The following is a 55,376-nucleotide window of genomic DNA, read 5'->3' as shown; positions in this document are numbered from 1 at the left end:
GAAGAAGCAGGACTGACACCCGTACGGCATACGTGAAGGGCCCGCACCGGCGGTCGGTGCGGGCCCTTCACGTACGGCTCCGCACCGGCCGTTGGTGCGGGCCCTTCACGTACAAGCCCGCACCCGGCGTCGGTGCGGGCCGCTCGCATGCGCGGGACTACTGCGGGTCCGGGCCCTTGGCCACGGGCCGGGTGGGGTCGTTGGACCACTCCGACCAGGAGCCCGCGTACAGGGCGGACGGGATGCCCGCGATCGCCAGGGCGAGGACCTGGTGTGCGCCCGAGACGCCCGAGCCGCAGTAGACGCCGACCGCGCCCTCCTCCTGGGCGCCGAGACCGGCGAAGCGGGACGCCAGGGCGGGCGCCGGGAGGAAGCGGCCGTGCTCGTCCACGTTCTCCGTCGTCGGGGCGGAGACCGCGCCCGGGATGTGGCCGCCGACCGGGTCGATCGGCTCCACGTCGCCCCGGTAGCGCTCAGCCGCCCGCGCGTCGAGCAGCAGGCCCGAACGGGCCAGTGCCGCGGCCCCGTCGGCGTCGAGGAGCCCGACGTCGCTCGGGTGCGGCGCGAAGTCGCCCGGCTCGGGGCTCGGGGTCTCCTTCGACAGCTCGTACCCCTCCGCCGTCCACGCCGCGAGGCCGCCGTCCAGGACCCGTACGTCGGTGTGGCCGGTCCAGCGCAGCAGCCACCAGGCCCGGGCGGCGCCCCAGCCGAGGCCGCCGTCGTAGACGACGACCGGAGTGTCCGCGGAGACTCCCGCCCGGCGCATCGCCGCGCCGAAGACCTCCAGGTCCGGCAGCGGGTGCCGGCCGCCACGGCCGGGTGGAGCGGCCAGTTCCGTGTCCAGGTCGACGTAGACGGCGCCGGGCACGTGTCCGGCGTCGTAATCGGGCCGTCCAGGCGGGCCGCCGAGCTGCCAACGGACGTCCAGCAGGACCGGGCGGCGCGCCCCGGCCAGGTCGCTCGCGAGATCGCCTGCGGTGATGATGGGCTTCATGCGTGCCATCCTCGCGCAGCGCGCGCCGGAGCGGACCACGCCCTGGTGACGGAATGTCGGCGCGGCCGCGGGGCGTACGGCGCCCGTTGGTGCGAGCATCGTGCACAGGCGCGCCCCCAGTCGCGTGTACGGCACGTGGAGGGCGGGCAGTAACCCGCTGCGGAAGCCGAGGGCCCCGCTCCCACCCGCCCGTACGAGTCCGTGCGCCCGGGTCCCCCCGCACGGCCACGACGATGGTCCGAGGAGAGAGTGACGATGACCGAGGCGACTCGGCGCACACCCGGTACACCCTCTTGGGTGAGCTTGATGGTGCATGGGCTTGACGCGACGCAGGAGTTCTACGGCGCGCTCTTCGGCTGGGAGTTCGTCCCCGGTCCGCAGCAGCTCGGTCCGTACGTCCGCGCCCTGCTCGACGGCAAGGAAGTGGCGGGCATCGGCCAGTTGCCGCCCGACCGGCACCTGCCGGTCGCGTGGACCACCTACTTGGCCGCCGACGACGCCGACGAGGTCGCGGAGACCATCCGCTGCTGCGGCGGCACGGTCGCCGTCGGCCCGCTCGACGCGGGCGAGGCCGGCCGGCTGGTGATCTGCTCGGACCCGGTCGGCGCCGTCTTCGGAGTCTGGCAGGCCGGTCTCCACCTCGGCACGGCGACCGCGGGTTCGCCCGGGACGCCGGTCTGGAACGAGCTCCTGACGTACGAGACGTCGGCGGTCGCGAAGTTCTACCAGACGGTCTTCCGCTACGAGGCCGAGCCGGTCGTCTCCGCCGACTTCGACTATCTGACCCTTCTCCTGGAGGGGCGCCCGGTGGCGGCCCTGCACGGCCTCGGCACCGCGCTCCCCCGTGACCGGGGACCGCACTGGATGACGTACTTCGAGGTCGCCGACACCGACGCGGCCGCCCGGCTGGTCACCGAGCTGGGCGGCCATGTCCTGCGGCCGCCCAGGGAGGGTGCGCAGGGCCGGGTCGCGCTGGTGGCGGACACGGAGGGGGCGGTCTTCACGATCGTCCACTCGGCGCCGGACGCCTGAGGCGGCCGCCCGGACGGCCCCGCAGCTCGACCCCGCTCCCAGCACGGCCCCGCAGCTCACCCCCCGCCCGGAACGGCCCCGGCAGCTCAACCGCCGGGCAGGGCGGCCGCGCAGCTCGCCCCCGCCCCGGGCGGCCCGCGCCGCTCAGCCCCTGCCGCTCCGGATCAGGCTTCGGCGGAGTCGTGCGGCGCCGGAGCGGGGGGCCGGGTCGCCGCCGGGCAGGGCGAGCTTCGTCAGGCGCTCGCCGTCGAAGTAGCGCGTCATGTCCGCGTCGCCCGCGTGGGCTTCGAGGAACCGGACGGTCTCGTCCCGCAGCAGCGGGTAGAGCTTGGGCTGCATGCAGAAGCCCACGGCGCGCACCAGCGGGGTGAGCGTCTCCGGGCCCGCGCCCGGGACGGCCGGGCCGGAGCCGGTCTCCAGGTCGGGCACGATGTGGTCCACGACCGTCAGCGGCACCCGGTTGCTGTTCTCGACCGGCTTGAGCCGCTCGAGGACCGTGTCGGTGCCCACGCGGGCGATCGGCACGCCGTAGTAGACGGACGCGGTGACCATGGCGGTCGAGAAGCAGCCGACGACCAGCCGCGGCCGGCACCGCTCGTAGAAGGTCTCGGCGAGCAGCGGGCCGTCCAGGACCGTCAGCCGTACGCCGACCTCCTCGGCCGCCTCGTTCAGCGCCGTCGAGTAGCGGGCGGGCGCGGTCGGGTGCGGCTTGAAGATCACCGATGTGTGTCCGGCCGTGGCGGCTCCGCGCATCATCCGGATGTGCAGCTCCTCCTCCTCGTCGGCGGTGAGGATGTCGAGCGCCGCGAGGTACTGGCCGAGGAGGAGGGCGGTGGGCTCGGCCTCGACCGCCTCGGTCACCGTCCGGTCGCCCTCGGCCGCCTCGGCGATCTCCGCGAGGACCGCGCGGAAGGCCTCGTCGGGGACGAGTTCGGGCTGGACGCCGTACTCGGAGAGCAGCAGGGGGCGCAGGCCGGGCACCAGGTCGAGGTGGAGCAGCCGCCCGATCCGGCAGGCGATCGACTGCGGCAGCTCCTCGCGGGTGGGGCCGTAGCTCATCAGGCCGTCGGCGTAGACCTGGACGGTGCTCTCGGCGAAGACGAAGGCGAGCGCCTTGGCGGGGTTGACCTGGATGGACTCGACGATCAGCTCGACCGGGGCGCTGCCCAGGTCCCACGCCGTGCGGAACACGCGCTGCCAGAGCGGGGCTTCCTCGGTGCGCGGCGACCAGGTGGCGGGGTGGTGCGGCTGGATCGCCTCGTTCCAGTCGATCACCTCGTCGAAGCGGGTGGCGATCCGGTCGTAACCGGTCATCGTCTCCAGGCGTAGCGCGGTCTCCGGGATCGCTGCGTTGTTCGAGATCAGCAGGATCCGCCGGGCGTCGTCGGGGGCGCCGAACCGGCCGGCGTCGATCGCCGCGGCGAGCGTGGCGGCGCCGTAGAGCGTGGAGACCTCGAAGATCTGGATGCGCGGCTTCGCCGTCGTCGTACGCGGGTTGGCGGGCGTCGCGGTCATGATCAGGCGGTCCTTCCGGTGGCGCGCAGGCCGCGGAGCAGGGTGCTGCGCGCGGTGTCCATCGTCGCGAGGGTCTCGTCGAGCACCTGCTGCGGCATCCGGCGCAGGGCGTCGGTCACGTTCTGCTTGAGCCGCTTGGTCACGGCCGGTTCGTACTGGTCGGCCTTGCCCATGTGGAAGGCGATCATGGCGCAGTAGGTGCGCACCGCCTTCGGCAGGAAGCGGTCGGCGTCGCGGTCGGCGGAGACCTCCTCCAGGAGGAGGTCGTACGAGGGGATGAAGTCGAGCTGGCGGTTGTCGGTGATCTGGGTGAGCGAGGTGGTGACGCCGCGCCGGTAGAAGACGCCGTGGAGGCTGAGGGAGGCGTAGGTGGTGGCGTTCAGGTGGAGACGCCAGATCCAGAGCCGGTCCTCGGCGGTGCGCAGCTTCGTCTCGAAGCGCGAGGCGCCGTTCTCGAAGAGTCGGCCGCTGTAGATGCCGAAGGGGACGAAGGGGTAGTCGACCATCGTGATCATGCTGGCGGGCGCGATGCCGTCGCGCGGGTCCATCACGGTCTCGCGCACCTTGGCGGGGGCGTAGCGGATGGCGCGCTTCGGGCCGGTCGACAGGACGTGGTCGGTGCGGGCGAAGTCGCAGCCGAGGGCGTCGATGCCGTCGACCATGGCGCGCAGGTGGCCGGGGGCGTACCAGTCGTCGCCGTCGAGGAAGGTGACGTAGTCGCCGGTGGCCGCGTCGAGGCCGGTGTTGCGCGCCTGGGCCACGCCGAGGTTCGTCTCGTGGCGGATCACGGTGGCGTTCGGGACACGGCTCTGCCAGCGGTCCAGGATGTGGGGTGTCTCGTCCGTCGAGCAGTCGTCGATCAGCAGGAACTCGAAATCCGGGTCCGCGTTGCTCGCGAGGCTGCGCATGGTGTCGGAGGCATAGAGCCCGACGTTGTGGAACGGCACGATGACGGACAACTTGGGCACTCGGACATCCCCACACTCAAGCCAGACGAACAGAAGAGCAGACGAACGGATCGGCGGACGAGCGATCGGTCGCTCGGCGCGCGAGCGGACTCGCGGCGGCGTTCACCTGGGCGAACGCCGGTCGGACGGGCAGCGTAACCACCGTCATCTCCCGCCGGACGAGGCCGGCGCGGACTCCAGGTGAACTCTTGTCGCCCTCCGGGCGAACCTCGCCCGGAATCCGAGCGCAAGGAGGGTGAGCAGTGCCAGGGCGCCGATCGCACCGCCGATGCGCAGCCCCGGCGGCCGGAAGGTGCAACTGACCGACGTCGTCGTGGAGTCGAGCGGGACGGCGAGGAGGCCGAGGTGGCGCTGGGCGGGCGCCGGCGCGGCGTCCCCGGCGGCGCAGCTCCAGCCGGAGATGCGCGGTACGGCGATGACGGCGGTTCCCGTGCTGCCGGCCGGGAGTTCGGCGGTCAGCGTGTGGCCGGAGACGCGCACGTCGGTGGCGCCGGTCGCCGTCAACTTCCCTACAGCGGCGTCGAGTCGCTTCTTCTCCAGGCAGCCGACGGGCTGCTGGGGCAGGGACGGCCGCTCGGGGCCACGCAGTTCGACCTGTACGGCGCCGGAGGCCGGGACGGTGCCGAGGGTCCGCATCGGGCCCTGCACGGACGGGAGTCCGCCGAAGAAGGAGACGGGCCGGCCGCCGTCCAGGGCCGCGGTGCCCTTGAGTTCGGGCGCCCAGAGCCACAGGCCGGAGCCCGCCGGGCAGGAGGCCGTCAGGGTGGTGACACCGCCGGGTCGGTCCGTGCGCCGGACCTGCTCCGGCACGGTGTACACCGCCGATCCGAGCAGCAACTCCTGGTTGGCGAAGGGGGAATCGCCGAAGGCGGTCTCGCGCGCGGCCGGCCGGACGTCCGGGCGGACCGTGACGAGCGGCGGCACGGGGGTGTCGGTGACGGTGATGTCCGCCTCGGGAAGGGTGTCGGGCCTCAGGGGTGCCGAGGGCGTGGACCGCATCCGGGTGCCGATGGAGAAGATCGCGTCGGTGACGGGGTTGTCGAGCGTGACCGGGTGGCGGCCCTTGGCCCAGAAGCCGAAGCCGAGGGCGGAGAGGGTACGGGTGTACGTCCGCGACGTGAGGCTTGAGTAGTACTCGGCGCCCTGGCCGCCGACCAGCAGGACGTCGTTGCCGCCCGGCATTTCGCCGGGGTCCGTACGGCGGCGTGGCCAGGCGTCCTTCTCGGCGACGGCGCGCCCCATGTCTTCCTGCCAGGGTCCGACGCGCGGGGACCAGTGGACCTGGGTCAGCTCCTTCTCGGTGATCCTGCCGCCGGTGACGGCGGCCTCGCCGGCCTGCGCGAGGGCGAGGAGGACGACGGCGAGGGCGGGCAGGACCTTGACGCCGACCGCGTACCGCCGGGCGAGCAGCACGGCCACGGCGGCGAGCGTCGCGAGGACCAGCGCGGCGGCGAAGGCAGGGTAGGTCCAGCGGTCGACGAGGAGGCTGCCCCGGGCACCGAAGGCGAGGGCGGCGAGGACGCTCGCCCCGCCGAGGAGGGCGGGCAGCGGGGGAAGTCCACGGGCCGTGGAGAGCCAGGCCGCGATCAGCAGCAGTCCGCAGAGCACGAAGGTCTGCCGGTACGGGATGCCGTTCGGCGAGGCGCCCGCGTGCCACAGGAGGTGGGTGGGGCCCCACTGGAGGGAGAGGGCGACCAGGACGATCGCGGCCGTCCAGGCGACGCGCGTCCGGGCCGCCACCGTGCTGTTGAACGGCATGGTGAGCGCGAGCGCGAGCGCCGGGGTGCCGATGAAGAGGGCAGGGCTGGCGACACTGGCCGTGGCGGGGAGCAGCCGGGCGAACACCTCGGTCCAGGCGACGGCGGTGAACGACACCTCGGGGGTGGGGTCGGCGACCTTGGTGGCGAGGTAGACGACCAGGACGAGCGGGGTCGCGAGGCCGATGCCGAGGAGCACGGACCGGGCGGCGCGCAGCAGCCCGGACAGGCGCCTGCGGGCCGAGGCGTCGGCGGTGAGCAGCCGGACCGCCAGGACGACGGCCGCGCCGAGCGTCGCCATGTACGCGGTGTAGAAGTTGGCGTACCAGGCCAGGGCGACGACGAGCGGTCCGAGGACCGGTCGGCGGCCTGCACGGGCCCACTCCCCCACGAGGCACAGGAGAGGGAAGGCGAGCAGTCCGTCGAGCCACATCGGCACGGTGGCGCCGTAGTTGAGGGTCCAGCCGCACAGCGCGTACGCCGCGCCCAGGACGGCGGCGACCTGCCAGGGGCCCCTGCGCAGCCGGAGGAGCAGGACCGCCATGGCCGCGCCGGCGGCGGTGATCTTGGCTGCCGTGATGACGTAGAGGGCGAGTTCCATCCGGTCGGCCGGGAAGAGCACGACCAGCAGGTCGAAGGGGCTGCTGAGGTACGTGCCGTAGTCGCCGAGGAAGTTCGTCCCGAAGCCCGCGTTCCAGTTGAGGAACATGTCGCCGTCGGCCTGGCCGAGGAGGACCCTGCGCCAGTGGGCGTGGAAGGGCAGGTACTGCTGGCCGAGGTCGACGGTGTTGCGGGTCGTGGGCCCGAACGGGTGGACGCCGGCGACGAGACCGCCGAGACAGAAGACGAGGCAGGTCAGCAGGGCGGCCGCGGCGGCGGCCCTGACCCGGATGCTGCGCCGGGCCCGTGCGAGGAACCGCTGCTCGCGGGGGCGGCCCCCCGCGCCGTCCGGGGCGACCGGCCGCCCGCCCTCGGTGCGCACGCCTTCGCCCTGATCGGGCACGGTCTCGGCAGCAGGGGGCACACGTCCTCCGGGGTGTCTCGCGCGGTGCGCGGTTGCGCGTAGGCCCGGTGTTCACGTCCACGTCATGGGCCGACTGCCATTACCTCCGAGTCGGGCGACTCGTATCCGATCAGCAGGCGGGCTTCCGGCACACCGGAGGTGAACACGAGGTGTTACGCCTGGGCCGCCCTGATCTCCCCCTTCCCCGGACGCACAGAAGCCCGCGCACGGCGGTAGCCGTCCTGCGCAATACCCACCGCTTGCCATTAGCCAGCGTCTGCAATTATTGTCGAAGCACGCAAACCCCCTCTGCAAACATTCTGAAAGGTGCTTCGCCATGCCTCTCGCGCTCCTGGCCCTCGCCATCGGGGCCTTCGGGATCGGCACCACCGAGTTCGTGATCATGGGTGTGCTGCCCCAGGTCGCCGGCGACTTCGGTGTCTCCATCCCCACGGCCGGCTGGCTGGTGACCGGTTACGCCCTCGGTGTCGTGTTCGGGGCCCCGCTCCTGACGGTGCTCGGCACCAAGGTCTCCCGGAAGAAGATGCTCCTCTTCCTGATGGGCCTCTTCATCGTCGGGAACCTGCTCTCCGCCGTCGCCCCGTCCTTCGGCATGATGCTGGTGGGCCGGATCGTGGCCTCCCTCGCCCACGGCGCGTTCTTCGGCATCGGCTCGGTCGTCGCCGCGGACCTGGTGGCCCCGGAGAAGAAGGCGTCCGCGATCTCCCTGATGTTCATGGGCCTGACCGTCGCCAACATCGTCGGCGTCCCGCTCGGCACCTACATCGGCCAGGCCGCCGGCTGGCGCGTCACCTTCGCCATCGTCGCCGCGCTCGGCGTCGTCGGCTTCCTCGGCGTGGCCAGGCTGATCCCCGAGACGGGCCGGGCCCGGACGGAGAACGTCCGCACCGAGTTCGCCGCCTTCAGGAACGTGCAGGTCTGGCTGGCCATGGCGATGACCGTCCTCGGGTACGGCGGTGTCTTCGCGGCCATCACCTACATCACGCCGATGATGACCGAGGTCGCCGGCTACACCGAAGGCGCCGTGACCTGGCTGCTCGTCCTCTTCGGCATCGGCATGTTCCTCGGCAACCTGCTCGGCGGGAAGTTCGCCGACCGCGCCCTGATGCCCATGCTGTTCGTGTCGCTCGGCGCGCTGTCCCTGGCCCTGCTGCTCTTCACGGCCACCGCCCACCACCAGGTCCTCGCCGCGATCACCCTCACCCTGATCGGCGCGCTCGGCTTCGCGACCGTACCGCCGCTGCAGAAGTGGGTCCTGGACCAGGCCAAGCAGGCCCCGACCCTCGCCTCCGCCGCCAACATCGGCGCCTTCAACCTGGGCAACGCCCTGGCCGCCTGGCTCGGCGGTGTCGTCATCGCCGCGGGCCTCGGCTTCACCGCCCCGAACTGGGTCGGCGCGCTGCTCTCCGGCACGGCCCTGCTCCTGGCCTTCCTGGCCGCCTTCCTGGACAGGCGGACCCGGGCCGCCACTGGCGCGGCCTCTGTGCCTGCCTCCGCCTCCGAGCCGGGCCAGGCCGCCGCGCCGGTACCGGCCGGGCTGCGGTGACCCTCGGTCGGTACCGGCCGAGGGCCAGGCCCCCGTTCGGTACCGGCCGGGCCACACCGACCCCCTGACACCATCCCCCCAACCCCGAAGGACGACAGCACCATGAGCACCACGACCTCCGCCCCGGCCACCCTCACCCCGCTGAGCACTCAGGACGCCGAGATCCTGCTCTCCGCCGCGCGCCGCGCCGCAGAGGACGCCGGAGTCACCGTCAGCGTCACCGTCCTGGACGCGGGCGGCCACCTGCTGGCCTTCCGCCGCGACGACCGCGCCGTGCTGATCTCCGGCGAGACCAGCACCCGCAAGGCGTACACGGCCCTCCAGCTGAACGCCCCCACCGCCGACCTGGTCGACCTGGTGAAGCCGGACGGCCCGTTCCACAGCCTCACGACGGCCCTCGACCGCCCGCTGCTCTTCATCGCCGGCGGCCTGCCGGTCCACCGGGACGGCCACCTCGTCGGAGCCATCGGGGTCGGCGGAGGCGCCCCCGACCAGGACCACGGCTTCGCCACCACGGCCGTCGAGGCGCTCGCCGCCGGTCGGCCGGTCAGGCTGAGCTGACCGGCAGCACGTCCGGGGAAAGGGCCGCCGCCCGAGCCGTCGCCGCCGTCATCCGACGGCGGTGGTGGCGTCGGCACAGCACCTCGTAGCCGATCTCGTCCCCCGCGTTCACATCGCCCACCACGACCTGCGCACCCTCGACGACCATCGCGCCGCCGACGGTGCGCGCGTTGTGTGTCGCCCGGGCCCCGCACCAGCAGAGCGCCTCGACCTGGAGCACCTCGACCCGGTCGGCGAGCTCCACGAGCCGCTGGGAGCCGGGGAACAGCTTCGAGCGGAAGTCGGTGGTGATGCCGAAGGCGAAGACGTCCAGTTCCAGGTCGTCCACGACCCGGGCGAGCTGGTCGATCTGATCGGGCGACAGGAACTGCGCCTCGTCCGCGATGACGTAGTCGCAGCGGCCGCCCTTGGAGAGGTGCGCGACGAGGTACGCGTAGAAGTCGAAGCCCTCCGCCGCCTCCACGGCGTCCGTGACCAGGCCGAGGCGCGAGGAGAGCTTGCCCTCGCCCGCCCGGTCGTCCCGCGTGAAGATCATGCCCTGCAACCCGCGCGTGGACCGGTTGTGCTCGATCTGAAGAGCGAGGGTGCTCTTTCCGCAGTCCATCGTTCCGGAGAAGAACACCAGCTCGGGCATGGGAGGTCGGGGACCTTTCAGGTCGGGGTGGGTGAAGGGAGGACGGGCGTACGGGTACGGGGTCAGGAGCGGACTTCGAGGAGCGGCACCAGCTGCTCCGCGGGCGTCATCGACCCGTGCACACCGACCATCGCCGACTCGTGGGGCTCGTTGACGGAGGCGATGATGAGGACGTCGTCGTGGGCCGCGGCGACGACGTCGCCGATCCGCCCGTGGACCCGCTCGTCGACCTCGTCGCCGAACCAGCCGAGCGCGATGGCCTCGTCGCGGCTCGCCACCCAGAACTGCTCGCCGAGCACCTCCCGCCAGCACGTGAGCACATCGGCCCCGGCCCCCGGCACCGCGTAGACGTGCCGGGCACGGCCCTCGCCCCCGAGAAGGGCGACACCGGCGCGCAGCTCCCAGTCCTCGTCGAAGTCGATCCGGTGCTGGTCGTCGAAGGGGATGTCGACCATGCCGTGGTCCGCCGTGACGTACAGGGCCGAGCGGGGCGGCAGTTGCTCCGCGAGGCGCTGCACGAGCCGGTCGACGAACATCAGCTGGCCGCGCCAGGCGTCGGAGTCGAGGCCGAAGCGGTGTCCGGCCCCGTCGAGTTCGCTGTAGTACGTGTACACCAGCGAGCGGTCGCCGCCGGCGAGCTGCTCGGCGGCGAAGTCCATCCGCTCCTCGCCGGAGAGCCGGCCGTGAAACGTTCCGCCACTCAGCGCGATCTTGGTGAGCGGGGTGTCCTGGAAGATCGGCGACGAGACCTGGGCCGTGTGGATGCCGGCCTCGTGCGCGAGCTGGAAGACCGTGGGGTACGGCTGCCAGACGCGGGGCGAGGTCCACGGCTTCCAGCGGAGCTGGTTCATCAGCTCGCCGGTCTCGGGGTTGCGGACGGTGTACCCGGGCAGCCCGTGCGTGCCGGGGAAGCGTCCCGTACCGACCGAGGCGAGCGAGGTCGCGGTGGTGGCGGGGAAGCCGGCGGTGATCGGGCGTCCCGTGCCGCCGCGCGAGGAGCCGAGGAGGGAGGTGAGGTACGGGGCCTCGTCCGGATGGCTCCTGATCTGCTCCCAGCCGAGCCCGTCGATCAGGAAGACGCAGTTCCGGTCGGCGGGGGTGAGCTCGGCGATCCGGGCGTCGAACCCCGGTGCGCCCTGACCGGCGACGAGCGTCGGAAGGACGTCGGCCAGCGAGCCGGTGCCGTACTCGGGGACGGGCGCGGTGGCGAGATCGAGCGGGACGGGGTCGTCCGGCCAGCCGGAAGCGACGGCGGTGGGCTGGACCATCAGCGGGTCGCCGCGGTGGCTTCGGAGAGCGACTGGGCGAAGGCCAGCGTCTGGCGCACGGTGTCCGGCCCGTCGCCGGCGTCGCTGACGCGCAGGCTGAGGTCGTCGGCGGTGGCGTTGCCGGTGTAGCCGTGGTCGGCGTCGCAGTTGGGGTCGCCGCAGGCGGCGGGCTCCAGGTCGATCCGCGAGACGGCGCCCCAGCCGATGGTCAGGACGACCTCACGGGGCAGGGTGCCCGGGGTGTACGACTCCGGGTTGGCGACGACCCGGCTGACGACGACGGAGGAGATCCGGTCGAGCTTGACCGACTCGGTGGAGGTCGTGGCGTACGGGGTCGGGGAGCTGCTGTCGGCGGCCTGCTCGTCGGTGTGGCTGACGATGAAACGGTTGGCCGTCAGGACGAGGACCGTGACATGGCGACGGACCTCGTTGGAGTCGAAGGTGGTCTCCTGGTGCACCAGGTACGACGCGATCGGCTCGCCACCGACGGCGGCCTCCACCGCCTCGGCCACGAGGGCCGGGTAGTAGCCGCTGCGCTCGATCGCCGCGCGCAGCCCCTGGGTCGTCGTACCGGTCTTCGCCATGGACTCCATCCTAATCCGTCGGAAGGGGCACTCCGGGACGGTCCGGCCGTCTCGTCCAGGGGGTGTCCGGCCCTGATCCGCGAGGCACCCCCTAGTAGCTCGGAAGGCTGCGCGGGCCGAGGTCCGTGCGGGGCGGTGGCGGGGCGAGCCGGACCGTCGCGCCGAGCACGGAGAGGCCGTGCGGGGCGACGACGACGGGCTCCAGGGCGATCGCGACGACCTCGGGATGGTCGTCGACGAGCCGGGAGACGCGCAGCAGCAGGTCCTCCAGGGCCGGGGTGTCGACCGGGGCGGAGCCGCGCCAGCCGAAGAGCAGCGGGGCGGTGCGGATGGAGCGGACGAGTTCGGCGGCGTCCCGGGCGGTGGCCGGGACGAGGCGGTGGGACATGTCGCCGAGCAGCTCGGAGGCGGCGCCGGCGAGGCCGAAGGAGAGCACGGCGCCGACGGCCGGGTCGATGGCCGAGCGCACGACGGTGTCGACGCCGCGCGGCACCATGGCCTGGACGACCGGCTGAAGCTCGACGGGCTTGCCGAGGGTGTCGGTCAACTCGGCGTAGGCGGTACGGAGTTGTTCCTCGCCGGCGAGGTCGAGGCGCACGCCTCCGAGGTCGGGGCGGTGGCGCAGGTGGGGGGCCGTCGTCTTGAGGGCGACCGGGTAGCCGAGCCGGGCGGCGGCCTGGACGGCGGCGTCGGGGGTGGGCGCGGGCAGGGTGGGCAGCACGTCGATGCCGTACCGGCCGAGCAGCTCGCGGGCCGCGTCGGCGTCGAGGGTCACGCCTCGGGCGGCCGCTTCCGCGTCCACGGTCGCACCGAGCACGCGCTCGATCTGGGCGGCGGCCCCACCCTCGTCGATCTCCTCGAACTCGGGCACACGCCCGGGGTCGGTTGCCTGCCGCCGCCACTGCGCGTACCGCACGGCCTCGGCCAAGGCCCGCACGGCCCGCTCGGCAGCGGGGTAGGCAGGGATCGCGCCGGGACGCGGGGCGGTGGGGGCGGGGGCCGCTCCGGAGGCGGGGGCGGAGGTGGACGTGGGGGCTGGGACGGAGGCGGGGGCGGGGGCCGTGGCGGAAGCAGGGGCCGTTCCGGCGGCGGGCGTGGCGCCCGGGGCCGCCGGGCGCGGCGGTGCCTCGTCCGTCGGGGCGGCGGGGGGCGTGGCCGACTTCGGGGCCGGGGCGGGCGAGCTGTCCCGGGGCGTGCGACGTGCGGGCGGTCGGGTGCTGGTGGCCGCCGAGAGGGCCTCCGCCAGGCCGCCCATCTCGACGTGGACGACGACCACCGGCTTCGCCGGGGGCGGGGCGGAGGCGACCGCCTCGCGGAGCTGGGCGGCGAGGACCTCGCCGTCGCCGGACTCCACCGCGCCGTTCTCGCCGACCCAGGGGATCGCGGTCACGACGACCGCGTCGCAGGCGTCGTCCGCGAGGGCCGCCGCCAGCGCGGCGCGGAAGTCCGCGGGGCTCGCGCCGGTCGTCAGGTCCAGCGGGCGCAGCGGACGGAGGCCCTCGGTCAGGCAGGCGTCGTACGTGAGCAGCCCGAGCGACTCGGAGTTGCCGAGGATCGCGACGCGGGGCCCGGTCGGCAGCGGCTGGCCCGCGAGGAGCAGCCCGGCGTCGACGAGCTCGGTGACCGTGTCGACGCGGATGACTCCGGCCTGCCGGAGCAGCGCGGAGACCGTGGCGTGCGGGATCCGGGTGACCGGCACCCGGTGTCCGGGCGGCGCGCTCCCGCTGTGCCGTGCGCCCTTGACCACGACGACCGGCTTGACCGCGGCCGTGCGCCGGGCAAGGCGGGTGAACTTCCGCGGGTTTCCGATGGACTCCAGGTACAGCAGGACGACGTCCGTCTCCGGGTCGTCGTACCAGTGCTGGAGGAAGTCGTTGCCCGAGACGTCCGCCCGGTTGCCCGCAGAGATGAAGGAGGAGATGCCGGCGCCGTGCCGGTGGAGCCCGGCGAGGAGCGCGATCCCGATCGCGCCGGACTGGGTGAAGAGCCCGATCCGCCCGGCGGCCGGCAACTGCGGCGCGAGCGAGGCGTTCAGCCGGGCGCCGGCGGAGGTGTTGATGATCCCGAACGCGTTGGGCCCGATGATCCGCATCCCGTACGACCGGGCCTGCCGCACCAGTTCCCGCTGCCGTTCCCGCCCCTCCCCGGAGCCGGTCTCCGCGTACCCCGCGGAGAGCACGACGAGGCCGCGCACCCCGTGCTCCCCGCAGTCCGCGACCGCCTCCGGCACACGCTCGGCGGGGACGGCCACGATCGCGAGGTCCACCGGTTCGCCGATGTCCCCCACGGAGCGGAAGGCCGGCACCCCGTCGAGCGTGTCGGTTCCCTCGGGGAGCGCGCGGTTCACCGCGTACGTCCGTCCGGTGAACCCGCCCTCCAGGAGGTTGCGCAGGACCGTCCGGCCGACCCCGCCGGGGGTGCGGCCGGCTCCGACGACGGCGACCGAGCCGGGGGTGAGGAGCCGCTGCACGGAGCGGGCCTCGGCCCGCTGTTCCCGGGCGCGCTGCACGGCGAGGGAGCGGTCGGTGGGCTCCAGGTCGAGGTGGAGCCGTACGGAGCCGTCCTCGAAGCTCCGCTTCTGGGTGTACCCGGCATCCGTGAAGACCTTGATCATCTTGGTGTTCGCGGGCAGCACCTCCGCCGCGAACCGCCGGATGTCCCGCTCGCGCGCCACCGCCGCGATGTGTTCGAGCAGCGCGGAGGCCACGCCGCGTCCTTGGTGGGCGTCCTGGACGAGGAAGGCGACCTCGGCCTCGTCGGCGGGCGCGGGGGCGGGCCTCCCCCGGTCGTCGATGCGGTCGTACCGGACGGTGGCGATGAACTCGTCGCCGATCGTGGCCGCGAGGCCCACCCGGTCCACGAAGTCGTGATGGGTGAAGCGGTGCACGTCCTTGGCGGAGAGCCGGGGGTACGGTGCGAAGAAGCGGTAGTACTTGGACTCGTCCGAGACCTGCTCGTAGAAGCTGACCAGCCGGTCGGCGTCGTCGGCGGTGATGGGCCGGATGCGCGCGGTGCCGCCGTCGCGGAGGACCACATCCGCTTCCCAGTGGTCGGGGTAGTCGTGTTCCGGTTGCTCAGGCCGTTCCGACGCGCTCTGCATGGGGCAAGCGTACGACTGGGGTCCGACACGGGCACCGGTCGCGCGGTGCGTACGCGCCGTGCAAGGTAGGGAGGACCGATCGGCCCTGCAGCGGGGGCCGATGGTCGGCGACGAGCACACCGCCACCCATGAGAGACTGGTCTAGACAACCCGCTTGAGACTTGAAGGGCAACACCATGGCTGAGCGCCGCGTCAACGTCGGTTGGGCCGAGGGCCTGCACGCCCGCCCCGCCTCCATCTTCGTCCGTGCCGCCACGGCCTCCGGCGTCCCCGTGACGATCGCCAAGGCCGATGGCAACCCGGTGAACGCCGCGTCGATGCTCGCGGTGCTCGGTCTGGGCGCGCAGGGCGGCGAGGAGATCGTGCTCGCTTCGGACGCCGAGGGCGCCGAGGTCGCGCTCGACCGTCTGGCGAAGCTGGTTGCCGAGGGGCTCGAGGAGCTCCCCGAGACCGTCTGACGGATTTCCGACCGGATTTCCTCCGGCTCGATATTCCGAGGAAGCCGCACACGCCGAAATGCCGGCGGGTGCGGCTTCTTCGTTCCCGCCAACCGATTTCGAACCGTTTCCGGGCAGCACGAAGAAAGCGCCTGAATTCAACGCTCTTTGTATACGGCCCGCTCGTTAATTCCGGCCGCTCGCGATGTTGACGACGTGTTGCGAAGTCCTCACACGCCCGCTTCCCGGCCGGCCGGCCCGCTCGGGGAGCTTCAGCCGGTGCAGCAGCAGGGAGCGTTCGGCGTGCAGCGCGGTCAGGGAACGGGCCCGTTCGGCGTCGCCGCGCGCCACCGCGTCCACGATCGCCCCGTGCTCCGCCCAGGCCTCCACGGGCTGGGCGGGGACCTCGACCGCGTACATCCAGGCGATCTTGTGCCGCAGTTGGGTGAGCAGGGCGGTGAGCGCCGGGCTGCCCGAGGCCTGCGCCAGGGTCTCGTGGAACCAGCCGCCGAGCGAGCGCAGGTCGTCCCCCTGGCCGCGCCTGGCGCGCTCCTGCCCCAGCCTGACCAGGCCGCGCAGCACCTTGAGGTGCGCCTCGGTACGACGGTGGGCGGCGCGGGCCGCGCCGAGCGGTTCGAGCAGCGACCGCATGTCCAGGAGGTCCGCCGCCTCCTGCTCGGTGGGCTCGGCCACCTGGGCGCCCGCGTGGCGGCGGGTGATCACGAAGCCCTCGGACTCCAGGGTGCGCAGCGCCTCGCGGACCGGGACGCGGGAGACTCCGTACCGACGGGCCAGCTGCTCCTCGGTCAGCCGGCTGCCGCGCTCGAAGACGCCGGTGACGATGTCGTCCCGGATCGCCGTGCACACCGAGTGCGCGGGAATGCGCATGATCGACCTCCGCCTTAATACGCGCGAAACCGGTTGTCCGGCGACTCTATTGCAGCGGAGGGGTATTTCCGACGGCTCCTCAGAAATCATGGATATCTTTTGGCCAACGGGGCAGCGAAAAGCCCCGGCTCAGTACGAGCCGGGGCTTTTCGACGTGCGCTGGGGCCTCGCCGGTCGGACGGGTCAGACGTTCACGCCACGGGCGCGCAGGTACGCGACCGGGTTGATGTCGGAGCCGTACTCGGCGGTGGTGCGGGCCTCGAAGTGGAGGTGCGGGCCGGTCGAGTTGCCGGTGGAGCCGGAGATGCCTATCTGCTGGCCCGGGGTGACGGACTGGCCGACGGAGACACTGATGGCCGAGAGGTGACCGTACTGGGTGTACGTGCCGTCGTTCATCCGGATGACGATGTTGTTGCCGTACGCGCCGCCCCAGCCGGCCTCGACGACGGTGCCGGAGCCGACGGAGACGACCTTGGTGCCGTAGGCGGCGTGGAAGTCGACGCCGGAGTGGCTGCCGGAGGACCACAGCGAGCCGCCGGTCTGGTAGCCGGTGGAGACGTACGAGCCGGCCACGGGGAGCTGGAAGGAGTTCAGGCGCTTGCGCTCGGCCTCACGGGCGGCGCGCTCCTTGGCCTCGCGGATCTCCTTGGCGCGGGCCTCCGCCTTGCGCTTGGCCTCCGCCTTGGCGCGGGCCTCGGCGACGCGCTTCGCCTCCGCCTCGGCGGCCTCGCGCTCCTGGGCGGCGGCCTGGGCGTCGAGGGTGTCGGCGAGAGCCTCGTCGGCGGCGACGACCTGGGTCAGGCCGGTGTCCTCCGGGGAGGGGGCCTCCGTGTCGGCGAGCGCCGGGGAAGCCAGGGTGCCGATGACGCCGGTGGTGGCGAGGGTCGCGATGCCGGCGATGCCTGCGCCGCGGCGCGCCAGACGGCTCGGACCACGATGCTTCCCGGTGGCACGGGTGAACGCCATGTAGAGGCTGATCCTTTCCTTCCTTCTCGCCTACCGGGTTAGCTGACGGGTTCGGAGCAGGAAGGTCTCCTACGGGCCCCTCCGCACGGGTGCGAAGGCGTCCGATTCACCCCAGGGACTACGTATGGGTCCCCGGCTCCCCAGGCTCGCGCCTGACGGGGACTCGGCGATGACTGTCCGATGCCGCGGGTGCGGCGGGTGCAACTGGCGAACAGCCGGACCGACGCTATGCGGACCATCTTTCAATCACCAAACAGACACGCCAGTTTGTAAGACATGCCACAGGGCAAACGATCACCCTCTCCAGCAATACGGACAAAGAGGAGGACCCCGACGTACCGTGACGTCGGGGTCCTCACCTGCCTCCGGAGCGCGGCTCCGGTCGGCTCAATCAGCCGGTGACGACGGTCACTTCACCGATACCGAGGGCGCGCACCGGCTCCGCGATCTGCGCCGCGTCACCCACGAGCACGGTGACGAGCCGGTCCACCGGGAAGGCGTTGACGACGGCCGCGGTCGCCTCGACCGTGCCGGTCTCGGCGAGGCGCGCGTACAACTGCGCCTGGTAGTCGTCCGGGAGGTGCTGCTCGACCTGGTCGGCGAGCGTCCCCGCGACGGACGCGGCGGTCTCGTACTTGAGCGGCGCCACACCCACCAGGTTCTGCACGGCCACGTCGCGCTCGGCGTCCGTGAGGCCTTCGGCGGCGAGGGTGCGCAGCACCTTCCACAGGTCGTCAAGTGCCGGGCCCGTGTTGGGGGTGTCCACGGAACCGCTGATGGCGAGCATCGCGGCGCCGTTGCCCTCGGCGTCGGAGCGCAGGACCTGGCCGAAGGCCCGCACGCCGTAGGTGTAGCCCTTCTCCTCGCGCAGGACGCGGTCCAGGCGGGAGGTGAGCGTGCCGCCGAGGCAGTACGTGCCGAGGACCTGGGCGGGCCAGACGCGGTCGTGCCGGTCGGCGCCCACGCGGCCGATCAGCAGCTGGGTCTGGACGGCGCCCGGCCGGTCGACGATGACCACACGGCCGGTGTCGTCGGCCGTGATCGGCGGGACGGGCCGCGGCTCCGCACTGTCTCCCGTCCAGGCGCCCAGAGACTCGGCGAGGACCTTGTCCAGGTCCACGTCGGTCAGGTCACCGACGACCACGGCGGTCGCCGTGGACGGACGGATGTGTGCCTGGAAGAAGGCGCGGACGGCGGCGGCGTCGATCGCCTTCACCGTCTCCTCGGTGCCCTGGCGCGGCCGGGACATGCGGGACTCGGCCGGGAAGAGCTCCTTGGAGAGCTGCTTTGCCGCCCGGCGGGCCGGGTTGGCCGTCTCGTGCGGGATCTCGTCGAGCCGGTTGCGCACCAGGCGCTCGACCTCGGTGTCGAGGAACGCCGGCGCGATGAGGGCCTCGGAGAGCAGCCCGAGCGCCTTGGGCAGCCGGGAGACGGGAACCTCCAGGGAGACCCGTACGCCCGGGTGGTCGGCGTGCGCGTCGAGCGTGGCGCCGCAGCGCTCCAGCTCGGCGGCGAACTCCTCGGCGGTGTGCTGGTCGGTGCCCTCGGAGAGGGCGCGGGCCATGATCGTGGCGACACCGTCGAGACCGGCGGGCTCGGCCTCCAGGGGAGCGTCGAGGAAGATCTCGACGGCCACGACCTGCTGGCCGGGGCGGTGGCAGCGCAGCACCGTCAGGCCGTTGTCCAGGGATCCGCGCTCCGGGGCGGGGAAGGCCCAGGGCTTGGCCGTGCCCGGCTCCGGCTGCGGGTGGAACGTCATGCTCGTCAAAGACGCGGCAGCGTCGGTCACTGGTCCGCTCCCTCTTCCTCGTCGCTGTCGCTCTGTTCGGTACCGATGGGCTCGTAGACCAGCACCGCGCGGTTGTCCGGGCGCAGCTGGGCCTCGGCGACCGCCCGCACCTCCTCGGCGGTGACGTCCAGGACCCGGTTGACGGCGGTCAGGGCGAGCTGCGGGTCGCCGAACAGGACCGCGTAGCGGCACAGTTCGTCGGCGCGGCCCGCGACCGTGCCGAGCCGGTCCAGCCACTCGCGCTCCAACTGGGCCTGGGCGCGCTCCATCTCCTCGGGCGTCGGGCCCTCGGCGGCGAACCGGGCCAGCTCCTCGTCGACGGCCGCCTCGATCTCGGGGACCTCGACACCGCCGGAGGTCTTGACGTCGAGCCAGCCCAGCGAGGGCGCGCCGGCCAGCCGCAGCAGGCCGAAGCCGGCGGCCACGGCCGTGCGGTCGCGGCGCACCAGGCGGTTGTGGAGCCGGGAGGACTCGCCGCCACCGAGGACGGTCAGGGCGAGGTCGGCGGCGTCGCACGCGCGCGTGCCGTCGTGCGGGAGCCGGTAGGCCGCCATCAGCGCGCGGGCCGGCACCTCCTCCTCGACGACCTCGCGCAGCTGCTCCCCGATCGTGTCGGGCAGCGTGCCGTCGCGCGGCGGCAGCTTGCCGTCGTGGGACGGGATGGAGCCGAAGTACTTCTCGATCCAGGCCAGCGTCCGCGCCGGGTCGATGTCGCCGACGACCGAGAGGACCGCGTTGTTCGGCGCGTAGTACGTACGGAAGAAGGCCCGCGCGTCCTCCAGCGTCGCCGCGTCCAGGTCGGCCATGGAGCCGATCGGCGTGTGGTGGTAGGGGTGGCCCTCGGGGTAGGCGAGGGCGGTCAGCTTCTCGAAGGCCGTGCCGTAGGGCACGTTGTCGTACCGCTGGCGGCGCTCGTTCTTGACGACGTCCCGCTGGTTCTCCATCGACTCGTCGTCCAGGGCGGCCAGCAGGGAGCCCATGCGGTCCGCCTCCAGCCAGAGCGCGAGCTCCAGCTGGTGGGCGGGCATGGTCTCGAAGTAGTTCGTGCGCTCGAAGCTCGTCGTGCCGTTGAGCGAGCCGCCCGCGCCCTGCACCAGCTCGAAGTGGCCGTTGCCGTGGACCTGCTTCGAGCCCTGGAACATCAGGTGCTCGAAGAGGTGGGCGAGGCCCGTGCGGCCGGCGACCTCGTGGCGGGAGCCGACGTCGTACCAGAGGCACACCGCGGCGACCGGGGTCAGGTGGTCCTCGGAGAGCACCACGCGCAGGCCGTTGGCCAGCCGGTGCTCGGTCGCTGTCAGGCCGCCGGAGCCGGCCTCTGCCGTGGCCGTGTGACCCATGGGCATGTACGTCCCTTCGATCGCGATATGGAAAAGTCCTGCCACCCTATGCAAGCGCACCGACACCTCGCGAAGTTCCCACAGGTTCACGGCGTCCCTCTTCCGGGTCGCGCGGGTGTCGCGTACGGGTCACGGGCCGCTCGGGACGGGCCATGCCCGGGTCGCGGTCGGCGTTGTCGGTGGGACGGTCCACAATGGTCCGCGTCAGATCAACCTTGTTGGTGAAGGAGCCGCAGCCGCGATGGCCCGCCGCAGCACGAAGACACCGCCGCCGGACGACGCGTTCGAGGAGCGAATCCTCGACATCGACGTCGTCGACGAGATGCAGGGCTCCTTCCTCGAGTACGCGTACTCGGTGATCTACTCCCGCGCGCTGCCGGACGCCCGCGACGGCATGAAGCCGGTGCAGCGCCGCATCGTGTACCAGATGAACGAGATGGGGCTCCGCCCCGACCGCGGCTATGTGAAGTGCGCCCGTGTCGTCGGCGAGGTCATGGGCAAGCTGCACCCGCACGGCGACGCGTCGATCTACGACGCGATGGTGCGCATGGCCCAGCCCTTCTCCATGCGCCTCCCGCTGGTCGACGGCCACGGCAACTTCGGCTCGCTGGGCAACGACGACCCGCCGGCCGCCATGCGGTACACCGAGTCGAAGATGGCCGCCGCGGCGCTGATGATGACGGAGTCGATCGACGAGGACACCGTCGACTTCACGCCGAACTACGACGGCCAGGAGCAGGAGCCGGTCGCGCTGCCCGCCGCGTACCCGAACCTGCTGGTCAACGGCGCCTCCGGGATCGCGGTCGGCATGGCGACGAACATGCCCCCGCACAACCTGGGCGAGGTCATCGCGGCCGCCCGGCACCTGATCCGCCACCCGAACGCGGACCTTGAGGCGCTCATGCGCTTCGTGCCCGGCCCCGACCTGCCCACCGGCGGCCGGATCGTCGGCCTCTCCGGAATCAAGGACGCGTACGAGAACGGCCGCGGCACGTTCAAGATCCGCGCCACGGCGACGATCGAGACCGTGACCGCCCGCCGCAAGGGCATCGTCGTCACCGAGCTGCCGTTCACGGTCGGCCCGGAGAAGGTCATCTCCAAGATCAAGGACCTGGTCGGCTCCAAGAAGCTCCAGGGCATCGCGGACGTCAAGGACCTCACCGACCGCAACCACGGTCTGCGCCTGGTCATCGAGGTCAAGAACGGCTTCGTGCCGGAGGCCGTCCTGGAGCAGCTCTACAAGCTGACGCCGATGGAGGAGTCCTTCGGCATCAACAACGTGGCGCTGGTCGACGGCCAGCCGCTCACACTGGGCCTCAAGGAGCTCCTGGAGGTCTATCTCGACCACCGCTTCGACGTGGTGCGCCGCCGCTCCGAGTTCCGCCGGGGCAAGAAGCGCGACCGGCTGCACCTGGTCGAGGGCCTGCTCGTCGCACTGCTCGACATCGACGAGGTCATCCGCCTCATCCGCTCCAGCGACAACTCGGCGCAGGCGAAGGAGCGGCTGATCGAGCGCTTCTCGCTGAGCGAGATCCAGACGCAGTACATCCTGGACACCCCCCTGCGCCGGCTCACCAAGTTCGACCGGATCGAGCTGGAGACCGAGCGCGACCGGCTCAACGGCGAGATCGACGAGCTGACCGGGATCCTGGAGTCCGACAACGAGCTGCGCAAGCTGGTCTCGTCGGAACTGGCGGCGGTGGCGAAGAAGTTCGGCACCGACCGGCGGACGGTCCTGCTGGAGTCGGCGGGTGCGCCAGTCGCGGCCACGTCCCTGGAGGTCGCGGACGACCCGTGCCGGGTCCTGCTGTCCTCGACGGGCCTGCTGGCCCGGACGGTGACGGAGGCGCTCCCGGCCGCGCAGGAGGGCAAGCGGGCCAAGCACGACGCGATCGTGTCGGCGGTCCCGGCGACGCAGCGTGGTGACGTCGGTGCGGTGACGTCGGCGGGACGGCTGCTGCGCATCGCGGTCATCGACCTGCCCCAGCTGCCGGACACGGCCGCCGCGCCGAACCTGGCGGGCGGGGCGCCGTTGACGGAGTTCCTGACCCTGGAGGAGGACGAGACGGTGGTCTGCCTGACCACGCTCGACGAGTCCTCGCCGGGTCTGGCGCTCGGCACGCTGCAGGGCGTGGTGAAGCGGGTGGTCCCGGACTACCCGGCGAACAAGGAGGAGCTGGAGGTCATCACCCTCAAGGAGGGTGACCGGATCGTCGGTGCGACCGAGCTGCGGACGGGCGAGGAGGACCTGGTCTTCATCACCTCCGACGCCCAACTGCTGCGCTACCAGGCCGCGCAGGTACGCCCGCAGGGCCGCCCGGCGGGCGGTATGGCGGGGATCAAGCTGGCGGAGGGCGCCGAGGTGATCTCGTTCACGGCGGTGGACCCGGCGGCGGACGCGGTCGTCTTCACGGTCGCGGGCTCCACGGGCACGCTGGACGACGGGTCCGGTACGTCGGCGAAGCTGACGCCGTTCGACCAGTACCCCCGCAAGGGCCGTGCGACCGGTGGTGTGCGCTGCCAGCGGTTCCTGAAGGGCGAGGACGTGCTCACCCTGGCGTGGGCGGGCGCGACCCCGGCGTACGCCGCACAGGAGAACGGCACGCCGGTGGAGCTGCCCGACATCGACCCCCGCCGGGACGGCTCGGGCACCCCGCTGCCGAAGCCGGTCGCGGTGGTGGCGGGTCCGGCGAGCTAGACCTCGTCGGCCGGCTGCTCGTCCGGTTCCGAGTCCGACTGCTGTACGTACCGCAGGACGCCCCACATGCTGTGCTCGTCGGGGGCGTCCTGCGGGCCGTTCACGCGGCAGCCGTCGAGCTCCTTGCGCAGGGCGCCGGCGTCGATGCCGGAGCCGATGAGGACGAGCTGGGTGAGCCGCTCCTGCCCGGCCGCCCAGGGCTCGGGGTAGAAGCGCAGGAACCGGCCGACGGCGTGCACCGCGTAGCGGTTGGCCGGGTCGGCGGCGCCGAAGTCGAGGAAGCCCTTGATGCGGTAGAGGCCCTCGGGGCGGGAGTCGAGGAACTCCATGAGCCTGCGGGGGTGGAGCGGGGTGTCCGAGGCCAGGGAGAGGGTCTCGTAGGCGGCGTGCGGGTGGTCGTGTGCGTCGTCGTCCCCGTAGAGCAGGTCCTCGATCGACATCTGCCCCTCGATCTCCCCCTCGGGCACGACCCGGTCGAAGAGGAGTTCCGGGTCGACCCGGCCGTGCGCGGCGCGGACCACCGCGGCGGGCCCCGCGAGCCGCGTGACGGCCTCGTGGACGGCGTCCAGCTCCGCCTCCGCCACTCGGTCGGACTTGTTGACGACGACCAGGTCGGCGAGGGCGAGGTGCCGGTCGGTCTCGGGGTGCGTGGCCCGGGTGCGCGCGAACTCGGCGGCGTCGACGACCTGCACGAGCCCGCCGTACACCACCCGCTCGTTCTCGCTGGCGAGCACCATCCGCACCAGCTCCTGGGGCTCGGCAAGGCCGCTCGCCTCGATGACGATCACGTCGAGCCGGGCCTCGGGGCGGGTGAGCACCTCCAGGTACTCGTCCAGCTCACTCGCGTCGACGGCGCAGCACAGGCAGCCGTTGCCGAGCGAGACGGTGGAGCCGACCTGTCCGGCGACGGTCATGGCGTCGATCCCGATGTCACCGAAGTCGTTGACCATGACACCGATCCGGGTACCCCGGGCGCTGCGCAGCAGATGGTTGAGCAGCGTCGTCTTCCCCGACCCGAGGAACCCCGAGAGGACGACGACGGGAATCTGCTGCGTGGTCAAGGAAACCTCCGAAGACTCGACCCGGTCAAAGCCCCCAGAATAGGCACGCCGCCCAGGAACCCCGAGCCCGCAGTCGGCTGACGACACGATCACACGGGCTCCGGCCGCCGACGGCGGGGCACCACCCACAGGCGGACCCGCACCTCTGCCTTCCCAGCCGCACGGGTGGTGCGGCTGGGAACCCCAGCCCGGCCGAAGGCCGGGCGCACCCCCACGACCCGCAGCCGCCCGGCACCCGCACCCACCCCACACACCCACGCCCCCGCACCCACGCCCCCGCTCTCGTCCCACACGCCCCGCACCCGGCCCCCACCGCGCCCCCCCAAGGGCCCCGCCGCCCGCCCAAGGGCCCCGCACATTTCCGGTCCCAGCCCCCACCCCCGTACCGTTCCCGCATGACCTCCGCACCGACCGCCCCCACGCCACGCCACGCGCCGCCCCCCGCGCGGCGCAGGCGTTTCGGCTGGCCGCGGCGGGTCTTCGCCCAGGTCCTCCTCATGCAGCTGGCCATCGCCGCCGGCGTCACCGTCCTGGCCACCGGCCTCTTCCTCGCGCCGCTGAGCGACCAGCTCGACGACCAGGCCATGCGACGCGCCCTGGCCATCGCCGAGACCACCGCCTCCCCCGAGGTCGCGGGCGCGCTGCAGACCTCCAGGCCCTCCGCCGAGGGCCCGGTGCAGCAGGAGGCCGAACGGATCCGGCTGGCCACGGGCGCCGAGTACGTCGTGGTCATGGACACCCGGGGCGTCCGCTGGTCCCACACCGACCGGAGGCAGATCGGCAAGATCGTCTCCACGGACCCCAGCGCCGCCCTGTCGGGCCGCGAGGTCATGGAGATCGACAACGGCACCCTCGGCCGCTCCGCCCGTGGCAAGGCCCCTCTACGGGACGCGGACGGGGCCATCGTCGGCGCGGTCTCCGTCGGCATCGAGTACGACAGCGTCCACGACCGGCTCCTCGGAGCGATCCCCGGGCTCCTGGCGTACGCGGGCGGCGCCCTGGCGGCCGGCGCCCTGGCCGCGTACCTGATCTCCCGCAGGCTCCAGCGGCAGACCCACGACCTGGCGTTCTCGGACATCTCCGCGCTCCTCGCCGAACGCGAGGCCATGCTCCACGGCATCCGCGAGGGCGTCGTCGCCCTGGACCGCACCGGCCGCGTCCGGCTGATGAACGACGAGGCGCAGCGGCTGCTCGGCATAGGCCCCGAAGCGACCGGGAGACCGCTGGAGGAGACCCTCGGCCCGGGTCGTACGGCCGATGTGCTCGCCGGCCGGGTCACGGGCAAGGACCTGGTGACCGTCCGGGGCAACCGCGTGCTGATCGCCAACCGGATGCCGACGGACGACGGCGGCGCGGTCGCGACCCTGCGCGACCGGACCGAGCTGGAGCGGCTCGGCCGCGAGCTGGACTCCACCCGGGGCCTCATCGACGCCCTCCGCGCCCAGGACCACGAGCACGCCAACCGGCTGCACACCCTCCTGGGCCTGCTGGAGCTGGAGATGCACGACGAGGCGGTCGAGTTCGTCACCGAGGTCGTCGGCGTCCACCGGGCCACCGCCGAGCAGGTCACGGAGAAGATCCACGACCCGCTGCTCGCCGCGCTCCTGGTCGGCAAGGCCACGGTCGCCGCCGAGCGGGGCGTGTCCTTGCGGATCTCGGCCGACTCGCTCCTCCCCGACCGGCTGGTCGACCCCCGCGAGCTGGTCACGGTCGTCGGAAACCTCGTCGACAACGCCCTGGACGCCGCCGCGGGCACCGTCGACGCACGCGTCGAGATCGCCCTGCGGGCCGAGGGCCGTACGGCCGTCCTGCGGGTCACCGACAGCGGGCCGGGCGTCCCGGACGACCGGCGCGAACTCATCTTCACCGAGGGCTGGACCACGAAGGAGCTGCCCTCGCACGGCAAGCGGGGCCTGGGCCTGGCCCTGGTGCGGCGGCTCGCCGAACGTCAGGGCGGCACCGCCCGGGTCGGCACGGGGCCGGGCGACGGCGCCGAGTTCACCGTCGTCCTGCCGGAGGCGCTGAACGAGCCGGAGCCGGCGGAGCAGGCTGCCGCCGTGGGAGAGCCGCGATGATCGACGTACTGGTCGTGGACGACGACACCCGCGTCGCGCGGATCAACGCGGCCTACGTGACCAAGGTGCCCGGCTTCCGGGTCGTCGCGACCGCCCACTCCACGGCGGAGGCGCTCGCCCGGCTGAGCGAGGTCCCGGTCGACCTGATCCTCCTCGATCACTACCTGCCGGACGAGAACGGCCTCGCGGTCGTACGGGAGCTGCGCCGCCTCGGCCACCAGACCGACGTGATCATGGTGACGGCGGCGCGCGACGTGGCGACCGTCCAGGCGGCGATGCGCCACGGCGCCCTGCAGTACCTGGTCAAGCCCTTCGCCTTCGCCGGGCTGCGCACCAGGCTGGAGGCGTACGCGGCCCTGCGCCACACCCTCGAAAGCGGCGGCGAGGCCGAACAGGCCGAGGTCGACCGCATCTTCGGCGCCCTCTCCGCGGGGGCCGTGGAGCCGGACCTCCCGAAGGGCCACTCCCCCACCACCGCCGAACTCGTACGCCAGGTGCTGCTGGCCGCCGACGGTGCCCTGTCCACGCAGGAGATCGCGGAGCGGGCGGGGGTGAGCCGCCAGACCGCCCAGCGCTATCTGAAGCTGCTCGAACGGGCGGGCCGGGTGCGGCTCTCGCTGAAGTACGGCGAGACGGGCCGCCCCGAGCACCGGTACGTCTGGGTGAAGGCCACGGTCTGAGGGCCGGAAGGATCCCCTCCGACCGCCCCTCAGACCGCCCCGGCCCCCGTCAGCGCCCTGACCTCCGTCTCCGCGTGCTTGGCCGCGTCCGGCGGCTCGGCGGAGGTGACGGTGCCGATCCAGCCCGCCAGGAAGCCGAGCGGGATGGAGACGAGGCCGGGGTTCTGGAGCGGGAAGACATGGAAGTCCACGCCGGGGAAGAGCGCCTCGGGGCTGCCGGAGACGACCGGTGAGAGGACGACGAGCAGCACCGCCGGGACGAGCCCTCCGTAGACCGACCAGACGGCGCCGCGCGTGGTGAAGTTCCGCCAGAACAGCGAGTAGAGCAGCACCGGCAGGTTGGCGGAGGCGGCGACCGCGAAGGCGAGGCCGACCAGGAACGCCACGTTGAGGTCGCGGGCGAGCAGGCCGAGCCCGATCGCGGCCGCGCCGATCACGGCCGCGGCGATCCGCGCCACGGTGACCTCGCTGTACGGCTTCGCCCGATCGCCCCGGCGGCGCAGCGAGGCGTACAGGTCGTGGGCGACGGAGGCGGACGAGGCGAGCGTGATGCCGGCGACGACGGCCAGGATGGTCGCGAAGGCGATGGCGGCGACGATCGCGAACAGCACCGTGCCGCCGGTCGAACCCGCTCCCCCGCCGAGATCGAGGGCGAGCAGCGGTACGGCCGTGTTCCCGGCGGCGTTGGAGGCGCGGACGGCGTCGGAGCCGATGATCGCGGCGGCACCGAAGCCGAGGACGATCGTCATGAGGTAGAAGCCGCCGATGAGTCCGATGGCCCAGACGACCGAGCGGCGGGCGGCCCGCGCGGTCGGCACGGTGTAGAACCGGGACAGGATGTGCGGCAGGCCCGCCGTGCCCAGGACCAGCGCGAGACCGAGGCTGATGAAGTCCAGACGGGCGGTCCACCCGCCCCCGTAGCGCAGTCCCGGTGCGAGGAAGTCCCTTCCGTGGCCGCTGTGTTCGGCGGCCGTGGCGAGCAGCTGGTTGAAGTCCCCGTGGAAGCGGAGCAGGACCAGCACGGTGAGGGCGATCGTGCCGGCCATGAGCAGCACGGCCTTGACGATCTGGATCCAGGTGGTGGCCCGCATCCCGCCGAGCGACACGTAGATCACCATCAGGGCGCCGACGCCGATCACGGTCCAGGAGCGGGCCGCCTCGCTCGTACCTCCGAGGAGGAGCGCGACCAGGCTGCCCGCACCGACCATCTGGGCCACCAGGTAGAGCACGGAGACGGTGACGGAGGAGGTGCCGGCGGCGATCCTGACGGGGCGCTCCGCCATGCGGGCCGCGACGACGTCGGCGAGCGTGAACCGGCCGCAGTTGCGGACCAGTTCGGCGATCAGGAGGAGGACGACCAGCCAGGCGACGAGGAAGCCGACGGAGTACAGCATGCCGTCGTAGCCGAAGAGCGCGATCAGGCCGGAGATGCCGAGGAAGGAGGCGGCGGACATGTAGTCGCCCGCGATGGCGAAACCGTTCTCCAGGGGGGAGAAGAGTCGGCCTCCGGCGTAGAACTCCTCGGCCGAGCCGTGCCGGTTCCTGCTCACCCAGGTGGTGATCCCGAGGGTCACGGCGACGAAGGCGCTGAACAGCAGCAGCGCGAGCATCTGATGGTCGTTGGTCACCGCTGCGCTCCCCGCGTCATCTCCTGTGCCCGCGTCTCGTCGAAGACGGTCCAACGCAGTTCCAGGGCGGCCCGGTCCCGGCGCAGCCGGGCATGCCGGGCGTAGGCCCAGGTCAGCAGGAAGGTGGTGAGGAACTGCCCGAGCCCGGCGAGCATCGCCACGTTCACCATGCCGACGACGGGCCGGGCCATCAGCCCCGGCGCCGCCGTCGCCGCCACGACATAGGCGAGGTACCAGAGGAGGAACGCCAGGGCCGCAGGGATCACGAACCTCCGGTAGCGGCTGCGTACCTCCTGGAAGGCCGGGCTGCGCTGGACCTCCAGATAGATGGCGGCCGCGCCGCCGTCCGCCTGCTGCCGCGGTACGCCCCCGGCGGCCGTCACGGCCGCTCCGGCCGCCGGCCCGGCGGCTTCGGCGCCCGGAGTCTCCGCGTCGGCCGACTCGCCCCAGCCGGAGGCCAGTGCGTCGTACCAGGGGTCGTCGATCCGCACCGCGGGGACGCCCGGCCCTTCGTGCTTCTCCACCCTGAACTCTCCTTGTCAGCGAACCGTTTCGGCCGCGTGCCAAGAATGGACAGAGCGGGAAGATCCTGGACTCTTCTCCTCCCCCACTTCACCCCATCAGGTGATGGTCTGCCCAGGTGGTGCGACGAGCCCGGGCCGATATGCGTACCGGTCGGCCCGGGTCCGGAAGTCGGTCAGGCGTCGATCCGCGAACGGTCGAGCGTCGCCGCGGAGCTGGTGATGAACTCCTTGCGGGGCGCCACGTCGTTGCCCATGAGCAGGTCGAAGACCTGCTCGGCCGAGTCCAGGTCGCCGATGTTGATCCGGCGCAGGGTCCGGTGGCGCGGGTCCATCGTGGTCTCCGCCAGCTGGTCGGCGTCCATCTCACCGAGGCCCTTGTAGCGCTGGATGGAGTCCTTGTACCGGATGCCCTTGCGCTGGTACTCGAGCAGGGTCTGGCGCAGCTCGTTGTCCGAGTACGTGTACACGTACTTGTCCTGGCCCTTCTTGGGCTGGACGAGCTCGATCCGGTGCAGCGGCGGTACGGCGGCGAAGACCCGGCCGGCCTCGACCATGGGGCGCATGTAGCGCTGAAAGAGGGTCAGCAGCAGGCAGCGGATGTGCGCGCCGTCGACGTCGGCGTCGACGAGGAGCACGATCTTGCCGTAGCGGGCCGCGTCGATGTCGAAGGTACGGCCCGAGCCGGCCCCTATGACCTGGATGATCGCCCCGCACTCGGCGTTCTTGAGCATGTCGGAGACGGAGGACTTCTGAACGTTGAGGATCTTGCCCCGGATCGGCAGCAGCGCCTGGAACTCGCTGTTCCGGGCGAGCTTGGCGGTGCCGAGCGCGGAGTCTCCCTCGACGATGAAGAGCTCGCTGCGCTCCACGTCGTCGCTGCGGCAGTCGGCGAGCTTCGCCGGCAGGGAGGAGGACTCCAGCGCGGTCTTCCTGCGCTGTGCCTCCTTGTGTTGGCGGGCCGCGATACGGGTCCTGGCGGCCGCCACGGCCTTCTCCAGGACCGCCCGGGCCTGGGCCTTGGCATCACGCTTGGTGGACGTCAGGAAGGCCTTCAGCTCCTTGGCGACCACGTTGGCGACGATCCGGCGGGCCGCCGAGGTGCCGAGCACCTCCTTGGTCTGCCCCTCGAACTGCGGCTCGGCCAGCCGGACGGTCACGACGGCCGTGAGCCCCTCCAGGGCGTCGTCCTTGACGATGTCGTCCTCGGCGACGCGCAGCATCTTCGCGGAGCGCAGGACCTCGTTGACCGTCTTCGTGATGGCCTGGTCGAAGCCCGAGACGTGGGTGCCGCCCTTGGGGGTGGCGATGATGTTGACGAACGACCTGACCGTGGTGTCGTAGCCGGTGCCCCAGCGCAGGGCGACGTCGACGCCCAGCTCACGGGTGACCTCGGTGGGCGTCATGTGTCCGCGGTCGTCGAGGACCGGGACGGTCTCCTTGAAGGTGCCCTGCCCGGTCAGCCGCAGCACGTCGCAGACGGCCTTGTCCTGGGCGAGGAACTCGCAGAACTCGCTGATGCCGCCGTCGAAGCGGAACGTCTCCTCGCTCTTGCCCACGCCGTCCAGGTCACGCTCGTCGCGGACCACGATGGTCAGGCCGGGGACGAGGAAGGCGGTCTGCCGGGCTCGCTGGTGCAGGTGCTCCAGGGAGAGCTTGGCGTCCTTGAGGAAGATCTGGCGGTCCGCCCAGTACCGCACGCGGGTGCCGGTGCGCGGCTTGGGGACGCGCTTGCCCTTCAGCAGGCCGTTCGACGGGTCGAAGGGGCTGTCGGGGCCCTGCTCGGTGAAGATGCCGGGGACGCCGCGGCGGAAGCTGATCGCGTGCGTGGCGCCGTTCCGGTCGACCTCGACGTCGAGCCGGGCCGAGAGCGCGTTCACCACGGACGCGCCGACGCCGTGCAGACCGCCGGAGGCCGCGTACGAGCCGCCGCCGAACTTTCCGCCCGCGTGCAGCTTGGTCATGACGACCTCGACACCGGAGAGCCCGGTCTTGGGCTCGACGTCGACCGGGATGCCCCGGCCGTTGTCGCGCACCTCGACGGAGCCGTCGTCGTGGAGGATCACGTCGATGTGGTCGCAGTAGCCCCCGAGAGCCTCGTCGACCGAGTTGTCGATGATCTCCCAGAGGCAGTGCATGAGGCCGCGGCTGTCGGTGGACCCGATGTACATACCGGGGCGCTTGCGGACCGCTTCGAGCCCTTCGAGTACGAGCAGGTGCCGCGCGGTGTAGTTGGAACCGTCACGGTCTGCGGTCAGCAGCGCACTGGACGGCACGGACGTCTCGGCGGTCACGCGGTTCGCTCCTCGCTGAATTTGAAAACTGGCCCGGTGGGGTAAGGCCCGGCGTCGGTCACCGGTCAGAGGGTACCGATGCCTGGTAGAGCCGTTGTCACGCCACCCTCCTGATTTCTCATGCTAGTGCAGAGTCGCATGCGTGTTCGATCTCTCGAAGGGGTGACGTGAACATCACGTTCCCTTCCAGGCATGAACCATTTAGGCTCCGGGCACGTCCTCATGAACAACCGGCAACCCAGCCGGGAGGACGAAACCGAGACAAGCAATGCGAAATCCGTAGAGCGACGCAATACGGCTCATTCGCCGCCAACCGGCAGCAGACAGCCACCTCGGGAAGAAGTTTCGAGGAAAAGCCACGAGCGGGAACGTTTTCGGCCTGGTTGGATGTTGACCCTGGTACGACAGCTCGTCGAGCTAGAGAAGAGGCGACGTGACTACTGTTCTGACCCCCGCGAGCCCCCTGACGGCCGCTGACCGCTGCGACCGCTGCGGCGCCCAGGCGTACCTGCGCGTCGTCCTGACCAGCGGTGGTGACTTGCTCTTCTGCGCCCACCACGGTCGCAAGTTCGAGCCGGAACTCAAGAAGATCGCCGCGGAAATACAGGATGAGACGGACCGGCTCACCGACGTGCCGGCCAAGGCAGTAGACGAGGACCGCTGACGCCTCGCATCCACGACGAGCCAAGGGCCGGTCGCTGATCGGACGACGGGCGGTCACCCCCGCATACAGGGGGTGACCGCCCGTTCTCGCACCCGAAGGCTCAGAAGTTCTCCGGCAGCACCGTCGAGACGCGGGTGTAGACGCCCGGGCTCTCGGGCTGTCCGCAACCGCTGCCCCACGACACCAGCCCGATGAGCCGCCCGCCGGCCACCAGCGGCCCGCCGCTGTCCCCCTGGCAGGCGTCCCTGCCGCCCTGGGGATCGCCCGCGCACAGCATCGTGTCGGCCCGGTACGCGGCCCCGAAGCCGCCCGGGTAGGCCCGCTCGCACGCGCTGTCGGGCCGTACCTCGACGCGGGCCGAGCGCAGAGTGGACGCGTAGGTCCCGTTTCCGGTGGTGTCCCCCCATCCGTACACGTCCGCGGCTGTCCCCGGCGCCTCGGCTGCGTCCCCGGGGACCGCGGTCCTGATCACGTAGGACTGCGGCAGCGGGCTCGCCAGCGTCAGTACGGCGAGGTCGTGGGTGTTCGCCGTCGGGTCGTAGTCCGGACTGATCCAGGTGCGGGAGACGAGCACCTCGTGGCCGTCCTGGCCGAGCAGGGTGCTCCGGCCCGCGATCACCTTGAAGTCGGCCAGGTCCCCGGGCTCGCCTCCCAGGACGTCCCTGCCCAGACAGTGGGCCGCGGTCAGCACCCGCGTGGGCGCCACGACCACTCCCCCGCAGAACTGTCCCGCTCGCGTACCCCCGAACCGGTCACGGCTGGAGAGCGCCACGGCCCACGGAGCCTCCTCGGCCGTCGTGGGCTGACCGCCCACCACGACGCTGTCGGCGGCCACGGGAGCGGCGGCGGCGAACGGACCGGCCGCCGCCGAGAGCAGGCCGAGGGCAGTGGTCACTGCTCGGGCGATGGGGCGACGCATAGAGCCTCCTGACTCTCCGGTGATGTCTTTTCACCCAGCGTCGTCCAGGCCTTCCCACCGTGCACCCGCGCAATGCCGAAGGACCCGGCCCCCTTTTCGGGGAACCGGGCCCTTCGATTCGAACAAGCGCGGACTAGTCGAGGTAGTCGCGCAGCACCTGCGAACGGGACGGGTGGCGCAGCTTCGACATGGTCTTCGACTCGATCTGACGGATGCGCTCGCGCGTCACGCCGTAGACCTTGCCGATCTCGTCGAGCGTCTTCGGCTGACCGTCGGTGAGACCGAAGCGCATGGAGACCACGCCGGCCTCACGCTCGGAGAGCGTGTCGAGGACGGAGTGCAGCTGCTCCTGGAGGAGCGTGAAGCTGACCGCGTCGGCCGGGACGACCGCCTCGGAGTCCTCGATCAGGTCGCCGAACTCGCTGTCGCCGTCCTCACCCAGCGGGGTGTGGAGGGAGATCGGCTCGCGACCGTACTTCTGGACCTCGATGACCTTCTCCGGGGTCATGTCGAGCTCCTTGGCCAGCTCCTCCGGGGTGGGCTCGCGGCCCAGGTCCTGGAGCATCTGGCGCTGGACGCGCGCGAGCTTGTTGATGACCTCGACCATGTGCACCGGGATACGGATGGTGCGGGCCTGGTCGGCCATGGCGCGGGTGATCGCCTGACGGATCCACCAGGTGGCGTACGTGGAGAACTTGTAGCCCTTGGTGTAGTCGAACTTCTCGACGGCGCGGATCAGACCCAGGTTGCCCTCCTGGATCAGGTCCAGGAAGAGCATGCCGCGGCCGGTGTAGCGCTTGGCCAGCGAGACCACCAGACGGAGGTTGGCCTCCAGGAGGTGGTTCTTGGCGCGGCGGCCGTCCTCGGCGATGATCTCCAGCTCACGCTTGAGCTTGGGCGCCAGCTTGTCGGAGTTGGCCAGCTTGTCCTCGGCGAACAGACCGGCCTCGATGCGCTTGGCGAGCTCGACCTCCTGCTCGGCGTTGAGCAGCGGGACCTTGCCGATCTGCTTGAGGTAGTCCTTGACCGGGTCGGCGGTGGCACCGGCGACGGCGACCTGCTGCGCCGGAGCGTCGTCCTCGTCCTCGTCGGACAGGACGAAGCCCTTGTTCTCGCCCTCGGCCTCTTCGTCCTCACCCTTGCCGGGTGCGACGTCGTCGAGAAGCTCCTCGCCCTCGACGACCTCGTCGGCGTCCTTCTTGGCGGCGGTCTTCTTGGCCGTCGTCTTCTTGGCGACGGCCTTCTTCGCCACCGTCTTCTTGGCGGCGGTCTTCTTCGCGGCCGCCTTCTTGGCCGGCGCTCCGGCCTCGTCGGCCGGGTCCGCGCTCTCTGCCGCCGGTGCCGCCGCTGCGGCCGTGGCGGTCTTCGTCACGGTCGTCTTGGCGGTGACGGTCTTGGTGGCGGTGCGCTTGGCCGGGCTCTTCGCTGCGACGCTCTTGCGGGCGCGCTTCGGCGACTCCGCTGCACTGACCATCAGCGTCACACCCTCTTCCTCGAGGATCTGGTTGAGGCTGCGCAGAACATTCTTCCACTGGGTTGGCGGAATCTGGTCAGCCTCGAAGGCCCGACGCACGTCATCGCCGGCGATCTGCCCATCAGCCTTTCCCCGCTCGATGAGCGCCATCACAGACTCGGACTCGGCGATCTCCGGCGGGAGCGTACGGGATGTGCTGGCCGACACGAACAACCTCTCGGAACGATGGAAAACGGCTTCCGGCCCCGCCCATGATCGGGCCGGAGCCGACGACCGTCGACGGGGAATGTGCCGACGGCGCGGGCTGGACCGGGGAACTGCACAGCGCCTGAGACGGCTGCTGTATTCCTTCCTCGGCTGTCACCTCTTAGGTCATCGCACGGCTTCGAGGAGTGTTACGCCCAATCCGCGTGGCCCGAGTCACACCCCATGTGCGACGAAACGGACAGAACAGGCGTTCGTCGCACATTCGCACCGTCGGAGCCCCCGCGGCCCCAGGGGCTCGCCGTGATCCCCGGGTTCCGCACGGCTCCGACGGCACGCGGTGCGTGCGCCTCGCGCGCCCGGCCGCGGCCCGCGGGTCAGTGCTCGCGCGGGGCGGGCACGACGCGCTCCACCTCCGGGTGGACCGTGAGCAGTTGCCGCATGGCGGCCTCGGCCCCCTGAGCGTCTCCGGTCGCGAGGCAGTCGGCGATGCGCGCGTGGTGCCCCAGGCAGGACTCTCCCGGGCGGTCACAGCCGGTGACGGGGCCGCCGGAGACCTGGAGTGCGGCGGCGACGATGCCGGAGAGGTGCTCCAGCATGCGGTTGCCGGCGAGCTGGATGAGCAGGGAGTGGAACTCGGCGTCGGCCCGGGAGAAGGTGATGCCGTCACCCTGGGCATAGGCGTGGCCCATGATCTCGACCATGTCGGAGAGTCGCTGCTGGATGTCGTCGCGGCCGTGACCTGCGGCGAGGCGGGCGGCGAGGGGCTCGATGGTCCAGCGCAGCTCGTTCAGCTCACGGCGCTGGTCGTCGCGCTGCGGGCCGAAGGCGCGCCACTCGATGATGTCGGGGTCCAGCAGGTTCCAGTCGCTGACGGGCCTGACCCGGGTGCCGACGTTCGGGCGGGCGCTGACCAGGCCCTTGGCCTCCAGGACGCGCAGCGACTCGCGGACGACGGTGCGGGAGACCTCGAAGCGCTGCCCGATCTCCTCCGGGACGAGCGGGCGGTCGGCACCGAGATCGCCGGAGACGATCATCTGCCCGAGCTGCTGGACGAGCTGGCCGTGCAGCCCCCGGCCGCGGCTGCCGGCGCTGCGACGACCGACCCGGCCGAGGTCCGTCTCCACCCCCTCCCAGGAGGGCGGACCCACGCGCTCGGCGACGGGCGCCTCCGCGTACGGGTATCGATCGAGATCGCCCGGGGCGCCGAGGCCGGAGTCGACGGAGCGGGCGGCGGTCATCATGGTGTGCGCAAGGGTACTCACGCATCCTTTGTCGGCGCTGCTCTCGCGACCCTTGAGGTCTTTGGTGAAAAGCACACGAAAGGGTGATCGGCACCCCCTACACAATTGACGATTATTCGGACATAGTCGGGCATTTTCAAGAGAGTTGCCGAGGAAGCGGAACTTTTCGATCCGCATTTGATCACCAACGCGCCTTACGGTGAAGGCCGGTGATCACATACGCGCAGAGCAGGGCGGTCAACGCCAGCGCCAGCGCCACCCCCACGGGCTGGGCGACCACCCGGAGCGCACCCAGCAGCCAGCGGTCGGCCGCCACCGGCCACTCCATGCTGACGAATTCCCTCAGCCGGCCGGGAAGTCCGGCGATCGAGCGGCCGGCGGGGCCAGAGGTCGCCTGCCGCAGCAGCGGAGCGACGACGACGGGCACCGCGAGCACCGCGGCCACTCCCGCGGCCGCCACCCGGAAGACGCCGGCCCCGAGCACCCCCGCCCAGGCGCAGCCGACGATCAGACCGAGCCAATTCGCGCACAGGCTCGGCCAGTTTTCCGGTACGGGAATCAACTCACCGCCGTAGACGAGCCGGAGCGCCTCCAGGTCGGCCACGACGACGAGCACCGCCAGGACCACGGCCACGGCGGCGGCGACCGCGAGTTTGGCGAGCAGCAACCCCAGCCTGCGCGGGACGGCGCCCCGGCCGGTCGTGAGCGCCGGGTAGCGGTACTCGTCGCCGAAGGAGAAGGCTCCGAGCAGCCCCGCCCCGAGGGCGGCGGGCGGCAGCGGTGAGAGCACGGGCCAGCCGGCGAGGACCGTCGGCAGGGGCGTCCGGCCGCCGCGCGCGAGGAGCAGCGCGATCACCACGGACGCGACCAGGACCGACGCCATGACCAGCGGTGTCGCCGGGACGCCGAGCAGCCTGCGGATCTCGTACCTCAGCGGCCGCAACGGCGACCGGGCCGGCCGCCGCCGGGGCTCGGGCGTCCGGCCTTCCGACTGCCCCGGTTCCGACCGCTCGGACTCCCGTTGCCGGGGGGCCGGGGCTGCGTCCCGGGTCTCGGCGCCGACGGGGGCGGTGTCGCCCACCTCGTCGGTCAGCCGGTGGATGAGGACGCCGTGGCGGAAGGCGGTCTCGCCGACGGCGGCGCAGTCGCTGCCGTAGACGGACAGGCGGTTGCCCCGCTCGGCGACCACTTCGACGGTGCGGCGCGCGGCGCGCGCCTCCTGGGTCACGGCGGCGGCGAGCCGTGCGGCGTGCGGTGTGCGGACGGCCACGCGTGGCCGGAGCCGGGTGTGCGCGAAGTCGGCAGCGGCCTGTGCCGCGACGAGTCGTCCCTTGTCGAGGGTGATGATCCGGTCGGCGTTGCGGGCCGCGTCCTTGGGGTCCTCGGTGGTGTAGAGGACCGTGCCGCCGTCGGCGGCGTGGGCGCGCAGCAGTTCGTGCAGCCAGGCGCGCTCGCGTGCGGAGAGCCCGGCGCCGGGCTCGTCGAGCAGCAGCGTGTGCGGATCGCCCAACAGGGCCGAGGCGAGGCCGAGTCGGCGGTCCATGCCCCGGGACAGCCGGCCGATGCGCTGGTCGTGCAGGCCGGTGAGCCCCACGAACTCCAGCATCTCGTCGGCCCGGGACGCGGGGACCCCCGCTGCGGCGCTCAGCATCCGCAGCTGGCTGCGCAGGGTCCGCGAGGGGTGTCCGGGAACGTCGCCGAACAGCACCCCGACCTCACCGGCGGGGTGGGCGATGCGCTGGAGAGGGCGGCCGCGGAAGTAGGTGACGCCTCGGCCGGGCTCGAGTTCGAGCATCAGCCGTAGAGCGGTGGTCTTCCCCGATCCGGCCGGGCCGAGAAGGGCGGTGACCTGGCCCGGCCGAGCGTCGAAGGTGAGATCGTCCACGGCGGGCGGGAGGTCACGGCGGGGGCTGCTGGTGAGTCCGATGGCCTGGAGCATCGCTTCTCTCGCGGTAGGTGAGACCGCTCCGCGGCAGGGCGGCTATCGAAGCAAGATAACGCCATATTTCGGACTTTTCGTGCAGGGTTGGAGCCCCGGGTCGCCCCGGGGTGAAGCGATCAAACCTCGGGGCGGAGCATCGGCGGGTTGAGCAGTGTCGCCCCGCCCGCCCTGAACAACTGCGCGGGGCGCCCGCCCTGACGGGTCGTGGTGCCGCCAGCCGGAACCAGGAAGCCGGGCGTGCCCGTCACCTTCCGGTGGAAGTTGCGCGGGTCGAGCGCGACGCCCCACACGGCCTCGTACACCCTGCGGAGCTCGCCGACCGTGAACTCCGGCGGGCAGAAGGCCGTTGCCAGCGAGGAGTACTCGATCTTCGACCGGGCCCGCTCGACACCGTCGCCGAGGATCCGCGCGTGGTCGAAGGCGAGCGGCTCGGCCTGCCCGTCGTCGTCGACCCCTTCCTTGCCGAGCAGTTCCTCCACCGGGGCCCAGCGGGCGCTGTTCGCGTCACCGCCCGCGCGCGGCGCGGGCAGGTCCGGGGAGAGCGCCAGGTGCGCGACGCTCACCACTCGCATCCGGGGGTCGCGCTCGGGGTCGCCGTACGTGGCCAGCTGCTCCAGGTGGGCGCCGTTGCCCGGCATGGGCGCGGGGGCACCCGGGTCGTGGACGCAGAGGCCGGTCTCCTCCACCAGCTCCCGCGCGGCGGCCGCGCCCAGGTCCTCGTCGGCCCGGACGAATCCGCCGGGCAGCGCCCACCTGCCCTGGAACGGCGGCTCTCCCCGCCGTACCACCAAGGCGCACAGGGCGTGGCGCCGCACGGTGAGCACGACCAGATCGACAGTGACGGCGAACGGCGGAAAGGCCGACGGGTCGTAGGGAGGCATGCACGCGATCATAGTCGTCTTCCTGACGATAAACACGCCCCTCCCGTGCATCGAACTCGACTTCTTCTCCCTCCCCCGGGACGTCGCCGGCGCTGCCGGGCCGCATCCGGTCAGACCCCCAGCTGGAGTCCCGCGGCGGCCTCCTCCACCATCCCGAGCCCCAGTCGGCTCACCCGTGCGGCGAAGGCCTCCCCGGCGACCCTGAGACCCGACAGCCGTACGGCTCCGAGGGGAGCCGACCGTACCGGGTGCAGGGCGACCGACCCGCCCGGGGCGTCCGGCCGGATGCCCACGAGGGCCGTCACGAGGTGGACCGCGCCTGCCGCTGCCACCGCCGCCGGCCGGCAGGCCGTCGGGTGGGGAACGGGGATCGCCCCGCTCGTCCGCATGCCGCCGCCGTACATCTCGGGCAGCCGGTGGCCGAACGCCTCCGCCGCGTCGACGGCCCCCATCAGCAAGGACCCCGCCTCCTTCTCGTATCCCGCCGCGGCGAGACCCGCGACGGCCACCGCCGTCTCATGGACCCGCACCGCACCGGCCCGGTGTCCGAAGGGGTTGTGGCCCGGCTCCTTGGCACCGAGGCTGCGCAGTCCCCAGCCGGAGTCCAGCGCGGGTGTGCCCAGCAGACGGGCCAGTTGCTCGGTGGGGGCCTTGTCCAGCAGGCCGGGGGCGTGCCGGCCGCCGCCGAGGAGACCTGTGTCGAGGAGGTGTGCCGCCCAGCCGCCCAGCTGCGTCCACGGTCGGCCGCCCGGCACGAGGGCTGCGGCGGGTCTGCCGCCGGACCTGTCGTCGAGCCAGAACACCGCCCGGAACCGCTCGCGCAGGGCGTGTGCCCAGTCCCGCCATTCGTCTCCCCCGGGCCGCCCGCAGGCGTCGAGCAGATCGGCACCGAGCAGGGCCGCGCGATGGGCGTGCGCCTGGGTCTCCGCCCGCCACGGCCCGGCGGGCCCCGGGTCCGGGACGAACCCCTGCGGGTCGGCCGCGGCCCTGAGCCATCGGAGGCACCGTTCCGCAGCGGGAAGGAGCTCGGCGAGGTCCTGCTCGGGGAGTCCCCACCGCCTCGCCTCGGCGAGGACGGTGGGGAAGGCAAGGGTGGCCTCGATGCCAGTGCAGCGGGGAGGGAGGAACGGGCCGGCGTCTCGGAGGGGGCCCGGGATGCGCCCGTTCGCCGGTCCCGGCCCGTCGAGCTGGGTGCGGGCCAGGGCGCGGAGCGTCGTGACGGCGAGCCGGGTGCCGAGCGGGAGGGCCATCCGCGCGGCCCAGAGCGCCTCGGCGGTGGCAGGTCCGCAGCGCCAGGGCACTCCGCCGGCGAGGTGGACGTCGGACGGGTGTTCCGGGTCGCGCTGGAGGAGCGCCCGCAGGTCGTCGACGGCCACCCGCAGGAGCTCGCCGATCCGGGGGTCGTCGCCCTCCGCGCGGGCATCCGCGAGAACGACCCCACCGGGTCTGCCCGTACCGGGTCCCGACGTTCGCGGGGAGCGGTCCCCCTGCACCCTGAGCTCGATGGTCCGGGTGGCTCCGGGGTCCAGGTCGAACTCCCAGCGGAGGAGTCCGGCCGCGGCCAGCGCATCCGTCGGTGGCGGGTCGGCGCTGACGGAGGCGTACCGACCGTCTCCCGCCGTCCAGCGCATCCCCGTGCCGTGGACGCTCGCGGCGATGTCGGGCCCGGCGCGCCCCGCCGCCACGGCGCCCAGGTCCGCGAGATCCGTGCCCAGAGCGATTTCCACCGGGAGCCGGAGGGGTCTTCCGACGGAGCTGCGCAGCGTGATCCGCTCGGTTCCGTCGGCGTCGCGTGAGCGCTCGACGGTGAGACCGGGGTCGGGCCCGATGTCTCCCGCCGTACGGACCGCCGAGAGGAAGACCGCACGATCCGCCGAGGCCTGGCGGCCTTGGAGGGCGAGGGGCTCACGGCCGGCCACCCGCAGCACGGAGCGGGCGAGGAGGCGGCATCCGGAGGCGTAGACCCCTTCGAGGCCGTGGCCGGTGAGCTGGCCGTGGTCGGGAGAGATCGCGAGGGCGGGCAGGGCCACGCAGAGGAGCGCGTGGTGCACGGAGGGCGGTTCCCCCGGGCGCGCGGAGGCACGGGGCGTAAGACCGACGGCGGGCGCCTGTCCGGCCGGGAGTCCGGGGGCTGGGGCGGGACGGGAGGCCATGGCTGGTGTGCGGTGCTCTCTGTGCGATCCGGGCTGCCGAGGAGAGGTCGGCGGCACGGGTCGTCGGTCTCCGCCACAGAAGTGAACGCCGCTGTGGGCAGCCTGGTCACGGGCGTCATCGCCCGCTCCTCGTCCCACGCCGACCGCCGCGCGGGCCGCCCGGCCGGGCCGCAGGCCCCCGCGACCGCTGGGATGAGCTCTTGCCGGGACGCGTCCCCGCGCTCGGCGCCCCCTTCCGGGCGGTCTTCACCGCCTTCACCGCCTTGACCGCCGGTGGGCGCGGGCTCCGGGAGAGGGCCGGACGGGGCTCGACGCGCGTCTCCAGGGCCGCCACCCTCGACCCGCGTTCCTCCCGCAGGCAGCTCCGCAGGGATTCGGGGTCAAGTCCTTCGTTGCAGGCCTGGTGGAGCAGACGGGCGAAGACGTAGTCGGGGTCGGCGTCCAGGGCCAGCCCCAGGGCGACCCGGGCGGCCGGTTCGTCCCCCGTGGACCAGGCCACCCAGCCGGCGAGCGTGAGCGGAGCCGCCGCGTGCTCGCCGAACGGTGCGACACAGCGCCGGGCCAGCACGCGCCACAGCCGCAGTGCGGCGGCTCCCTCACTGCCCTCCATCCACTCGGCGGCCTGGTCACGTGTCTCGCGGTCCTGAAGCCCGAGGATCAGTGCGGCGGCCTCGTCGGCGTCGATCGTCGCGTCGTCGGCCGCGTCCAGCTCGGCCGTTCCCGGGCCGCGCAGGCCCGAGGGCACGGCTGTCCGTACCGTGACGTCGGCAGCGGCGTCGGCGGACGGGGTGTCGAAACGTCGGAGGATCTCACGGGCCAGCTTGAGCGTCGTCTCCCTGACCTCGGCGCGGCCGGTGCCGGGCGGGCCGTCGAAGATCTTGGGGACGATCACGGCCGCGGCCTGGTTCAGGGCCTTGCGCTGCCGTTCGTCCTCGGACGGCGGCCACGCACGGGGTGTGAGCCGGGCCTCCATGTCCCGCAGGGATCCCCGTACCTGAATTCCGGCGTACGCGGCCGAGGCCGCCATCACCGACGTGCCGGTCAGCGCGAGGGGCGTGCCGTCGGGCGGGCAACAACGGGTGTCCGGGCAGCAGTAGGAGAAATACAGGCCGTCGGAGATGCAGAGCGCTTCGTAGACGGGAATGTCGAGCGCACCGCAGGCGGTGCGCAGACGCTGGGCGAAGGGGCGCAGCCGCTCCATCACATGGCGGCCCGTCTCACCGGGCGCCGGGTCCTGGCAGAGGAAGACGACGATGCCGTCCGGCGGGGTGCCGCGGCGGCTGCATCCGTCCACGAGGCACTCGGCGAGGTGTTCCGCCGTCGAGGGCCATTCGTTCGCTGAACGTGGGATGCCGAGCCTGACCCGGGGGCCGAATCGTCCATGCTCGCCGTGGAGTGCGACGAGGACGACGGAATCGCTCGGGTGGAAGCCGAGCATGAACGGGAGGGCGTCGGCCAGTTCGGCGGGGCCGCGCAGCGTGATCTGCTGGGTTTCGGTCGTTCCACGGAATTCGTGCGGGTTCGTGTTCATGGTCACGACGTTCTCGCGGCGACCGCCGACCCGGAAAGCCCTGTGGATAACTCGCCCGGGCGGGCCCCGCTGGGTTTTCCACAGGTCGGGCGGCCCAGTCGCGCAACGTCCGAAGGGTCGGGTTGCATGGAGGCATGACCACCACGACCCACACGGATGAGTGCGGCTGCCTACTCCTGGAAGGGCGCATACCGGTCGACGCCACGGGAACGCGCTGAGCGGGGCTCACCTCTCGGAGGGAGGCCGTCCCCGCCGCGGCTCGGAACGGGTTCCGGGCCACGTGAGCAGCGACGCTGCGAGGAGAGACATGGCCGAGAAGAAGATCATCACGGTGTTCGGAGCGACCGGCCAGCAGGGCGGCGGGCTCGTACGGGCTGTTCTGGCCGAGTCGGACGGCGAGTTCGCGATCCGCGCCGTCACCCGCAACCCCGACGGCGAACCCGCCCAGGAACTCAAGCGCCTGGGCGTCACCGACATCGTCCGGGCCGACATGGACGACCCGCCCAGCCTCGCCCCGGCCGTCGAGCATGCGTACGGCGTCTACGCCGTCACCAACTTCTGGGAGCACGGGTCCGCCGAACGGGAGAAGGCACAGGCCCACGCGGTCGCACACGCCGCTGCCCACGCGGGTGTCCAGCACGCCATCTGGTCCACGCTGGAGGACACGCGTACGTGCATCCCCCTCGACGACGAACGAATGCCCACCCTCCAGGAGCGCTACAAGGTGCCCCATTTCGACGGCAAGGCGGAGGCGGACCACCACTTCACCGACGAGGGCGTACCGACCACGTTCCTGCGTGCCACTTTCTTCTGGGAGAACCTCTTCAGCTTCTTCGCGCCCCAGCGCGACGGGGACGGCGCTCTCCGGCTGGTCTACCCGATGGGTGACAGCCGGCTCTCGGGGATCGCGGCGGACGACATCGGCAAGACCGCGCTGGAGATCTTCAAGCGCGGTACGGACCTCATCGCCGCCACGGTCAGCATCGCGGGTGACCACCTCAAGGTGGCCGACGTGGCAACGGCGATCACGGAGACCCTCGGCCGGCCGGTGCGGTACCGGCCGCTGACGCCGGACGAGTACCGAGCCCAGGGTTTTCCCGGCGCGGACGAGGCGGGGAACATGTTCCAGTTCTACAAGGACTGCGAGGAGGCCTTCGTCGCAGCCCGCGACCTGGACGCCGTACGCGACCTCCATCCCGGTCTCCAGGACTTCGCCACCTGGCTCGCCGCCCACCACGACCGGCTCCGGACCGCCTGGGCGTAGTGCCTCCGCACCCCACCCCCCTCTCCAGCGACGTTTAGGAAACGCCGGAGCGGCTATCCGCGACAAAGCAAGCAAAAGCGTACGAGAGGAGTTGTCACCGTGTCGGGTGAGGAGAAGATGCGCGCCAAGAAGGAACAGGCCAAGGGAAAGGCCAAGGAGGCCGCCGGCCGCACCGTCGGGAACGAGAGCCTCACGACGAAGGGCCGCGCGGAGCAGGCGAAGGGGGACGCTCGCCAGGCCAAGGAGAAGATCAAGGACACGTTGAAGGACTGACTTCGGCCCTTCGCCTCAGGGCGTGTTCGGAACCGGGCCTCGCCCGGCCTCCGGACACGCCCTCGGTGCGTCACCCACCGGCTCAGGCTCTCGACGGGACGTCATGGTCGCTCTCCCGGACCGCATAGTCCGGCACAGCCCGGGCACGCGCGGGGCGTCCCTTCCCCTCGCCCTCTGGAGGCCGAACCATGCGCGCAGTGACCTGGCAGGGCACGCGGGACGTCCGCGTGGAGACCGTCCCTGACCCGCGGCTGGAAGACCCCACCGACATCGTCATCAGGGTCACGTCGAGCGGCATCTGCGGTTCCGATCTGCATCTGTACTCGGTGCTCGGGCCGTTCCTCGATCCCGGCGACATCCTCGGCCACGAGGCCATCGGCTTCGTGGAGGAGGTCGGCGAGCAGGTCACGTCGCTGCGGCCGGGGGACCGCGTCGTGATCCCGTTCAACCTCTCCTGCGGCCGGTGCTTCATGTGCGACCAGGGCCTGCAGTCGCAGTGCGAGACCACCCAGGTCCGCGAGCAGGGCAAGGGCGCCGCGCTCTTCGGATACACGAAGCTGTACGGCCAGGTGCCCGGTGCGCAGGCCGCCTACCTGCGCGTGCCGTTCGGCGACACCCTGCCCGTCAAGCTGCCGAAGGGACCGCCGGACGAACGGTTCGTCTACCTCTCGGACGTGCTGCCGACGGCCTGGCAGGCCGTGGAGTACGCCGCGGTACCGCCGGGCGGTTCGGTGACGGTCCTCGGGCTCGGGCCGATCGGCGAGATGGCCGCGCGGATCGCCCTCCACCGCGGCGCGCGGCTCGTGGTGGGCGTCGACCGGGTGCCGGCCCGGCTTGATCGGGCACGCGCCCGCGGCGTACACACCCTGGACCTCAAGGAGCACGGCAAGGGGCTGGCCGACGCGGTGCGGGAGCTGACGGCCGGCCGCGGTACCGACGCGGTCATCGACGCGGTGGGCATGGAGGCCCACGGCGCACCGCTGGCGTCCGCCGCACAGCGTGTGACGGCACGTCTGCCCGATGCCGTGGCCAGGCCGCTGATGGAGCGGGCCGGAGTCGACAGCCTGGCCGCCCTGCACACGGCGATCGACGTCGTACGGCGCGGCGGCACCGTCTCCGTGTCGGGCGTCTACGGCGGGGCCGCCGATCCGATGCCCATGATGACCATGTTCGACAAGCAGATCCAGCTACGCATGGGACAGGCGAACGTACGGGCCTGGACGGACGACATCCTGCCGCTCCTGAACGACGAGGACCCCTTGGGGGTGGAGGGCTTCGCCACCCACACGATGCCGCTGGAGGACGCGCCCAAGGCCTACGGCATGTTCCTCTCCAAGGACGACGGAATGGTCAAGACGCTGCTCAAGCCCTGAAGCGCGCGGGGCCAGGCCCCGTATTACGCTGCGGAAGCGGACCGCAGAGGTCCGGCGGCACCCGTCCGGCGCATGAATCGGTGGTGCGAGGGCACGTGCGCCCCGGGCGGCCGCAGGCCGTCAGGCCGCGTCGGCCACGACGCGAGTGGTCGGCCGCAGACGAGCGACGCGTCGCCGCCCATGGAGGCGACGGACGCGCCGCCTGGTTCGCGGAGGCGGAACATGAGCTTTCCCCTGCCCGACACCGTCGACGCCCTCAAGGGCATGATCGGCCGTGAGATCACCTCCTTGCGCGAGGCCGTGCGCCGGACCGCGGAGCGGCCGATGGGCGGCCCGGACGGTACGGACCTGGCCTCGCCGGTCCAGTCCCTGTCGGTGCTGCCCCCGACGGCCGAGACGGACGGGGTGTCGCGCTGCCTGTGCAGTACCCATGAACCGGGCGACAGCGGCGTGTGCTCCCTGCTGCCCGCTATCCCAGCCTCCGCGGTGCTGCTCGAACCCCTGTGGGGCGAGGGCGGGACCGTACTGGACTTCCGCATCGTGGCCGGCAACCGGGTCCGCTCCGCGAACTGGCTGGAGGCCCCGGACCGCCAGGTCGGACAGCGCTTCCTTGAGGCGCGCCCCGGCGCGGCGCACGCGGGTCTGCTGGCCGCCCTCGCGGAGGTGGTGGACACGGGCAGACCGCTGGACAGCCGGGTGGTCGACTACACGGAGCAGCGGCTCGGACGGATCCACCGGGCGCCGCTGCTGTACTCCGCCGCCCGCTGCGGTCTGCAGGTCCTGGCGACGTGGCGACCCGTGCAGAGCCCGGCGGAGCTGCTGACCATCGACGCGCAGTACCTGGCGTCGATGGGATGGGGGAACTGGGATCTGCTCTCGGGGAAGGTGACCTGGTCGGAGGGGCTCAGCCGGATCTTCCACGCCGACGTCCGCATGCCCTGGTCGCTGGAGCAGCTGTGCGACGCACTGCTGGCGGACGATCTGACGGCGTTCTCCGAGTTCCTCACCTCCGTGCTCGCGGGCGAGGAGCCCGCCTGGACCCGGATCCGCTTCCTGGTGCTCGGGGAGCTCCGCACGCTCGACCTTCTGGGACGGCCGGTCGCCGGTACGGACGGCAGGCCCTGGGCCATCAATCTGGTGGCCCGGGACCTCACCCCGCAGATCCGCAGCCGGCGGCGCCTGGCCGAGACCGAGCGGGAGTCGGACCGGCTCCGGCGGCAGACGGAGGCGGAGCGAAGGGTCGCGGACGCGCTGCGCGAGGCGATCCTTCCCACCCATTCGGAGGCGCTCGCGGCCGTCGGGCTCAAGGTGGCGGCCTCCTACCGCCCGGCCGAACCGGACGCGGCGGTGGGCGGTGACTGGTACAAGTGCCGGCTGCTGCCGGACGGCCGGGTGCTCGTCGCGATCGGCGACGCCTCGGGGCACGGCCTGGACGCCGTGGCCCGTATGGCGCAGCAGCGGCACGCCCTGGCGGGTCTCGCCCAGACGGGCGCGTCGGCCGGTGAGATCACGACCTGGCTGAACGAGCTGGTGTGCAGCGATCCGGCGGGGCACACGGCCACCATGGCGGCCGGGCACATCGGCGACGACAGGGTCCTGCACTGGGCCGATGCCGGGCACCCCGCTCCGCTGCTGCTGCGGGACGGCGCCGTGGAGCCCCTGGGGACCGACCAGCGCGGCCCCCTTCTCGGCGCGCTGCCCGGGTACGCGTACGACACCTCCGCGACCCAGTTGCACCAGGGCGATCTGCTGGTGCTCTACACCGACGGCATGGTCGAGCGCCGGAACGAGGACGTGACCGTCGGGATCGAGCGCCTGGCGAACGCGGTGGCGGCCTCCTCCACCCTGGAACCGCAGCAGCTGATCGACGCGCTGGTCGCCGATCCCGAACTCGCCGGCCACGACGACGACGCGTGCGTCCTGGCGATCCGGGTGGACTGACCACGGGGGCCGACCACGCGGGCCGGGCGAACCGCCTCGTCGCCTGGGCCGCCCCCCTGGATCAGCCTGGGCCGCCCCCTCGGTCAGGTGGTGAGCAAGGGCAGGACCTTGTCCCGGTACCCGGAGAAGAACGCCTCCTGGTCCGGGCCGATCTGGCCGACGTAGACCTCGTCGAAGCCCGCCTCGACGTACCCGCGGATCGCGGCCGCGTGCTCCTCCGGGTCGTCGCCGCACGGGACCGACTCGGACACCTGGCTCCGGGTGACGAGGCCGCTCGCCTGCTCGAAGTGGGCCGGCGTGGGCAGGATCTGGTTGAGCTCACCCGGCAGCTGCTCGGTGGGCCACAGCCGGTGGGCGGTGGCCACCGCCGCGTCCCGGTCGTCGCCCCAGCAGACCTTCAGCCCGCCGATCACGGGCTTCCCCTCGCCGCCCGCTTCCCTGAAGCGCGCGATCGCGTCGCGGTCGGGGCCCATGGTGACGAAGCCGTCGCCGATCCGTCCGGCCAGCTTGGACGCCTTCGGCCCGAAGGCGGAGACGAGGATGGGCACCGGTTGTTCGGGAGCTGTGTAGAGGCGGGCGTTGTCGACCGTGTAGTGCCGGCCGCGGTGGCTGACCTGCTCTCCGGTGAACAGCTCCCGCATCACTCCGACCGCCTCTTCCAGCATCTCCGCGCGCTCGTCGAACGAGGGCCAGCGATCGCCGTGGACATGCTCGTTGAGGGCTTCTCCCGTACCCACGCCCAGCGCGAACCGGCCTCCCAGCAACACGCTGGAGGTGGCCGCCGCCTGCGCCGTCACCGCCGGATGCATACGCATGACCGGGCAGGTGACGAGCGTGGTCACCGGCAGGTCCGTGGTCTGTGAGAGGGCGCCGATCATCGACCACACGAACGGGCTGTTGCCCTGGGCGTCGTTCCACGGGTGGAAGTGGTCGGAGATGGCGAGCCGGGTGAATCCCGCGTCGGCAGCCCGTTTCGCCTGGTCGAGCAGCTGCCGCGGGGTGAACTCTTCGCAGGACAGGAAGTAGCCGAAGGACGTCATCGCACCCTCCATCGCTCCGGAGTGGTCAGATTCATCGTTCAGTGGCCGAGGGCTCGCTTGAGTTCCGCCTTGTCCATCGTGGAACGGCCCTCGATGTTGCGTTGCTTGGCCTCGTTGTACAGCTGTGCCTTCGTGGGACCCTGCGAGCCGCTGTGGGAGCGCTGCCCACCGCGCCGGGAGGACGACATGTCCTCGAGGGACGAACGGCTCGCGGTCTTGGACTCACCCGAGCGGGCGCGTTCCTTGTTGACGGTGCGCGCGGCGATCTCCTTGGCCCGCTCGGGGCTCTCGCCGCGCTCCTCGGCGCTCTCCTTGATGTGCTCGTACTGGCGTTCACGCTTGGGGCTGGAACCGCGAGGCATGGTGACTCCTTGACTCGTGTGCGATCTCCATGACAAATCCGCTGCGGGGCCGGGTCGGGATCCGGCTGAGCGGGATCATGAGGTCCTGCTGCGGTACGTCGAAGTCGAGAGCGGCCAGCGCGGGAGCGAGCGTGCTGAGGAGGGCGACGGTGATGTCCTCGCCAGGGCAGCGATGGCCGGTGCGCACGTCGCCGCCGCCCTGGGGAATGAGCGTGTCGCCGGCCGGTTCGCGGCCGAGGAAACGCGCGGGGGCGAAGTCGTAGGGCCGCTTCCACAGGCCGGGGTCGTGGTGGTGCCCGTAGATGTCGAGGAGGAGCAGGGTGCCGGCCGTCATCTTGGTCCCGGCGAAGGTGAGGTCGCGGACTGCCCGGGCGCCGACGAACGGCGCGAACGGGTAGAAGCGCCGGATCTCGTGGGCGAACGCCCGCGCGTAGGCGCGGCCTTCGGAGCCGAGTCGTTCGCGCTCGTCGGGGTGCCGGTGGAGGGCGTGGGCGGCGAAGGCGGCGTACCAGGCGATGGCGACGGTCGGACGGATGATGTTCAGGAGCTCGACGGCCGCCGTCTGCGGGTCGAGCAGGGTGCCGTCCGGCTCGCGGTGCAGGGCTACCGTCTCCAGCGGGGACGCCGTTCGACCGGCGTGCCGGGACGGCGGGACGCGGCCGTCGGGGTGCGGTGCCTGCCCGCGGACAGCGGTGACGGCGTGCGCCAGGGCCTGCTCCTGGCGATGCCGGGCGCGGCGGGCGCGCACGTGGCGGGGGCCGACGGTGGCGAAGCCGTCGACCACGGCGACGCAGTCCGCGGCGATCTCCCGCTCCGCGCCGTCAGGGAAGGACAGGCCCGCCCAGTCGCAGACCGCCCCCGCCAGCACCGTGGCCACCTCGTCGAAGAGAACGACCCGCCGGCCTTCCTCCCAGGCCGACGCCTGGTCGTACCAGCCTCTCTCGACCCGCTCGGTCAGCGCCCGGACACCGTCCTGCGACATGAGCAGGGAGACGAGCATCTGCTTACGTGCCTGGTGCGGCATCCCGTCCAGGGTCTGCACCGCTCCATGCCCGAACAGGGTGTCCAGCGCGGAGGCGGACAGGACGTCGTGGCGGCGCGTGTGGTCTTCCTCGTAGAAGAACGCGACCGCGTCGCGCCCGTGCAGGAGCGCGGCGGGCCGTCCCATCAGATGCGTACACACCACGGGCGCGCCCTGATGAGCGCGCCGTAGATCCGGAGCCCAGGCGTAGCCGTGGGTCAGCAGGGACAGCGTGCTGTCGGTGAGGTGTCCGGACATGCCCTGCGGCTACCCGGGCAGCTTGCCCGCATTCGCCCCACCCGGGCCGCGGGGAAAGTGTCGCCCGGCACCCATACAGCGGCGGGATGGGGGCATACGCGGCTCAGGGGCGGCGGGCCACGCCCGACTTCGCCGCCCTCGCCGTTTGCCCCGTGACCTCGCCGCACGGCGGGTCCAACGAGAGAGACCGAGGCACACCATGATCCTCGTCGGAGTTGTCCTGCTCATCATCGGATTCGCCACAGGCATCTCCATCCTGTGGACCATCGGGCTCGTCCTGCTCGTCTTGGGAGCCGTCCTGTGGATCCTTGGAGCTGTCGGACACGCGGTGGGAGGCCGTCGCCACTACTGGTAGCCCACAGACACCTGTAGTCCCGACCAGCCTTGCCACCGGGTGGAGTTGACGGGAGTGAGTTCATGCGGTCCGGCCTCGCCGGGGTGATCGTTCCCCCCGGCGGGGGCGACGCGCGCCCAGGTTCGCCCGGCGGGGCCGGCGTGCGCCCGGGTTCACCCGGCGGGGCCGACGCGCGCCCAGAACCCCGCCGGAGCCGAGGTGACCGCCGCCACGGGCGACGTCCGCCCAGAGAGCCGACGTCCGCACGCACGACGACCCCGCTGCCTCACCCGGAAGCCGCGAGAACCAGCGGGAGAACCGGCCCGCTGCCGGCCCGGCGGAGCAGCCGGGAAGCGACGGCGAGCGTCCAGCCGGAGTCGGCGTAGTCGTCCACCAACAGGACGGGCCCGGCGGCTCCCGCCACGGCGGCGGCCAGCTCCTCGGAGACCGTGAAGGCATCGAAGAGGCCCTTGAGCCGCTGCGCGGAGTTGCTGCGGCGGGCTGCCTGGGCGCCACTCGGGCCGGTGTACGTCAACGTGCCGAGGTAGGGGAGGCGGCCGATGGACGCGATCCCGTGCGCGAGAGAATCGACAAGCTGCGGTCGCCGAAGGGACGGCACGGCGACCACGCCCACGGGTCGGGCGGAGGCGTCCGCCACGTTCGGCGCCCACCCACCCGGAGACCTCGCCCAGTCGGCCAGGACGGCGACCGCCGCCTTCAGGACGTCGTCGGGGACCGCACCGTCGGGAGCGTTCTCGGCAAGCAGGGGGCGCAGGCGGTTGCCCCAGCCGATGTCCGAGAGCCGGCCGAGCGCGCGCCCGGTGGAGCTCTGCTCACCGGCGGGGATACGCCCCTTGAGGTCGATGCCCAGGGCCGGCATGCCCGTCGGCCACATGCGGCGCGGCTCGACCTCCACACCCGGCCGGTCCAGTTCCCGCGTGGCGCCCGTCAGCGCCTCGGCCGACACGGAGGAGTCGATCCAGGCGCCGGCGCAGTTGTCGCACCGGCCGCACGGGGCCGCCCCCTCGTCGTCCAGCTGCTGACGCAGGAACTCCATCCGGCACTGGGTCGTGCTCACGTAGTCGCGCATGGCCTGCTGCTCGGCCTTCCGCTGCCGCGCCACCCACGCGTACCGCTCCGTGTCGTACACCCACGGCTGCCCCGTGCTCTCCCAGCCGCCCTTCACCCGCTTGACGGTCCCGTCGACATCGAGGACCTTGAGCATCGTCTCCAGCCGGGTGCGCCGCAGATCCACCGCTGCCTCCAGCGCCGGCACGGACAGCGGCCGTCCCGCGTCGGCGAGGACCGCCAGGGTCTGTCGGACCTGGGCCTCGGGCGGGAAGGCGGTGTCGGCGAAGTAGCGCCAGATCGCCTCGTCCTCCTTGCCCGGCAGCATCAGTACCTCCGCGTGCTCGACGCCACGCCCGGCACGGCCCACCTGCTGGTAGTACGCGATCGGCGAGGACGGCGAGCCGAGGTGGATCACGAAGCCGAGGTCGGGCTTGTCGAAGCCCATGCCCAGCGCCGAGGTCGCCACCAGGGCCTTCACCCGGTTCTGCTGCAGGTCGGTCTCGGCCTGGAGCCGGTCGGCGTTCTCCGTACGGCCCGTGTACGAGTCCACCCTGAAGCCGCGCTGCCGCAGGAACGCCGTGGCCTCCTCGGCCGCGGCCACGGTGAGGGTGTAGATGATCCCGGAACCCGGCAGATCGTCCAGGTGCTCGGCGAGCCAGGCCAGACGATGGGCGGCGTCCGGCAACTGGACGACTCCGAGCCGGAGACTCTCCCTCTCCAGCGAGCCGCGCAGGACCAGTGCCTCGCCCGCGCCCGTACCCAGCTGCTCGGCCACATCCGCGGTGACCCGGGCGTTGGCTGTCGCGGTGGTGGCCAGCACCGGCACGCCGGGGGCAAGCTCGCCGAGCATGGCTCGCAGTCGGCGGTAGTCGGGGCGGAAGTCGTGTCCCCAGTCGGAGATGCAGTGCGCCTCGTCGACCACCAGCAGACCGGTCGTGGCGGCGAGCTTGGGCAGCACCTGCTCGCGGAAATCCACGGAATTCAGCCGCTCGGGACTGACGAGGAGAACGTCGGTCTCGCCACGCTCGACCTCGCCGTAGATGGAATCCCATTCCTCCGGGTTGGCCGAGTTGATGGTGTGCGCCCGGATACCGGCCCGCTCCGCCGCCTCGACCTGGTTGCGCATCAGCGCCAGCAGCGGCGAGATGATCACCGTCGGACCGGAACCACGCCGACGCAACAGAGCGGTGGCGACGAAGTACACCGCCGACTTGCCCCATCCGGTGCGCTGCACCACCAAGGCGCGTCGGCGGTCCTCCACCAGGGCCGCCACCGCCTGCCACTGGTCCTCGCGCAGCCGCGCGGAGCCCTTGGGGGCGCCCACGAGCTCAGCGAGGATGGCGTCGGCTTCGGTGCGGAGCTCCAGGTTGTCCATGCCCCCATGCAACCCGATGCCACTGACAATCGGCCAATCCACCCGGAGCGACACGTCGCTCGCGAACGGTTCACGACCGCGTCCGGAACGGCCTCCCCCTATCCACCCCCTCCCGGCACCTACCGTCCGGACGTGAAACGGGGAATGAACAATGGGTGACTGGGCAGGGATATGAGTGCCATACCGCCCCATTCCAGTCAGCGGCGCCAATTGCTCGTTGCCGCCCGCGCACGGGCCAGGAAGAATTGGGAACCCGCCCGGCATGGCCCCGTACGCGGTCCGGAAGGACTGTGCCGTGGTGCGCCCTCACTCGACCCTGCCCGCCCAGCGGGCGCGTATCCGAAGGGAGGACCGTGACCTTCGGATTCGCTCCGTCCCCAGCCACTTCGATCAACTCGTCGTCCGAGTCCGCCAGCCGCCTCGCTCGGATGCTGGAGCCGGCGGAGTGGGCGGCGGCCGGAATCCCGCTGCTCCGCAACCCTCGCGACGTCGTCAGCGGCCTGCACTCCCGCCACCGGCCGACACCGTCGACCGCGGTCGTCGCCGTGCTCGATCACGAGGAACGGCTCACCGCCAGCGCGTCGTTCACGCGTCGTCCGGTCCCGGCGGACGGTTGGGAGTTCCGCAACGCGCTCCTCGCCCACCTGCGCCGCGTCGTCCCGCACGACCTGCGGCGCCGGACACCCGTACGGACGGCGGTGCTGCTCTACTGCCGTGACGGCGACGAGCGGTGGACGGAGGAGGACGGCGCCTGGATGTGGGGCCTGCGGGACGCCTGCACGCTCCACGGGCTGCGCTGTGGCGCGTACATCACCCTGACGCGCGGCGGATGGCAGGTGCTGGGCGAAGGTCGTGGCGGGAGGCATCCCGGCTCGGGTTCACGTCCCGCGCCGCTCGGCGATGTCCCTTCCGAGCTGGGCCTCCTGACGCCCCGTACGGCCGGCGGCGCCGCCGAGCCACTGCGCCGGACGGCGGCCCGCTGAGGCGAACCGCGAGCCGGCCTGCCGAGGCGCGTCGCACCCGACCGGCCAAGGACGGGGCCAGGGCCCGGCCGCCCCGGAGGGGCAGCCGGGTCAGGACCGCGAGCGATGATCCCGCTCAAACACCCGCGCCGAGCACGGCGTTGACGCGCTGCGGGTCGCCGCAGACGATGAGCAGCGCGGTCGCGCGGCCCTTCGCCAGGGGCAGCGCCTTGGCCGCCGCGTCCTCGGTGCCGCCGTTGACCGCCACCACGACCACGGGCCGGGCGGCTGCCCGCTCCACGGCACTGGCGTCGGCGAAGAACACGTCGTCGCGGGCGTCCTGCTGGGCCCAGTAGGCGGTCTCGCCGAAGGACAGCTCGTGCGACGCCCACGGGTGCTGCTCACCGGTGGTGAGCACGAGGATGTCGCCGGGGGCGCGGCCGGTCTCAAGGAGCAGATCGACGGCCTCTTCGGCGGCGTCGAGCGCGCCGTCGACCGGGGCCGGGATCAGCTGGATCTGCGGGCCGGTCCGCTGCTCGGAACGATTCTCCGGGCGGGCCGACGGAGACTGCCCGGCACCGGGGTGCGGGCGGGGGACCGGCGGTCCGGGCCTGGCCGGTCCGGGACCGGGACGCCCGGGACGCGGCGAGGCCGCGGAACGCGGACCGGGTACGGGACGGGGGGTCGGCGCGGGGTGGCCTGCGGCCGTGCCGCGGGGACCCTGGGCACTCTCGTGAATCTGAGGCTCCTCGGGGATGAGAGGCATGGGTGGTTGTCTATCAAACGCCGGTGCGCGGGGCTCCGGCGGGTGTGCACAATCGTGCGACCCGGAGTGTCGGCGGAAGCCTGCCGGGAAGTTCAGAAGTCGAAGCCGAGCTGGCCCCCGCTTTCCAGTGCGACCGCCTCGGCGGAGATGCGGACCTTCTTGAGGTGCCGCCACTGCGGCAGCGCGTCGAGGTACGACCAGGAAAGACGGTGGTACGGGCTGGGACCCCGCTCCGCCAGGGCGGCCTTGTGAAGCGGCGAGGGATAGCCCGCGTTGGCGCCGAAGCCGTAGGCCGCGCACCCCTCCCACTCGCTCTCCAGCTCGGCCATCATCGCGTCACGCCGGACCTTGGCGATGACCGAGGCCGCTGCGACGGCGATGCAGGACTGGTCGCCCTTGATCACCGTACGGACCCGCCAGGGGCTGCCGAGGTAGTCGTGCTTGCCGTCGAGTATCACCGCGTCGGGGCGGACCGGCAGGGCGTCCAGCGCCCGCACGGCGGCCAGCCGGAGCGCGGCGGTCATGCCCAGCTCGTCGATCTCCTCAGGGGAGGCGTGGCCGAGGGCGTAGGCGGTGACCCACTTCTCCAGTTCCGTGGCCAGGGCGGTACGGCGCTTGGGGGTGATCAGCTTGGAGTCGGTGAGCCCTTCGGGGGCCCGGCGGAGGCCGGTGACGGCCGCGCAGACCGTGACGGGCCCGGCCCATGCCCCGCGTCCGACCTCGTCGACCCCGGCGATGATCTTGGCGCCGGTGGTGGCTCGGAGCGAGCGCTCGACCGTGTGTGTAGGTGGTTCATAGGGCATGGCGCCAGACAGATTACGCCGATGAGACCCGCCCGCGATACCCGCGTTCCCGTCCGATGTCCGAACAGGCCCCGCGGAACCGTCCCTGGCGGCTGGATCCGATCGATCGCGGGCATCCGAACGCGCGCACCCCGGTGCCTTCCCGCTCGCGAGCGGGAAGGCAC

The 55,376-nt window shown here is 72.2% G+C and carries 43 protein-coding genes and 1 riboswitch; of the genes, 14 read left to right on the top strand and 29 right to left on the bottom strand.

Features of this window, described 5'->3' with window-relative positions:
- Positions 1 to 157: 157 nt before the first annotated feature.
- A complete protein-coding gene (locus ACWF79_RS27625; protein WP_453730868.1) occupies positions 158 to 994 on the bottom strand; it encodes a sulfurtransferase in 837 nt (278 codons plus the stop codon).
- A 255-nt stretch (positions 995 to 1,249) separates the two neighbouring features.
- On the opposite strand from ACWF79_RS27625, the gene ACWF79_RS27620 reads away from it, so the two are divergent.
- A complete protein-coding gene (locus ACWF79_RS27620) occupies positions 1,250 to 2,026 on the top strand; it encodes a VOC family protein (RefSeq protein ID WP_453730867.1) in 777 nt (258 codons plus the stop codon).
- A 144-nt stretch (positions 2,027 to 2,170) separates the two neighbouring features.
- Here ACWF79_RS27620 and ACWF79_RS27615 read toward each other — a convergent pair whose 3' ends face one another.
- The 3 genes from ACWF79_RS27615 to ACWF79_RS27605 form a co-directional block, all read right to left on the bottom strand.
- Entirely contained in the window at positions 2,171 to 3,541 is a 1,371-nt protein-coding gene (locus tag ACWF79_RS27615; RefSeq protein WP_453730866.1) for a polysialyltransferase family glycosyltransferase, read from the bottom strand.
- A gap of 2 nt (positions 3,542 to 3,543) precedes the next feature.
- The gene (locus ACWF79_RS27610) at positions 3,544 to 4,509 is read right to left on the bottom strand and encodes a glycosyltransferase family 2 protein (protein WP_453730865.1); all 966 of its coding nucleotides are present in this window, start codon (positions 4,507 to 4,509) and stop codon (positions 3,544 to 3,546) included.
- 144 nt (positions 4,510 to 4,653) lie between these two features.
- On the bottom strand, positions 4,654 to 7,290 hold the full coding sequence (locus ACWF79_RS27605; protein ID WP_453730864.1) for a YfhO family protein: 2,637 nt from the start codon (positions 7,288 to 7,290) through the stop codon (positions 4,654 to 4,656).
- A gap of 316 nt (positions 7,291 to 7,606) precedes the next feature.
- Here ACWF79_RS27605 and ACWF79_RS27600 point away from each other — a divergent pair, with 316 nt between their 5' ends.
- Positions 7,607 to 8,836, top strand: a complete 1,230-nt coding sequence (locus tag ACWF79_RS27600; protein WP_453730863.1) for an MFS transporter — start codon at positions 7,607 to 7,609, stop codon at positions 8,834 to 8,836.
- A gap of 102 nt (positions 8,837 to 8,938) precedes the next feature.
- On the top strand, positions 8,939 to 9,397 hold the full coding sequence (locus ACWF79_RS27595; RefSeq protein ID WP_453730862.1) for a GlcG/HbpS family heme-binding protein: 459 nt from the start codon (positions 8,939 to 8,941) through the stop codon (positions 9,395 to 9,397).
- Here the strand turns inward: ACWF79_RS27595 and ACWF79_RS27590 are convergent.
- The 4 genes from ACWF79_RS27590 to ACWF79_RS27575 form a co-directional block, all read right to left on the bottom strand.
- Positions 9,384 to 10,031 carry a thymidine kinase gene (locus tag ACWF79_RS27590; protein ID WP_453730861.1) on the bottom strand — a complete coding sequence of 216 codons (648 nt, stop codon included), beginning with the start codon at positions 10,029 to 10,031 and terminating at the stop codon, positions 9,384 to 9,386. The genes ACWF79_RS27595 and ACWF79_RS27590 overlap by 14 nt on opposite strands.
- Before the next feature lie 62 nt (positions 10,032 to 10,093).
- Complete coding sequence (locus ACWF79_RS27585) at positions 10,094 to 11,299, bottom strand: alkaline phosphatase family protein (RefSeq protein WP_453730860.1); 1,206 nt, start codon at positions 11,297 to 11,299, stop codon at positions 10,094 to 10,096.
- Positions 11,299 to 11,883, bottom strand: a complete 585-nt coding sequence (locus ACWF79_RS27580; RefSeq protein WP_355106181.1) for a DUF5998 family protein — start codon at positions 11,881 to 11,883, stop codon at positions 11,299 to 11,301. The genes ACWF79_RS27585 and ACWF79_RS27580 overlap by 1 nt, the downstream gene beginning before the upstream one ends.
- A 91-nt stretch (positions 11,884 to 11,974) precedes the next feature.
- Positions 11,975 to 14,983, bottom strand: coding sequence for a bifunctional acetate--CoA ligase family protein/GNAT family N-acetyltransferase (locus tag ACWF79_RS27575; RefSeq protein WP_453730859.1), 3,009 nt, complete (start codon positions 14,981 to 14,983; stop codon positions 11,975 to 11,977).
- Between the two features lie 176 nt (positions 14,984 to 15,159).
- Here ACWF79_RS27575 and ACWF79_RS27570 point away from each other — a divergent pair, with 176 nt between their 5' ends.
- Positions 15,160 to 15,441, top strand: coding sequence for an HPr family phosphocarrier protein (locus tag ACWF79_RS27570; protein ID WP_361767649.1), 282 nt, complete (start codon positions 15,160 to 15,162; stop codon positions 15,439 to 15,441).
- 165 nt (positions 15,442 to 15,606) lie between these two features.
- Here the strand turns inward: ACWF79_RS27570 and ACWF79_RS27565 are convergent, their stop codons facing one another.
- From ACWF79_RS27565 to ACWF79_RS27550, 4 genes are all read right to left on the bottom strand, one after another.
- Positions 15,607 to 16,308: a GntR family transcriptional regulator gene (locus ACWF79_RS27565; RefSeq protein ID WP_453730858.1), complete on the bottom strand. Its 702-nt coding sequence runs from the start codon at positions 16,306 to 16,308 to the stop codon at positions 15,607 to 15,609.
- Between the two features lie 183 nt (positions 16,309 to 16,491).
- On the bottom strand, positions 16,492 to 17,274 hold the full coding sequence (locus ACWF79_RS27560; RefSeq protein ID WP_453730857.1) for a M23 family metallopeptidase: 783 nt from the start codon (positions 17,272 to 17,274) through the stop codon (positions 16,492 to 16,494).
- Between the two features lie 13 nt (positions 17,275 to 17,287).
- A riboswitch (cyclic di-AMP (ydaO/yuaA leader) is annotated at positions 17,288 to 17,453 on the bottom strand.
- Positions 17,454 to 17,665: 212 nt separating this feature from the next.
- The gene (locus ACWF79_RS27555; protein ID WP_453730870.1) at positions 17,666 to 19,033 is read right to left on the bottom strand and encodes a M16 family metallopeptidase; all 1,368 of its coding nucleotides are present in this window, start codon (positions 19,031 to 19,033) and stop codon (positions 17,666 to 17,668) included.
- 26 nt (positions 19,034 to 19,059) lie between these two features.
- Complete coding sequence (locus tag ACWF79_RS27550; RefSeq protein WP_453730856.1) at positions 19,060 to 20,406, bottom strand: M16 family metallopeptidase; 1,347 nt, start codon at positions 20,404 to 20,406, stop codon at positions 19,060 to 19,062.
- A gap of 235 nt (positions 20,407 to 20,641) precedes the next feature.
- Between ACWF79_RS27550 and ACWF79_RS27545 the strand changes: the two genes are divergently transcribed.
- Positions 20,642 to 23,098, top strand: coding sequence for a DNA gyrase/topoisomerase IV subunit A (locus ACWF79_RS27545; protein WP_453730855.1), 2,457 nt, complete (start codon positions 20,642 to 20,644; stop codon positions 23,096 to 23,098).
- Here the strand turns inward: ACWF79_RS27545 and ACWF79_RS27540 are convergent.
- Positions 23,095 to 24,159 (bottom strand): CobW family GTP-binding protein, encoded by a 1,065-nt coding sequence (locus ACWF79_RS27540; protein ID WP_453730854.1) that lies wholly within the window; start codon positions 24,157 to 24,159, stop codon positions 23,095 to 23,097. The genes ACWF79_RS27545 and ACWF79_RS27540 overlap by 4 nt on opposite strands.
- 395 nt (positions 24,160 to 24,554) lie before the next feature.
- Between ACWF79_RS27540 and ACWF79_RS27535 the strand changes: the two genes are divergently transcribed.
- Entirely contained in the window at positions 24,555 to 26,234 is a 1,680-nt protein-coding gene (locus tag ACWF79_RS27535) for an ATP-binding protein (protein WP_453730853.1), read from the top strand.
- Positions 26,231 to 26,914, top strand: coding sequence for a response regulator (locus tag ACWF79_RS27530; RefSeq protein ID WP_453730852.1), 684 nt, complete (start codon positions 26,231 to 26,233; stop codon positions 26,912 to 26,914). The genes ACWF79_RS27535 and ACWF79_RS27530 overlap by 4 nt, the downstream gene beginning before the upstream one ends.
- A gap of 29 nt (positions 26,915 to 26,943) precedes the next feature.
- Here ACWF79_RS27530 and ACWF79_RS27525 read toward each other — a convergent pair whose 3' ends face one another.
- From ACWF79_RS27525 to ACWF79_RS27515, 3 genes are all read right to left on the bottom strand, one after another.
- Entirely contained in the window at positions 26,944 to 28,542 is a 1,599-nt protein-coding gene (locus ACWF79_RS27525; RefSeq protein ID WP_453730851.1) for a solute symporter family protein, read from the bottom strand.
- The gene (locus ACWF79_RS27520) at positions 28,539 to 29,066 is read right to left on the bottom strand and encodes a DUF485 domain-containing protein (RefSeq protein WP_453730850.1); all 528 of its coding nucleotides are present in this window, start codon (positions 29,064 to 29,066) and stop codon (positions 28,539 to 28,541) included. The genes ACWF79_RS27525 and ACWF79_RS27520 overlap by 4 nt, the downstream gene beginning before the upstream one ends.
- A 173-nt stretch (positions 29,067 to 29,239) precedes the next feature.
- Positions 29,240 to 31,357 (bottom strand): DNA gyrase/topoisomerase IV subunit B, encoded by a 2,118-nt coding sequence (locus ACWF79_RS27515; RefSeq protein WP_453730849.1) that lies wholly within the window; start codon positions 31,355 to 31,357, stop codon positions 29,240 to 29,242.
- 433 nt (positions 31,358 to 31,790) lie between these two features.
- Between ACWF79_RS27515 and ACWF79_RS27510 the strand changes: the two genes are divergently transcribed.
- Positions 31,791 to 32,021: a DUF7455 domain-containing protein gene (locus ACWF79_RS27510; protein ID WP_137992866.1), complete on the top strand. Its 231-nt coding sequence runs from the start codon at positions 31,791 to 31,793 to the stop codon at positions 32,019 to 32,021.
- A 100-nt stretch (positions 32,022 to 32,121) separates the two neighbouring features.
- Here the strand turns inward: ACWF79_RS27510 and ACWF79_RS27505 are convergent, their stop codons facing one another.
- From ACWF79_RS27505 to ACWF79_RS27475, 7 genes are all read right to left on the bottom strand, one after another.
- Positions 32,122 to 32,940 (bottom strand): serine protease, encoded by an 819-nt coding sequence (locus tag ACWF79_RS27505; RefSeq protein ID WP_453730848.1) that lies wholly within the window; start codon positions 32,938 to 32,940, stop codon positions 32,122 to 32,124.
- Positions 32,941 to 33,073: 133 nt separating this feature from the next.
- Positions 33,074 to 34,621: an RNA polymerase sigma factor gene (locus tag ACWF79_RS27500; protein ID WP_453730847.1), complete on the bottom strand. Its 1,548-nt coding sequence runs from the start codon at positions 34,619 to 34,621 to the stop codon at positions 33,074 to 33,076.
- Positions 34,622 to 34,995: 374 nt separating this feature from the next.
- The gene (locus tag ACWF79_RS27495; RefSeq protein WP_453730846.1) at positions 34,996 to 35,883 is read right to left on the bottom strand and encodes a FadR/GntR family transcriptional regulator; all 888 of its coding nucleotides are present in this window, start codon (positions 35,881 to 35,883) and stop codon (positions 34,996 to 34,998) included.
- A 160-nt stretch (positions 35,884 to 36,043) separates the two neighbouring features.
- Positions 36,044 to 37,801, bottom strand: coding sequence for an ABC transporter ATP-binding protein (locus tag ACWF79_RS27490; RefSeq protein WP_453730845.1), 1,758 nt, complete (start codon positions 37,799 to 37,801; stop codon positions 36,044 to 36,046).
- Positions 37,802 to 37,920: 119 nt separating this feature from the next.
- The gene (locus ACWF79_RS27485) at positions 37,921 to 38,685 is read right to left on the bottom strand and encodes an NUDIX hydrolase (protein ID WP_453730844.1); all 765 of its coding nucleotides are present in this window, start codon (positions 38,683 to 38,685) and stop codon (positions 37,921 to 37,923) included.
- A gap of 110 nt (positions 38,686 to 38,795) precedes the next feature.
- The gene (locus tag ACWF79_RS27480; protein WP_453730843.1) at positions 38,796 to 40,838 is read right to left on the bottom strand and encodes a glycogen debranching N-terminal domain-containing protein; all 2,043 of its coding nucleotides are present in this window, start codon (positions 40,836 to 40,838) and stop codon (positions 38,796 to 38,798) included.
- A gap of 115 nt (positions 40,839 to 40,953) precedes the next feature.
- Positions 40,954 to 42,369, bottom strand: coding sequence for a DUF4192 domain-containing protein (locus ACWF79_RS27475; RefSeq protein WP_453730842.1), 1,416 nt, complete (start codon positions 42,367 to 42,369; stop codon positions 40,954 to 40,956).
- Positions 42,370 to 42,676: 307 nt separating this feature from the next.
- Between ACWF79_RS27475 and ACWF79_RS27470 the strand changes: the two genes are divergently transcribed.
- The 4 genes from ACWF79_RS27470 (at position 42,677) to ACWF79_RS27455 (ending at position 47,220) form a co-directional block, all read left to right on the top strand.
- A complete protein-coding gene (locus tag ACWF79_RS27470) occupies positions 42,677 to 43,633 on the top strand; it encodes an NmrA/HSCARG family protein (RefSeq protein ID WP_453730841.1) in 957 nt (318 codons plus the stop codon).
- Between the two features lie 117 nt (positions 43,634 to 43,750).
- Positions 43,751 to 43,906 carry a CsbD family protein gene (locus ACWF79_RS27465; RefSeq protein ID WP_453730869.1) on the top strand — a complete coding sequence of 52 codons (156 nt, stop codon included), beginning with the start codon at positions 43,751 to 43,753 and terminating at the stop codon, positions 43,904 to 43,906.
- 188 nt (positions 43,907 to 44,094) lie between these two features.
- Positions 44,095 to 45,279: an alcohol dehydrogenase catalytic domain-containing protein gene (locus ACWF79_RS27460; RefSeq protein WP_453730840.1), complete on the top strand. Its 1,185-nt coding sequence runs from the start codon at positions 44,095 to 44,097 to the stop codon at positions 45,277 to 45,279.
- A 222-nt stretch (positions 45,280 to 45,501) separates the two neighbouring features.
- Positions 45,502 to 47,220, top strand: coding sequence for a PP2C family protein-serine/threonine phosphatase (locus ACWF79_RS27455; protein WP_453730839.1), 1,719 nt, complete (start codon positions 45,502 to 45,504; stop codon positions 47,218 to 47,220).
- An 83-nt stretch (positions 47,221 to 47,303) separates the two neighbouring features.
- On the opposite strand, the gene ACWF79_RS27450 is transcribed toward ACWF79_RS27455, so the two are convergent.
- The 3 genes from ACWF79_RS27450 to ACWF79_RS27440 are packed head-to-tail and all read right to left on the bottom strand — an operon-like array spanning position 47,304 to position 49,901.
- Positions 47,304 to 48,260 carry a TIGR03557 family F420-dependent LLM class oxidoreductase gene (locus ACWF79_RS27450; RefSeq protein ID WP_453730838.1) on the bottom strand — a complete coding sequence of 319 codons (957 nt, stop codon included), beginning with the start codon at positions 48,258 to 48,260 and terminating at the stop codon, positions 47,304 to 47,306.
- A 38-nt stretch (positions 48,261 to 48,298) separates the two neighbouring features.
- Positions 48,299 to 48,622 (bottom strand): plasmid stabilization protein, encoded by a 324-nt coding sequence (locus tag ACWF79_RS27445; protein ID WP_453730837.1) that lies wholly within the window; start codon positions 48,620 to 48,622, stop codon positions 48,299 to 48,301.
- A complete protein-coding gene (locus tag ACWF79_RS27440) occupies positions 48,594 to 49,901 on the bottom strand; it encodes a cytochrome P450 (protein ID WP_453730836.1) in 1,308 nt (435 codons plus the stop codon). The genes ACWF79_RS27445 and ACWF79_RS27440 overlap by 29 nt, the downstream gene beginning before the upstream one ends.
- A gap of 199 nt (positions 49,902 to 50,100) precedes the next feature.
- Between ACWF79_RS27440 and ACWF79_RS27435 the strand changes: the two genes are divergently transcribed.
- On the top strand, positions 50,101 to 50,256 hold the full coding sequence (locus ACWF79_RS27435; protein WP_453730835.1) for a DUF6131 family protein: 156 nt from the start codon (positions 50,101 to 50,103) through the stop codon (positions 50,254 to 50,256).
- Positions 50,257 to 50,521: 265 nt separating this feature from the next.
- Here ACWF79_RS27435 and ACWF79_RS27430 read toward each other — a convergent pair whose 3' ends face one another.
- On the bottom strand, positions 50,522 to 52,681 hold the full coding sequence (locus tag ACWF79_RS27430) for a RecQ family ATP-dependent DNA helicase (RefSeq protein ID WP_453730834.1): 2,160 nt from the start codon (positions 52,679 to 52,681) through the stop codon (positions 50,522 to 50,524).
- A gap of 353 nt (positions 52,682 to 53,034) precedes the next feature.
- Between ACWF79_RS27430 and ACWF79_RS27425 the strand changes: the two genes are divergently transcribed.
- On the top strand, positions 53,035 to 53,664 hold the full coding sequence (locus tag ACWF79_RS27425) for a hypothetical protein (protein WP_453730833.1): 630 nt from the start codon (positions 53,035 to 53,037) through the stop codon (positions 53,662 to 53,664).
- A gap of 115 nt (positions 53,665 to 53,779) precedes the next feature.
- On the opposite strand, the gene ACWF79_RS27420 is transcribed toward ACWF79_RS27425, so the two are convergent.
- A complete protein-coding gene (locus tag ACWF79_RS27420; RefSeq protein WP_453730832.1) occupies positions 53,780 to 54,409 on the bottom strand; it encodes a hypothetical protein in 630 nt (209 codons plus the stop codon).
- Positions 54,410 to 54,501: 92 nt separating this feature from the next.
- The gene (locus ACWF79_RS27415) at positions 54,502 to 55,212 is read right to left on the bottom strand and encodes a ribonuclease HII (protein ID WP_453730831.1); all 711 of its coding nucleotides are present in this window, start codon (positions 55,210 to 55,212) and stop codon (positions 54,502 to 54,504) included.
- Positions 55,213 to 55,376: the final 164 nt, after the last annotated feature.

The organism is Streptomyces sp. NPDC054975 (assembly GCF_053609105.1).
The sequence above is the reverse complement of the archived record's forward strand: the minus strand, read 5'-3'. Positions and strand labels throughout refer to the sequence as shown.

Coding starts and splice junctions, on each gene's coding strand:
- ACWF79_RS27625 (WP_453730868.1), bottom strand. CDS start 994: ATGAAGCCCATCATCACCGCAGGCGATCTCGCGAGCGACCTGGCCGGG.
- ACWF79_RS27620 (WP_453730867.1), top strand. CDS start 1,250: ATGACCGAGGCGACTCGGCGCACACCCGGTACACCCTCTTGGGTGAGC.
- ACWF79_RS27615 (WP_453730866.1), bottom strand. CDS start 3,541: ATGACCGCGACGCCCGCCAACCCGCGTACGACGACGGCGAAGCCGCGC.
- ACWF79_RS27600 (WP_453730863.1), top strand. CDS start 7,607: ATGCCTCTCGCGCTCCTGGCCCTCGCCATCGGGGCCTTCGGGATCGGC.
- ACWF79_RS27595 (WP_453730862.1), top strand. CDS start 8,939: ATGAGCACCACGACCTCCGCCCCGGCCACCCTCACCCCGCTGAGCACT.
- ACWF79_RS27590 (WP_453730861.1), bottom strand. CDS start 10,031: ATGCCCGAGCTGGTGTTCTTCTCCGGAACGATGGACTGCGGAAAGAGC.
- ACWF79_RS27585 (WP_453730860.1), bottom strand. CDS start 11,299: ATGGTCCAGCCCACCGCCGTCGCTTCCGGCTGGCCGGACGACCCCGTC.
- ACWF79_RS27580 (WP_355106181.1), bottom strand. CDS start 11,883: ATGGCGAAGACCGGTACGACGACCCAGGGGCTGCGCGCGGCGATCGAG.
- ACWF79_RS27575 (WP_453730859.1), bottom strand. CDS start 14,983: ATGCAGAGCGCGTCGGAACGGCCTGAGCAACCGGAACACGACTACCCC.
- ACWF79_RS27570 (WP_361767649.1), top strand. CDS start 15,160: ATGGCTGAGCGCCGCGTCAACGTCGGTTGGGCCGAGGGCCTGCACGCC.
- ACWF79_RS27565 (WP_453730858.1), bottom strand. CDS start 16,308: ATGCGCATTCCCGCGCACTCGGTGTGCACGGCGATCCGGGACGACATC.
- ACWF79_RS27560 (WP_453730857.1), bottom strand. CDS start 17,274: ATGGCGTTCACCCGTGCCACCGGGAAGCATCGTGGTCCGAGCCGTCTG.
- ACWF79_RS27555 (WP_453730870.1), bottom strand. CDS start 19,033: ATGACGTTCCACCCGCAGCCGGAGCCGGGCACGGCCAAGCCCTGGGCC.
- ACWF79_RS27550 (WP_453730856.1), bottom strand. CDS start 20,406: ATGCCCATGGGTCACACGGCCACGGCAGAGGCCGGCTCCGGCGGCCTG.
- ACWF79_RS27545 (WP_453730855.1), top strand. CDS start 20,642: ATGGCCCGCCGCAGCACGAAGACACCGCCGCCGGACGACGCGTTCGAG.
- ACWF79_RS27535 (WP_453730853.1), top strand. CDS start 24,555: ATGACCTCCGCACCGACCGCCCCCACGCCACGCCACGCGCCGCCCCCC.
- ACWF79_RS27530 (WP_453730852.1), top strand. CDS start 26,231: ATGATCGACGTACTGGTCGTGGACGACGACACCCGCGTCGCGCGGATC.
- ACWF79_RS27505 (WP_453730848.1), bottom strand. CDS start 32,940: ATGCGTCGCCCCATCGCCCGAGCAGTGACCACTGCCCTCGGCCTGCTC.
- ACWF79_RS27490 (WP_453730845.1), bottom strand. CDS start 37,801: ATGCTCCAGGCCATCGGACTCACCAGCAGCCCCCGCCGTGACCTCCCG.
- ACWF79_RS27485 (WP_453730844.1), bottom strand. CDS start 38,685: ATGCCTCCCTACGACCCGTCGGCCTTTCCGCCGTTCGCCGTCACTGTC.
- ACWF79_RS27480 (WP_453730843.1), bottom strand. CDS start 40,838: ATGGCCTCCCGTCCCGCCCCAGCCCCCGGACTCCCGGCCGGACAGGCG.
- ACWF79_RS27475 (WP_453730842.1), bottom strand. CDS start 42,369: ATGAACACGAACCCGCACGAATTCCGTGGAACGACCGAAACCCAGCAG.
- ACWF79_RS27470 (WP_453730841.1), top strand. CDS start 42,677: ATGGCCGAGAAGAAGATCATCACGGTGTTCGGAGCGACCGGCCAGCAG.
- ACWF79_RS27465 (WP_453730869.1), top strand. CDS start 43,751: ATGCGCGCCAAGAAGGAACAGGCCAAGGGAAAGGCCAAGGAGGCCGCC.
- ACWF79_RS27460 (WP_453730840.1), top strand. CDS start 44,095: ATGCGCGCAGTGACCTGGCAGGGCACGCGGGACGTCCGCGTGGAGACC.
- ACWF79_RS27455 (WP_453730839.1), top strand. CDS start 45,502: ATGAGCTTTCCCCTGCCCGACACCGTCGACGCCCTCAAGGGCATGATC.
- ACWF79_RS27450 (WP_453730838.1), bottom strand. CDS start 48,260: ATGACGTCCTTCGGCTACTTCCTGTCCTGCGAAGAGTTCACCCCGCGG.
- ACWF79_RS27445 (WP_453730837.1), bottom strand. CDS start 48,622: ATGCCTCGCGGTTCCAGCCCCAAGCGTGAACGCCAGTACGAGCACATC.
- ACWF79_RS27440 (WP_453730836.1), bottom strand. CDS start 49,901: ATGTCCGGACACCTCACCGACAGCACGCTGTCCCTGCTGACCCACGGC.
- ACWF79_RS27435 (WP_453730835.1), top strand. CDS start 50,101: ATGATCCTCGTCGGAGTTGTCCTGCTCATCATCGGATTCGCCACAGGC.
- ACWF79_RS27430 (WP_453730834.1), bottom strand. CDS start 52,681: ATGGACAACCTGGAGCTCCGCACCGAAGCCGACGCCATCCTCGCTGAG.
- ACWF79_RS27420 (WP_453730832.1), bottom strand. CDS start 54,409: ATGCCTCTCATCCCCGAGGAGCCTCAGATTCACGAGAGTGCCCAGGGT.
- ACWF79_RS27415 (WP_453730831.1), bottom strand. CDS start 55,212: ATGCCCTATGAACCACCTACACACACGGTCGAGCGCTCGCTCCGAGCC.